This is a genomic window from Aeromonas popoffii (assembly GCF_037818705.1).
GTDB classification, from domain to species: Bacteria; Pseudomonadota; Gammaproteobacteria; order Enterobacterales; family Aeromonadaceae; genus Aeromonas; species Aeromonas popoffii.
In genome coordinates, this window is the sequence record NZ_CP149129.1 from 4,822,501 (window position 1) to 4,880,171 (window position 57,671).

The following is a 57,671-nucleotide window of genomic DNA, read 5'->3' on the forward strand; positions in this document are numbered from 1 at the left end:
ATCACCGCGCAGACGCAGCAGCTGAAGCTGTTGCTGCTCCGGCCAATCTTTATAAGCAAGGGCCTGTTCGACGTAGCGGCTCGCCTGGGCGGTCTGTTGCAGGTTGGCTGCCAGTGAGGCTTGCAGCTGGGCCAGCCAGGCGCGCTCGGCATCGCTATTTGGCTTGAGGCCGGAAGCCTTGCTCTGGGCCTGTTGCCACTGGCCGGACTGATAGAGCTTCATCACGGGTTCAAGCTGACGGGAGAAGTGAGGGCTGACCTCCATCGCCAGACAGGCTTGGCCGACCAGGGCCAGCAGACAGATCCAGATCCGCAACATAGTTATGACTCCAGTTTGAATTTGAGCGTGATGACTTGCACCAGCTTGTCGGTGGTGCCCGGTCTCGGCTGATAGCGCCACTTATTGATCGCCTGAATGGCCGCCCGCTCGAACTGACGCTTAGGTCTAGCCTCGACCACTTCCACATCCTGCACGCCACCTTCGGCATTCACGCTAAAACGCAGGGTGACGAATCCTTCGATACCTGATTGCTGGGCACGATAGGGGTAAACCGGCTCGATCCGTTGCAGCGGCATCAGCATGTCTCCGACACCGATACCCGCGCCCTGCTGCTGCCCGTGGTAGTTGCCACTCAGTTCTGGAGTGGTGCTGGTCGCCACACCTGGGGCATAGACCTGCACCGCGCTGAGGCTGGAGACCAGATCCAGGCTCGGCTCAACGGCCGACAAGGGGGCCGCAGCCGGCATCGGCAACGGTGTCGAGGCCAATGCAGCGGGAGGCTCGGGCAAGGGATCGAGTTCCTGCGGCACAGGACGCTCGCGCACCTGCACCTCGGTCACCTCGTTCTGCATATTGATGACGATGGATTTTTGCTCACTCGCCACCTTCTCGCCTCGAGGCGGTTCAACCAGGGTAGCCATGAACAGCAGGATGCCAAGACTGAGGGCGATCCCCAGTCCCAGGCTCATCAGCTTGTATTTCATTTCGGCGCCACCGCCACGGCGATATTGGCGATACCCGCCGCCTTGGCCTCATCCATCACTCGCACCACCTTGCCGTGGGGCACCCGCTCGTCGGCCTGGATCACCAGACTGGCATCGGGCTGCTCCGCCAGCAGGCGGGCGATAGTAGCCTGTACCCGTTCCACATCAATCTGCTTGCGGTCGAGGAAGATCTGACCCTGAGCCCCGATCGCCAGCATGATGCTGGAGGATTTCTGCGCCTTGGCCTGACTGGCCTGGGGCCTGTGTACCTCGAGCCCGGCTTCGCGTACGAAGGAGGTGGTGACAATAAAGAAGATCAGCATGATGAACACGATATCCAACATGGGGGTCATGTCGATCTGCACTTCGTCACGCTGGCGTTTGGATTGCCGTCTCATTGCATTACCTTCTCTTCTCGCAGGCCGTCCCGGGTCTTGGCCAGCGCACGCTTGGCCTGGCTCTCGAGCCGACTGAGTAACAACACGCCGGAGAGCGCCACCACCATGCCTGCCATGGTGGGGATGGTGGCGCGGGAGATCCCGCCCGCCATGCTCTCCGGGTTAAAGCGGTTGGCTGCGGCCAACGCATCGAATACGCCAATCATTCCGGTCACTGTGCCCAGCAACCCCAGCATGGGGCAGAGCACCACCAGGGTGCGGATGAAGATCAGATGACGGTTCAGCTCCAGCTCCGCCTGCGCCAGCCAGCGGCTGCGGATCGCGCGAGCGTGCCAGCTATGGCGCTCGCGGCGGGCCTGCCAGCGGCCGAGCAGCTGTTGCTGCAACGGGCCAAAACCCAGATTGAGGTAGAGCAGCCGCTCGATCATCAAAATCCACATCAGCACCAGCAGGGCCAGAATGACCCAGAGCACCGGGCCACCACGGCCCATGAAGCTCTGTAGCTGTTGCCAGATGTCGAGCATCATGCTGCTCGCTCCATCCCGCCGTTATTGCTCTCGGCACGCTCGGCCAGAATGCCGGCCACCTGCTGCTCCAGCACATTGGAGAGCTCGGTGAAACGCGATTGCAACAGGCTGTGAGCCAGGATCAGCGGAATGGCTGCTACCAGGCCTTGTACTGTGGTGACCAGCGCCATGGAGATGCCGCCCGCCATGATCTTGGGATCGCCGGTCCCAAACTGGGTGATGGCCTGGAAGGTGCCGATCATCCCGGTCACGGTACCAAGCAGACCCAGCATGGGGGCAATGGCCGCGATCACCTTGACCATGCCGATGCCACGCTCCATGCGGGGCGTCTCCTGCAGGATCGCCTCATCAAGACGCAGTTCGAGGGTCTCCATGCTCAGCTCGGGGTGTTTGTCCGCCACCGTCAGCACCCGACCGAGGGCATTGTCGGCATGATATTCACCGCTCTTGAGCTGGCGACGCACCAGCGTGAGTTCGCGGGAGAGGCTCCACAGCCGTACCGCAGCGATCCCCAAACCGATGGCAGCCAGCAGCACGATAATGGCGCCAACCTGACCACCTTGTTGTACCTGCTGCCAGAAGGTGGGCGCCTGTGCCAGCATCGCCAGCAGAGTGCCATGAGCAGGATCCAGCGGCAGCGCTTCCCCTTCCTGACCCTGATACGCCGCGACTGCAGAGAGCACGCTACCGGGCAGACCCAGCACCGGACTCAAGCCTTCAGCGGTCGGTTGCAGGAAGCCGTCGCTCCCCAGCAGGGCAAAGCTGCCAACCCGGGTCAGCGACTGCTCGCTGGCAGCCCCCTGGGCATCGAGCACCTTGCCATTGAACTGGGCAATCCGGCCAGATTCGCGGATCTCCTGCAGCAGAGTGGCGGGCAGCAGGGCAAGGGCAGCGCGATCCGGCACCTGTTTATCCTGTGCCATGGCTTTCAGCGGGGCGAGACGCTCAGGATGCTGGCCCTCGACCGCAGAGTCGGCCAGCAGCTTGACCGCATCGCTGGCACCCTGACGGGTGACCGCGAAGATCTCGTTCATGTCGCCGGAGGCTTGCTCCCACTGGGCGCTGAGCTCAGTCAGCTGCTTCTCGTTGCTGGCGAACTGGCTGGCCAGCTCCTTGCTCAGACGCTGGGCTTCGGCCAGTTTGGCGCGGGCCGTGCCAAGCTCCTTGGCAACGGTCGCCAGATCTTGCTGAGCCCGCTGCTCACGAGCCTGCTCCTGCTGTTGCCACTCATCATTGGCGACAGCCACGTTGGCACCGCAGGAGAGGGCAATAAGGAAGGGAAACCACTTCATGGTGACTCTCATGATTGCGCCTCCTGACTGCGGCTGACAGAGAGGGGGACATTGAGCAACTGGGGAACTTTCTTGTCGGCGGCCACATCCATCGCCTCGGCGATGGGGGAGAGCCACTGGCTATCGAGGGCTTGCCACTGCTTCGCCTCGGCTGACCAGCGCCATGCCTGACTGCGATCGGCAGTCATCGCCAGCAGGGAGACACGACCCAGCGCCAGCACATCAACCCGACGCGGGGCACCATCCAGCTCCAGCTCGGCGGAATAGCTATCCATCCGACTGCCATATTCGGCTTCAATCTGATAGGCCTGCAGCAGCTGACGGAGCTTCTCGGCCTCGCTCACGTCCGCTCGGGCCAGCGTCGCGTTCAACTGTTCAACCCGCGCCAGCCGCTCTTCCTTGCGCAGCGGGATGTCGTTTTGCACCAGCTGTTCCAAGTCCGCCTGCATCTGCAACATTAGCGGGATCAAGCCTTGACGGGTCTCTTGCACCGCTTCCAGCTGCTGGCTCAGTTTGCCCAGCTCATTTTGCTGATCGGCCACCAGAGATTGCATGTAGCGGTTGTAGGCTTCGAGGTCGCGCAGTTGCAGCTGGGTATTTTGCAGCTCCAGTCGTGCGGCAATGGCGGCATCGGCGGCTTTTTCCACCCGCTGCTGGGAGGCTTTCCCGGCAGCTATGCTGGTGTTGAGGGCAGGAGCAACCAGCTCATCCCCGATGGCAGCAAAGTGGACTGACAATGGCAACAAGGCCAAACTCCAAAACTTGTTCATGATACAAATCTTAACAATGATAACTATTCTCATTGTCTCAAAGAGTGAGGTCAGAGGCAATCAGATGATTTTCTTGGCCTTCGGCCGAAAAACAGGATAATTTTTAAGCAAGCACGGGAGTCACTGGCGTTGGTCGTCACAACACCAAATTAGTTAATAAAAAATATCTTTTCGATCAATGTGATAGAGATCGAAAAAGGAGATCTACATGTTTAACGATGCGATCTGGGAACACATCGAGCGGTTCACCAAGGCCAAGGGGACCAGCGATATCCAGCAGCAACTGGAGCGCTTCAGTCATCAGATGGGATTTGATTACTTCCGTCTGCTGATTATTTTCCCCATCAGCATGCAGAAATCCCACGTGGCCTTGTTCAACAACTGCCCCACCAGCTGGTTCGAAGCCTACAGCGAGCGGCACTACCTGACCCAGGACCCAGTGGTCTTCCTGGGCCTGAAGCAGACCCAGCCCATCTTCTGGAACAAGCTCGACTGCGACTCTCCCTGGCTGCCCAGCGCCAGCCGGGAGGTGATGAATCTGGCAGCCGACTTCGGAGTGAGAAATGGCGTCTCCTTCCCGCTGCACACCCCGCAGGGGGAACACGGCATCCTCTCTTTCATCAGCAAGGAAAAATCCAATTCCGATCTGATGTTTGAAAACGTCCCCTTGTTGTCGTTCTGCGCCAGCTACATCTTCAATTCGGCGTTGCAGCTGATAAAAAGCAGACCGGATCTGATGAAGCACCTCACAGAGCTGTCGGATCGGGAGAAGGAGTGCCTGTTCTGGGCCAGTGAGGGCAAGACCTCATGGGAGATCGCCACCATACTCGGCATCAGCGAACGGACCGTTAACTTCCACCTCAATCAGGTCACCAACAAGACAGATTCGAAGAACCGCAACCAGGCGATCGCCAAGAGCATCTCCAGCGGCATCATAGTACCCTCCCTGGAGGACGTGACCATCACCAACCTGCGGCTGTCATAGCGACCACCTCGCCAGCCAACCAGACAAAAAAAGAGCCGCAATGCGGCTCTTTTGTGGGATGAAAATACAGTTTCATCCCACATAGCAGAAAAACGGCCGTTTTTTCGGTCAAAATAGAAGCTAAAGTATCATCCTAAATCCGGCCATAAAACTACATAGGCCGAGATGCATGAAAATAAAGTTTCATCCTAGCTAGTGGGAGCATATGGCTTTTTCACTAAAACCAAACTCCGGGTTTGGCGATGCCCCCCGGGTGTCAGGATTAAGTTGTCGCTTAACCGGCCCTCTTGCGGGACGGTCATCATCGTCCGTCGAGGCGGCTTCAGGTGAATCAATATTTCTCAAAGCCCCGTGATGACACCTTGTCTTGGAAAATCACTCAGTTCAGCCTCTTCGAAACGATAGCCCATCGCAGCATAGCCCTTGGCTCGACGACCGAACATTCTCTCCAGCATGGGATGGCCAATATCGATGTAGTCATAAACTTGAACCTCTGCTTTAGCATCACTCACTCGATGGATCCGACCGACGTATTGCGCCAGAGTTCCTTTCCAAGAGATCGGCAGCACCAAAAACAGCGTGTCCAAGCGTGGTAAGTCAAATCCCTCACCGACATACTTGCCGGTGGCGATAACCACATCGGCCTGTCCTAAACGCGCTTTCTCTTCCCGCATCTGCGATGCCTTCATACCACCTTTTAATGTTGAAGTCTGGTAACCCAATACCTCAAGGCGTTTGCCCAGATCTTCTGCATGGCTACGGCGCTCTGTCAGCACGATAGGGCTCCGTCCCAGCTGAATGCTGCGTACGATGTCCGACACGATCCGTGATGTCCTCGCCTCATCCTCAATAAGCCATTTGAAGACTGCGGAAATATGTGGCTTGTGTTCCTTGTCCATCAATGCAGCTGGCGGAGTTGTGTTGATTACACTGCGATACAGCGTCTTCGCAAAATCCGCCTGTTCTTTCGCTTTAGCGTGGAAACGGATTGGGCCAGCTTGCATAAAGATGATCGGTTGGTGCCCATCCTGACGCTGAGGTGTTGCCGTCACCCCTATGACATAACGAGGGCTGAGTTCACTCAGGAGATGTTCGTACCGCGGAGCCGACAAGTGATGGCATTCATCTACAATGACTTGACCATATTCGAATGCAAACGGCTTGATTGTGTTGTCAGTACGAGTCAACAAGCTTTGATATGTTGCCACATCTATTTGGCCCGTTGGCTTTGCCCGTCCCCCGTAAACGACACCAATCTCCACATCAGCTAGAAATGACTGAAGACGCTCCTGCCACTGCAACACCAGCTCCTTGCTGTGCACCAAAACCAAGGTATTGACCCGACGCTTGGCGATCATCCCTATCGCCGTGATTGTTTTCCCAAATGCCGTCGGTGCATGGAGGATCCCAACGTCCTGCTCTGCCATCGTATTCACAGCCAACTGCTGCTCTTTACGCAAAAGACCCAGGAAGCGGATCCCTTTCAATGGCATTCCTTTAGTCCGCTCATCACGCAGCTCAGCGATAATGTCTTGTTCTGCCAGCAACTCGAGCAACGCCCCCTGCGTTCCTCGCGGCAAACTCAAGTAGTTTCCCTCCATCCTCGCACAACAGATGTGGCGAGGGATCCCTACGGTTGAAAACCGTAGGGCCTGTGTTTTGAAGAACTGAGGATTGGAAAATGTCGCCAGACGCTTTAACCGCGCAACAAGCTGCGAAGGTAATGAGGCCGTTGGAACATGGATCATGTTTGCCAAAACCAACTCGACTTGGCTAGGGCAACCAGCAATACGGCCTTTCGCCACTGGCAGCTTTGCTTCCCAAGGAGTTTCTGATGAGGCGGTATGCTCCGCATGCGCCAGTTCACCACCAAATTGCTCGATGATGACCTCAATCTCTGCACTGGTCATCGTGCCGGTTTGCATCAATGTCAGCCAAGGATCTACCACCTCATTAAAATCGGCATCAATGAAGGTGCTGTTGCCGTTTTGCCTAGGACCATATTGCAATGGCAAAGCAATCAAGTTCCCAAATCCTCCTGCAGGCATATGATCCTGATTAGGAAATAGACGGTCATAAGAATCGAATCCAAGTTTTGGATAGCGCTCCATCGCTTTATCGAGGAGACCCGCGCCCAATAAGCGCGCCCTTTGTGCCGACACTAACTCCGAAAAAAAAATCCATACATGAGCACCGCTACCGGAGCGGGAGCGCTCGACCAGACAGGGAACGCCCAGCTCCTCACAAACCTCTCTCAGGGCAGTAACGGCAGGTTGCCAATCTGACTTATCAAAGTCAGCGGCCAGCAGGCGACACATGTCACTAGGCAGCAATGGGTAGATCCCAACTGTGCACTTTCCTGTCAGGTGGGCACGCAGTGTTTGGTCGAGCACCGGTAAAAACTTGCGTTGCTGACACTCACCACATTTGATTTTTGGTTTTAAGCAGACACCGGGCTTCCATTCATTCGCGCAAGCCACCGAGTAACCGGACTTGCCAGCCTTACTCTCCCAGCGAGTAGCAAACACATCAGGTCGTCCGATGAAACGTTCGGCGAAGAGTGTAATCTTCTGTTCGGAAGAAAGAGATGCACACGATGGCGGGGACACCACAGCACGAGCCAACTGGCTACACTGTGTTTCAAGATGTTTTCGTTCCAACTCCAGTTCGGCGATCTGCTCCGCAATCTGCTGTAATCGATGATTTATCGGTTCAATATCCATCAAAATTCCGTGCGACAGCTTTGGGATAATGCGAATAAGTCACTATACCAAGCCAAGTGTCACTTGCTTAATAGTGATTCAGATTCAGCTCGCAAAATGTCTCTGGGCGAACAATATTGCGGCCGGGATATCCAGCGATATTGAAGCAAACGATCTCTTAAGCAACGGCTCTGGCAGCGCCCAATCCCATTTTTCGCGCAGCATGTTTTCTACATCTGCAAGAGTCGAATTGAGATCGCCTGGGTCTAGGCTACCTACTGCATTTAGTGCAGCGTTTGCTTGAGTTATGTTCGCATCAATCTCGATAACAAGACCCGTATTATGGCAAGGTAGACCCACATGATTGAGCAACAGGCGTAGTGCATCGTTGGCGTAGTCACCTAGCCAGCTGATCAATGAACACTTACTGCCAGACTCGATCAAGTAACCGTCACCAAGGCGCAATGAGGAAAAAGTCTTTCGAGCCTCGTCGAGTAACGCTTGAGCGCTACTGTCAATAAACGGGCAGGGGGCCGAATCGGCCAGAACTGCGCGCATCTCTTTACGTACGACGTCATGCACCATTGCCCCCAAACCATCGAACTGGGGAGGTGCGCCGCCGCGCGCGGCTGAAACAATGATGACCTTGGCCTGTAGATCAACATCACGCACCTGCCATCTACGGCCTCCAAAAATAATGCGTTGATCCTTGGTCAGCGGACGGCTTACGGGGACTGACCCCAGCGTTTTACCATCACACACCAGGCGGAATTCTTCATCACTGGTGAATGCACTGTAGAACTCATAATGGTTGATCAGTCGTTCTCCAACCTCCCCAGGAAGCAATAACCCTGAACTATCTTGAATAATGAGTTCATGCTCACCTAGGGATTTGAGCAGTCCCATAAAGTCTGACTTCTCAACCTTCGGAAATGCTCCTTCGGCAATCAAGCTTTTCCAGAGATCCGCAGCAGATGCGCCACCACACTGAGCAATGACGGAAAGGCATTGCTGAACAAGGGTGGACGCGTGTATGCCCTGAGCTCTGGGAGGTTCAAACCATCCACGAGCTAGCAGTCTAACCATAGAAATGGTCTGGACCAGTCCTTGTCGCAACTGATCAGAAAGACTCGAGCCATCAGTGAGTGGCGACTCTTTGCAATAAACGCGCAGTGTCGCTTTTTCTCCATGGCGTCTGCCAGAACGCCCTAGTCGTTGGCGCAAACTCGCCACCGATGGTGGGGCCCCAATCTGAACAACTGTCTTGATACTACCGATATCGATTCCGAGCTCAAGCGTCGTGGTACAAATTGCTGATGCTGGCTGATTACCTACTTTGAGCGCATGCTCAGCTTGCTCCCGCAGCTCTTTTGAGAGGCTACCGTGATGAGGCCAGAATTCGTTGGGCACACCATCATTTTCGCACCGTCGACGTAACTGGTCTGCGTACCATTCAACCTGTGCCCGACTATTCGGGAAAACTAGATTATTGCTGCCGCGCAATACTTTGTAGATATGATTAGCGATCGCAAAATCAGGGCTTGCTGCCTCGTTTTCTTGCTCAGCCTCATTTTCTCCATCATGAGAAAGCTCAACACGCGCCTTCATCAGCTCGCTCATCGGTGGTTGGATGTAACCACGGACTTGCACCTGGAGAGTCTGGTTTGAATTTTTGGACTCAATAACAGTCACTGTATCGGCGCACCCCGGTCGTAGAAACTCCGATGCCATCTTCATGTCGCCTAGGGTCGCTGACAACCCAACTCTAGGAAGGCGACAGCCAGCAACAAGTTCTACGCGGTGTATCAGGGATTGAAGCTGCTTACCTCGCTCGCTTCCGATGAAGGCGTGCAACTCATCAACGACGATATAACGCAGATTTTGGAATACCCCACCAAGACTTGAGCCACGATTGACGAACAGAGCTTCAAGAGATTCTGGGGTGATTAATAGCACCCCCTCAGACGATTTTAGAAAGCGGTGTTTTTTGCTCGATGAAATATCCCCGTGCCAAGCCACTACCGGAATTTCAAGCTGCTCACAGAGGCGGCTTAATCTATCCCATTGATCATTGATTAAAGCCTTGAGGGGACTGATATACAGCACAGCTCCCAGTGAATCATCCTGGTTAAGCAAGTTGGTGAGTATGGGAAGGAATGCAGCTTCTGTTTTACCTGCGGCAGTCGCTGCGGCGATGATGACATCTTGGTCGGCATTCACTAGCACTGGCACCGCCCACTCTTGAGCGTCGCGCAAAGACGTCCAGCCTTCAGCCCAAATCCATCGCTGGATCCGGTATTCTAGCTGATCGAAACCCGATGAATCAGAGTGTGAAGGTGGCAAGTTCATCATCTGCATCGACCTTTATGTCGTTCTCACCGCCTAAGTCTTTGGCGATCTCAACGCCTCCAATGAGTGCCCGCCAATCGGAACCTGGGTTTTGCTCCAGAATGGCCAGTAGGTTGATGAACCCAGTGATCGTGGTGCGCGGAGTACGGAAGTAGGCTTCCCCCAATCGTTGGTTGCAGTGTGCCATGAACTGTGGGAGTGCCTCGTCAGGCAGCAAATACTTTTCAGCATCACCGCTTGCATATACATGTCGAAGTTTCTGAAGAAGTACATAGAAGTCTTCAGGGGTAAGACTCATGAGACGGATAACAGGCCCTGAAAGATCCACTAACCCGGTTTTAGCAAAGGAGTTCTTGGCCAGTCGGGACTGCAAGGCCGGGTAGCTGAATAGGCCTCGGCGAGTGTCCATTAAAAATTCTGGAGTGCCACCCAATACAAAACCAAGTCCTTCGGATGATCCCTGAAGGGAATCATTGAGGATACGTAGGATCTGCTCATAGTTGGCATTACGAGCCTGCGTGTTAGCTAGCTTGTAGAGATTCACCAACTCATCGAGACAGACCATTAGACCACCAAAACCTGCAAGCTTGACGAATTTCGAAAGCAGCTTGAGCTGATCGTAGACGGAGGCATCATCAATGATAGTTCGCACCCCCAAGGCTGCTCGGGCATCCGTCTTGGTGGTAAACTCTCCACGTAACCAGCGGATTGCATCAGCTTTGAGTTGCTCATTGCCCTCCTCGAAGCCCCGGCAATACGCAGCAATCACTTCAGCAAAGTCATATCCGTTGACCATCTCGGTCAGTTCACTTAGGTGTTTGCGAATAACAGCTTCACTCTCTACACCTGCAACCTTGGCTTCAGATTTAGCTTGGGAGATAAATTTTTCAACGATGCCTTGCAGTGCCCCTCCATCGGGTTTTGTCCGCGTTGACATGTTCTTGGCTAACTCAGAGTAAAGTGAGCGAGCCTGCCCACCAGTGGCATGCAGCCGACGGTCAGGGTTCAAATCGGCATGCATGGTCACGAGTTTCCGTTCCATAGCAATTGCTCGCACCAAGTTCAAGAAGAACGTCTTGCCAGCCCCGTATTCGCCGATCACGACTCGAAAGGCTGAACCACTATCGGCCAGTCGATCTACATCTTTGATCAGTGCATCAAGTTCGCCAACCCGGCCAACTTGAATCAAATGTTGTCCGATACGAGGAACCACGCCGGCGCGCAGTGATTGAATGACCGCGTCGCGATCTTTGGATCTGATTTTGCTCATAGGGCTAATTCTTCCAGAATGTCTGAATTGATTTCGATAGGATCATCACCCTCTGTGACGGGCATGTCGAAACGTTCAAAAGCCATGTCGTTGATTTGCTCCAAAACACCATCGAGCATCAGTTCCATGTCGCTGGCTACAGCTTCAAGCTCGAGACGGCTCCACTCGGGGCGAGAGATCAACAAACGAAGGAATGCAGAGTGCTCTGAGTCTAGACCGACAACATCAGCACTCAACACCTGATCAGGCTCTATGGTTTCAATGTGTTGCTCAACCTCCGGAACCTGATCATCAATGAACACTTGGGCCAGTAGAACAGAAACCTCCGCAGTCTCTCGTTGTAACTGTGCAATCCGCTCATGATCTAGCACGAAGCCTTGTTTCGCAGTTGCGGAGACTTGTGCTTCGGATTTGGGATAGCCTGTTACAGGATTAACGGGCGCAATACTCGCTCCAGATGCTGCTCCGTGAAGGTCGCCATATAGCAGCTGACTATCCAGTTGCAATGTCTTATACACTCGCTCAAGAAGCTTCACCTCTGACGGACTGACGGTGCCATCGGCTTGAGCCAGGTGAGCCAAGAAGCTGGCGATTGTACGCTTTGCTTCGACGGTCAATGGATCAAGCTTTTTCTTAAGACTTGCGAGAGTGGGTGGTTGCTGGAGTTGAATTTGCAAATGAGCCTTGAGACGCTTGCGATGGGCAACGTTCAAGTGATCCCATGAGTCTATGTGTTGAGCAAGCAGCATGATTTCATCATTGGAGGTGTCACCATCGGCAGATGCTACTGCACTGGCCAGATCAAGGGTTACCGATGCGGCATTGTACGCCGCAGAAGCCCGGAGTGATCCGTCTTCTGGCTGGGTTACGAACAATGCGATTCGGTCTTCAGCTTTCGGTGTCTTACAACCGGCCAGTACGTCTGGCTCCAAACCGATATGAAGTGACTCCAGCGCTTGAGCAAGCGCAAGCACCTTATTGCGAGACAGTGTCCCAGCGCTCTTGAAGCGGCCTGCGAGTTCGCCAAAGCTCATGACAACCAAGTCATCGCCAATTCTAGACTTTAGCTCATCTAACTCCGCGCGTGCCGCTGCTGGCCATAGTGCAGCCGGAAGTTGAAGGAGGCCTTCTAGGGCTTCTGCATTTTCAAGGTTTCGGCCCAAATACCGGCTGTACGGTTCAAGCTCACTAGTACATAGCTCAACTAGTTCGTGTAGATGCTTACGTGTGCCCGAGGTTGCCATGACATCGGGAAGATCACCAAGATTAAGCGTCTGTACCTTCAATGCCGAAGATGCTGGACGGTAGCTAGCCTTAAGCCTGGTCTTGTTTTTCACCAAGATCAGACCATTAGGATACAAGTCTGTGTACTTAAGCTTGAACAGGGTTGCAAAGATGTCTTTGCAGCGTGTGGCAGGGGTCCGTTTATTGATGTTGGGGTCAGCTAAAGCCCAAGCTAAAGCCCAATCTGCATCAAGAGGTTTTTTGTTAGAGGCATGTTGCCCTAACCCTATGCGTAGTGTCAGCGGCATCTCGGAGGTGGACGCTGTCAATTTGGGAGGTGGGCTGAGATAGATGTTTGGATTAACAGTTGTAGTGCTTCTCAGATAATCCAGAAAACCCTCCGCATATCCCCTGAATGATCGGTTTTCGCCATAAATACTCAGTAGGCGCTGGATTTCTGTAACTATCAAAGGAATCTCAGCGTTCACCTCGGGCTCATTTACGGCATCAACGAAAACCCGGCGCTCCAGCCCATAGAAAAAGAGAAAGACGTAACCTAAATCTACCAATGGCTCATGGCGTCCTCCAGCAAGCCACTGAAGATAGCCACGACGAGCCTCTGGTGTGATTGAGTGAAAACTTGGCCAATAAGGCATTAGCCGCTCTTTGATATCGACATATGACTTGGCGATCCGAAGTTTTGAGTTGATTAGAGAGGGCTCTTGCTCGTCGTACCGACCACCTAATGTGGTTCCCAAATAGAACATGCCACCGGGGAGCGAAAAACCAGATACAGTGACAGACTCTCCTGCTGGTACCCAGCGGGCATCAGATTTCTGTCTGCCAGCATCTGGAATTCCAAACGTTGTGGAAGGGTGTGAACCGAGTTGAATGGTAAACAATCCGGAAGCGTCCTCCGTCTCTATGTCACCCATTGAACTCTCAGATCTAGAGACACTCATGCTGGTATTTTGGGGGTCTTGCTGGCGAGTGGCCACTAAAGCGGATGTTGGTATTTGATTCTTCTGTTGTTTTGCGCGTTTGCCTAATTGCCATAGAACAACCCAAATACAAGCTATGACCACAATGGCGAAAGCATGCTTCGGGATTGCTGCAGCAATCCCGAAGACCAGTACAAAAATAATCAGGATGCTATTACTACTTGAGTGTTTTGCTTTGTGTCTTGCCATGAGTTATTCCAACTATTGATAAATGGGCGCTGGTACAATGGGTGCTTCCTATAAGCTCAATGATCGGGCCCCCGGTGTTGACGGAAAGAACGATAGAAAAAAGGACCCATTCGAAGGCGAAGCGTTAGTATATATCACGTTTGCATCAGGGCCTGTATTGACCCCCATCTAAATACCAGTCGATTGGCATCACAATCTATTAACGTAAAGGCATGCTCAATATGCTGCATCACAATTATTAAACATAGAGAGTTAAGAAATAACGTGTTGTTTTTAAATAATTTTTATTGACTTGCACATTCACTTCACCAGTGTTCATTCAAGCCTCAAACATAATGACAGACGCTGTTTCCAGCTCTTTTGGCGAATGTCATCGCCATCCTTGGGATGATGTATCGCCTCATTCGTGTCACAGTACACTCCGATGCTCATCGGCCATCGCAGTGAGCCCTGCACAGTGTCTTTCAATATTTGCACGATTGCCTGGGATGGATTCACTCCCGGCTTCATCCTGACGATACGTGTAGACAAGTGCTTCTTGTTATCGCTGGTGTCCACCTCCAGAAGGTACTTTTCTAGCCCATTTTTCAACCTGAAGTTGGCCTTCAAATAGCCACGCGGTGAACCATCATCCATCTGGTGATAGCTACGACGGAGGACTTGAGGTAAAGGCTTCACCTCAAGTTCCAGCAAATCGATATCTGGCTCATTGGCTATCTGCTTGATGATTCCTTTGAGTAACTCAAACCGGTTGGGCAACTCTTCCGTCACCTGCTGCTCTTCCTGTTGCCCTTCAAGTTGCTGTAGTTCTGCCGGGGGGATCTCTCCTCCGGTTACGTCGCCGCACAATCCGAGAAAAATACCGTCGCCCGGAAGCTCTTCACCTTCCAGCTTCTGACCAAAACGGCTTGCTCTCTGTCCTTGGTAGATGGCCCGCGTATGCCGCTGACCACGGAAGGATAGCCCTTCCATCGGCAGGTCCAACAGTTGGCGATCCTTGTCCTCATCCGTATCCTCCTCACCATCCAATATGATGTCATCGTTAGATGAACTTGGATTTCTGGTTCCTCTCCCCTCTCCACTAACTGAGAGTTTGAGTGCTGGGTGATGGAACGCTATAGGTTGAAAACAGTTCAACTCAAGCCCTAGTAGAGTCTTAATCTCCCAGACCAGCATTTCTTTACTGTCCCAATCTAAGGGCCCAAGAACATCCATGCTGACACCTGAAATGGTGGCCGGTGGCTCAAAGTTGAACTGCCAGCGTGTATATCGTCCGCCAGATGAACGCTGCTCCTGATTGAGGCATCGCCATATAGATTCGAAAGACTGCTTAACACCATCACTTAGCAGCAGCCAGCTGAAGAGATCACGATACGATTCCATCTGGAGCAGACGGGCCGGAGCCCCTGTCTTAGCTGGGGTGTGGATATGGATGGCGTCCTGATCCCTCTGCACCGAGAAGATCATGTCTGGGTTCAAAGGCTGACCGGGCCAGGAAACCGGCATGGAAGAAGAGCTTGCGAGCCAGCTCAAACTTGGGGAGCCAGACGGTGAGGCCATCCGCCTCAAACACGAAGCATCGTTGGCTGGCCACCTCAGGATTGCGGGCAAGCCTTCTGGACAGGCGGGGACATTCGCCCAGCAGCTTTTCGCGCCATTCAGCTATCGGTGGTAGCTTGAGTCTTTTCTGGAAGCCATGCGAGCGATAAGGGACGTCATCTTCTGCGACAAACTCGCGGCCAATGCCCAAAATACAGCTCATCTCCAAGCCAAACTGACGTTGCTCCATCTCGTTTTTTTGACTGAAAATCGACGCTAAATGCCACGATGATCCTGATGAATTAGCTCTGAAAAAATTACCTACGGCCAGCAACTTGGCATCTTTAGGGATCTGGCGGAACAAAATACGACTCAATCCAATCCTCCTATGCTTGCGATGAATGAGGCTGCCAGGGGGGTGATCTTCCCTTTCTGCAATCCGCAGCGTCGTGCCAGTTGCCAGCCTCTTGAATGCTTGTTTGCCATAGCATCTTCGATCATGGCATTGGTCAAACGACGGATCTGGTACTCCCCAACAGACTCGGCATATCGATCCAGATAAGCGCGACAGAGGGATAGTTCATCCAGGTGGCGCTCGACGGATGCTCGATGAGGAAGCTGGCGTAGGAACCAGCTACGGCTCTTGCGTGGCAGGCTTAGATCCGCTTCAGCGCGTTCCCCTATTCTCACCAAGAGTCGCACCAACTTTCTATCTCTGGCTGCCCAATTGATGCAGCTGTTGTTACCCTGCCGAGCGTGCTTGGTCTTGTCGACATTCAGCAGCCACACCCTGTCATGCCTGTAGATCCAAGCATAAACAGCTTGGAAGCCTGCACTTCTGGCAGCCTTAGCTCCGCCATATGTATTCAGGGCAGCAAGCCACTGAGATCGATACTTTTTCCTCACGCCAGCATCGGCAGGTAGCTGTGGCATAGATGGATGGGGAGCAATTTCAGCCGAGCAGACCATTACGTCAGCCATAATTTCATCGACGCTTTGCCTAGACCTCAGACTTGTCCAAACAATGAGGTGTTGCAGGCAGCCAAATGCCTTGCGGTGCTTCCTGAACATGGATTGGAGCCAAGACGGCGGTTCAGTAGCCCATAGGCCATTGGCTGCAAGCCAGTCCCTCGGATAGAGCTCAAGGAGCCTTTCCCATATGATCCAGGTCTTGATTTGCTGGCCCTTCATGGCTCCACACTCAGCAGCCAGATGCCGGTAAAAGTTGGTCCACACCTCGTAACCAGAGGGGCTTGCTCCCCTGAAGGCCAGGAGCTGCGTTAATGCGTCCCCTAGCCTAACGGCATTTTTCCCACAGGGCTGGACAGTGGAGCTAGGGTGCAGAAACAGGGAGGAGGCAGCATGGAATTCGTGTCTCTGTGCCCGCCTGAATGGGATGGGCGAATCTACAAGCGCGCAACCATGGGCCGAGCAGACGTCCACACCCTGAACCTGCCAACTTCGCAGCCAATAAGGCTCCCCGAATTTTGCCACCATTTCCTCTATACAGGGCGGGCAATAACGCAACCACTCGGGCCATTTGACCAATGCTGTGGAGGCACCAGCTAGGCCTATAACTACGGGCATGTTTGGAGCCAGCATGGCCTGGAGAAGTCTTTGCCGGCGCTCCTGCGGGATGAAAGGCGAATAAAGCGGGAAGAGGGTGTGGTTGACCACCAGATCACCGGTGTCCAAGCCGGTGTTGCTCGCTAGGCTTTCCAAATGGCTGGGCAGGTCGGTAATCGCCGCTACTTTGGTATCGCCAAACAGCTCCCTCAATAGGCTCTTATGGCTATCCACACCCAAATGAACCCGACAGCGGGCTACGGCGCTGTAGAGGAGTTCGTCTGGATAAAGTCTGGGGAAATACATGTCAGCTTGCCTTGCCCAGCAACACCTGCAGCTCGAACACCAGGCCAGCCTCTTTGAACCTGCCGTAAACCTCGCCCTCTTGTCCGTTGGCATAGCGTCGCCGCAGGTCGTCTTGAGGTAACTGACTCCATTCCGTCCGCTTCACTCTGGAAAATCCAGAAGCTTTGGGTTTGTCCTGAACTAGGTAGGATGTCGCCTTGTGGATCAAGACGGCCAAGGGGATCTCGGGATACTCGGCCAGCAGCTTGTCCGCCATGGGAATGGCAATATCCTTGGGGATCTCCATTCCCTCGAGCAAGGCAGCCAGCTTTTTAGCCCTGTCATCAACCGGTGGGGCCAGTGGCTTGGATTCTGTAATTCTGTCCAACGACTGTGTAAGGGAGAGCAGCTTGCCTTCTATCTCTGGCATCAGAAGATCGTCGTATTTGGCGATGAGTTCCGGCCTGTTGCTCCGTAATGCTGCCAGCATGGGATGGACCGGCTTGAACTCATCCTCGTAGACTTTGCGCAGCAACATTGGTTTGATACATTCAGCACCCGTCACTATGGCCCGGATCTGCGCCAGTGCAAACAACTTGATGACGATATCCATGACCCCCTGGGTGAGCTCGTACATGGTCGCCTCAAGCTCATCGTCCAGGGGAGAGGCCTCCCGCACCCACTGATATTTCCAAAGCCGTTTCCAGTGCTCGTCTCTTGGCAACCTGTCCCAGCGGATGCTGCCCAAGCCGGAGATACGTCGAGCAGCCCTGAATGTGCGCTGGAAGAACTTGCTGGCCCTGTGTGTGCCCACCTGAATGATGGGCACTCCTATGGTGTTGACCAAGGATACGAAGAAATTGTGCATCTTCTCGGCCCCGCCAGACCGGGCCTCGTTGAGGTTCTGAACCTCATCGATGATCAGTACTCCAAGAGCATGAAGATTGGCGATCTGACACATACTGGCCAGCAGGCGCTTGGTACCCAGTTTCTTACGACCATGACTGCGGCTGTAATGAGTTCCCAGAACCCTGTCCACTTGGTTGAAAAAGCTCAGGCAAAGCTCGTCCAGATCGCCATCAATGGGGCAGTCAACTTTCAGGTAGGTCAGCTGGGTGATGTTGTAGTCGTGATGATGGAGGGCCTGGGGGTACATACTCAGGATCCGCTCTAGGGTGCGGGTCTTGCCGCAGCCAGAGCAGCCGAACAGCGACAGACTGCTGGCCGTCGAAGAAACGCTCCGGTAGACCGCAGCCTCTAAATCCTCTTCCTCCACGCGGCGGTAACCGTTTTGTAGATGGGAATACCAGGCACCATTGGCAGGGTTCCGACCGATGTAACCCTGGCGGATCATCAGGCTGATCTTGGCTTCCAACTCAAGGTGGTGGGTCAGAGGCTGAAAGAAACCATGCAACAGGCGGGCAATGGCGTGGGCCCTGAGCCGCCCGTCAAGGAATGCCTCCTGAGGATCGAAGCTGGGTACAGCCTGAAGTTGGGTAACCACCTCTTGCAGGTCGGGTATGGGGGGCAAGGCGCTGATAAGCGGATTGTCCTGATATTCTGGTAGTTGCTGCTCCAGATATTGGGCCAAGGGGATGGCGCCGCTGCGGATCTCGTCAGTCATTGTCCCCCTCCCCGAAGATAAGGTCGCCCAGATCCGGATAGGCATAGTCCTCTGGTTTCTCACCCCTCAGCGGGACCACATCGGCGGGCTTGCCTGACTGCTCTCTCGCTGGTCTGAAGGCCCCTTGGCGACGCTCATGGCGCTTTTCATCCTGCTTGTTCTCGCGAATCTGGGTTCCCAAATCCTTCTTGGACATGCCGGTTTTGATGGGACTGGCATTCTCCGCCAAAGCGGCGATGGCCTCGATCTTCTCGAGTAGCCTGCCCCTCTCCTTCATCCCCTCCATGGCAGCGTTGGCATCACTTCTGCGCTCCTCCTTGGACAGCAGCCAGACGTCCCAGAAGGTCATCCCCCGGAAGCGTCTGCTGCGATCGGCGAGATCACAAATCCAGTACTCTTTGAGGTTGTTGGAGGGACGAATGTAGATGTGCTCTGCACTGCGTGGGTCGTAGGCCACCATCACCTTTTCGGGTCTATGGCCTTGTCCCCGGTGGAACCAGCCGGACTTCAGAGCCTCCTGACAGGTATAGAAGCAACCAAATAGCCTTATACCCAGTTCCGAAACTGTGGCCTGATCATGGGGCAGCAGGTTGATGCGAACCAGGTCCTGGGGTGCAACCCGCAACCGGCCCGTCAGGTTACCCAGCCCCCAATGCCACAACCTGGCAGGTATAGCGGGCAGGTCACCGGGCATACCGGCAGTCCTGTCGTATTTACTCAGGACGTGGAAGTTGTTGTGCCAGAGGACACTTGCGATGATGCATTTGGTGAATTCCGGTAATGTCAGACTGGCGTCGAGTCTGTAGTCATGGCCACCGCGCTTGCGGCTGATGTGACCTTCGACCACGCCGCTAACGTAGGGCTTAAAACGTTCCTGTACCGTCCTGAATTGGCGCTCGACAATACCCTTGGCATCCCCACGCCTGGCTGGTGCATTTTCAATACGAACTCCGAAGGATTCGGCGAACACCTCGACCTTGGTGCCGTTCAGCTCACCTTTGTCCGCCAGCACCACATCGGGCAAGCCCTGCACAGGCCAATCTCCAACGTCAATCTCCACACCATACTGGCGGCAATATTCCACCTTGTCGGCAGTGGTATTAGCCAGGGCCACCATGGCGCTGATCCAGGATGGCCCCTCGAACCCGATGTACATGCCCGTCACCATCCGGCTAAACACATCGTTCACTATGTAAACAACGGGTCTGCCTACGATCAGGCTGCGATCATGATCCGATATCAGGTAGATATCAGCAATGGTGGCGTCGACCTGGTAGCGGTAACCAGGCCCCAGAGCCTCTGTCGTCGACGTTCCCCTGATCGGCCGGATATCCTTGGCGAAATCCACTGCGGATGCCTGGCGAGCCAAAATTTCAGTAAAGTGGTACTCGCGCTTGTAGAAGTAACGAAACTGCTCCACCGTCGGCAGATCATGTGTCGGCAAGTCGGGAAACATAGTACCGAGCAGGCTCAGGCTGGCAGCGTAGACGTCGGGAATCGACGGATGTTTTTCCTTGAGCAGGCGCTCTTCTATGACGCGCCTGAAAATACGCTCCATTTCGGGAGTAATGTTGCTTCCCCGCCCATCTCTGACCATCCTAGGCCGCCCCAGTTTGGCCTGGTCCGGTTTGCGTCGCTTACCACGGCCTCCCGAGTTGGCGTAATCCGGCAGCAGGGCATTCTTGCACATGCCCCGTTGCCAGTAGCGCCTGAGAAGCCGGTACACCGTCTGCTTGGTAACACCGTGGCGATCCATTATGCCTTTAACGATTTCCCCTCTGGCTCGGCGCTCAAACAGGCCGGTGTCACGAACTGTCTCTGCCAGCATCTCCCAGGCCGAATCGCGCTTTTGCTGGTCACTTGACCCCGCCTCAACCTCCCGAAGAGTCACATCCAGAAAAGGGTCATCTATGCGTTTCAGCTCCCCGGCTATAAGCAACCCCTCCAGCTCTGCGACTGAAGCCGATTCTGGAAATGCCAAGCTCGAGTCAATATCGATCCAGATGACCAGCTCTGTGTCGCACCAGAGCAAACGTCTGCGTAACTCACCCATCTGGAGCACCAAGTTAACCGGGAACATGGCGTATCTCCTGTTGTTCTTGATGGGGATTTACGGATAGATCACCCAGCTTGAGCTCTCTGTAGAGCTTGTTGATATCGAAGAGAAAATAGTGGCGAGCAAGCAACTGACGCAACCAATAGAGTGCCTGCCCTGGTTCAAGCTCGTAAGCCACATCTAGGCTCTGAACAATGCTCGTCAGCGTCTGCTCAGGATGGCGTTGGAACTCGTACAGGAACAAGCTGTAGTAGCGTTCGAGGTCGCTGAGGACAATATCTTCCTCGGCCTGGGCGGGGTAGAGCCACTGGATGTTGGCAAATGCCGTCCGGGAGATCTCCCTCTCGGTGACAATGGCCCAGGAGGTCTCTTTCTCTTCCCAGTAACGCCTTTCGAGCTCTAGGCGCTCGATGACTTCAGGTCTCTCGAGGTCTGCGCTGTATTTTGCTTGGAGCGCCATAGCCGGGTGTGTGGGATCCTCGAAGTCCACCAGAAAGTCGGAACTAAGGACCTGCGGGACTCCCTGAAACTTGCTGTGGGAAAGACCATACGTTTCAGCAAGGCGGACAGTGTCCTCGACCCGAAGGGGAAATTGCTCCCGGATATCGATGACCTTCGGAGACCAATCCAGAGTGAGGAAGACGGCGAGTTCTAAGTCGGAGAGGAGATGGTGCATACGTCGGCATTTATTGCCGAATAAGCGGTGAGAACGCCCCAAAGAAGAGACATCCCTAGTGTAAATGAACGGCTTGTAGTCAGATCCCCGGCCTTGACCGCGCCCCTCCTTCAGCCTTCTATCAATCTGAGCCTGAGTCAGGCCCTTGAATGTTCCAGCCATAACAAAGCCAACGTCCTAGTTGATACCATCAACATAGCGCACGTTGGCTTAGGGTGAAACTCTATTTTCAAGGATGATACTTTATTTGTAGGGATGAAACTTTATTTTCATCCCACATCTTTTTTCCTTTCTGACAACGGCTTATTCCACGGTCACCGATTTCGCCAGGTTGCGCGGCTGATCCACATCCGTGCCTTTGATAAGCGCGACGTGGTAGGAGAGCAGCTGCAACGGCACTGTGTAGACGATAGGGGCTATCATCTCTTCCACGTGGTTCAGGCTCATCACCCGCATGGTGGCATCGCTCTTGAAGCCGGCGTTCGCATCGGCGAACACGTAAAGGATACCGCCACGAGCACGGACCTCTTCCACGTTGGACTTGAGCTTCTCCAGCAGATCGTTGTTCGGCGCCACGACTATGATGGGCATCTCGGCATCGATCAGCGCCAGCGGGCCGTGTTTCAGTTCACCGGCGGCATAGGCTTCGGCATGGATGTAGGAGATCTCTTTGAGCTTGAGCGCCCCCTCCATGGCGATGGGGTACTGGCTGCCGCGGCCGAGGAACAGGCTGTGGTGCTTGTCGGCGAACTCTTCGGCCATAGCCTCGATATCCTTGGCCAGCGCCAGGCTCTCCTTGATGCGCAGTGGCAATGCTTGCAGCGCCTTGACCAACTCGGCCTCGGCGGCGGCACTCAGGTTGCCGCGGCAGTGACCAACGGAGGCCACCAGCATCAGCAGGCCAGCCAGCTGGGTGGTGAACGCCTTGGTGGAGGCCACACCGATCTCGGCACCGGCACGGGTCATAAAGGCCAGGTCCGACTCGCGTACCAGGGAGGAGCCCGGCACGTTGCAGATGGCCAGCGAGCTCATGTAGCCGGACTGCTTGGCCAGACGCAGGGCGGCCAGGGTATCGGCGGTCTCACCACTCTGGGAGAGTGTCACCAACAGGCTGTTGGGGCGTACGACCGACTTGCGATAGCGGAACTCGGAGGCGATCTCCACGTCGCAGGAGACACCGGCGATCTCTTCGAACCAGTAGCGGGCGACCATGCCTGAGTTATAGGAGGTGCCGCAGGCGACAATCTGGACGTGCTCGACCTTGTCGAAGATGGCACGTGCGCCGTTGCCGAACGACTCGACCACAACGTGATCTGTGCCCAGACGGCCTTCCAGGGTATTGGTAATGGCTTTGGGCTGCTCGTAGATCTCTTTGAGCATGTAGTGACGATACTCGCCCTTGTCACCGGCATCGTGAGAGAGTTCGGACTCCAGCTCTTCGCGCACCACGGCCTCGCCATGGGTATCGAAGATGTGCACGTCGCGACGAGTCACCTCGGCCACATCGCCCTCTTCCAGGAAGATGAAGCGACGGGTCACTGGCAGCAGTGCCATCTGGTCGGAGGCAATGAAGTTCTCGCCGATGCCGCGACCGATCACCAGCGGGGAACCGGAGCGGGCCACCACAACGCGGCTGTCATCACGGCTGTCCATCACGACTGTGCCGTAGGCACCGCGCAGCTGCTTCACCGCAACCTGCATGGCCACCAGCAGACTGGGGGCGGATTTCAGCTCGTGGTGCACCAGGTGAGCAATCACCTCGGTATCGGTGTCGGAGCTAAACACATAGCCCAGCCCTTGCAGCTCGGCCCGCAGCTCTTCATGGTTCTCTATGATGCCGTTGTGTACCACCACTATGTGCTCGGAGATGTGGGGGTGGGCATTGCGCTCGGACGGCTCGCCGTGGGTGGCCCAACGAGTGTGGGCGATACCAGTACCACCGTGGACGGACTGCTCCTCCAGCGCCTTGGCCAGTTCGGCCACCTTGCCCAGACGGCGAACCCGCTGCAGCGGCTGGTTGGCGCTGAACACGGCCACACCGGCCGAGTCATAGCCACGGTATTCCAGACGGCGCAGGCCTTCGACCAGAATTTCAGCCACATCACGTTGGGCGACGGCCCCGACGATGCCACACATAGACTTCTCCTCAAGAGGTAAAAATGGAAATTCGTTTGGATATTCAGGTTAAGCCGCCACGGGGGCGCAGATCAGCGTGATCCCCCGGGCTTGAATCTGTTCTCTGGCCGAGGTGGCCAAGCCTTCGTCGGTCACCAGGGTCTGGATGTTCGCCCAAGGCAGCTCGAGGTTGGGGATCTTGCGGCCTATCTTCTCCGACTCAACCATGACGATGACCTCCCGCGACACCTCAGCCATGACCCGTGACAGACCAACCAGCTCGTTGAAGGTGGTGGTGCCCCGCTCCGGGTCTATGCCATCGGCGCCAATGAACAGCTGGTCGAAGTCATAGGAGCGCAATACCTGCTCCGCTACCTGACCCTGGAAGGATTCAGAGTGAGGGTCCCAAGTGCCACCCGTCATCAACAGAATAGGCTCATTTTCCAATTCCCGCAGGGCGCCGGCCACGTTAAGGGAGTTGGTCATCACGATGAGGCCGCGCTTGTTTCCCAGCATGGGGATCATGGCGCTGGTGGTACTGCCGCTGTCGATGATGATGCGATTGTGATCGCGGATCCGTTCGGCGGCAGCACGGGCTATGGCCAGCTTTCGTTTCGAAACTTGCTCGGGATTGCAGTCCACCACCATCTCGCTGGGCAGGGGTATGGCACCACCGTAACGACGCAACAGCAGGCCACCGGTTTCCAGCACAGCCAGATCTTTGCGGATGGTCACTTCAGAGGTGGAGAAGTGCTTGGCAAGGGTATCGACGCTCACTTCACCCTGCTCCTGCACCAGGCTCACTATGGTGTGGCGACGCTGCTGAGTATTACGTTTGGTCATCTTTAAGTTTCGATTCGAAATAATATCGAAATTTTAGCGCCTTTTTTGGAAAAATAAAACAGCAAATAGGATCCGATTTGGTTCGATGCCAGAATGGGGACGCTGATTTGCGACGAGGACGCCATGCAAAAAAAAGTCATCTGGCTGGTGGAAGATGAGGCCAGCATCGCCGACACCCTGATCTATGCGCTGCAAACCGACGGCTTCGAGGTGGAGTGGTTCCCCCTTGGTCAGTCGCTGTTGACGCGACTGGAACAGACGCGGCCCGATTTTCTGATCCTGGATGTGGGGCTGCCAGACATCAGCGGCTTCGAACTCTGCAAGCAGGTGAGGGCGCTGACCGACATCCCCCTGATGTTCCTCACCGCCCGCAGCGAGGAGATAGACAGACTGATCGGGCTGGAGATAGGGGCCGACGACTATGTGGCCAAGCCCTTCTCGCCACGGGAAGTTTGCGCCAGGGTGCGGGTCATCCTGCGCCGTAGCCAGCCCACACTCCCCCAACCGAGCCAATTGCTGGCACTGGATGAGGAGCGGGCCCGCATCAGCTTTCACGGTCAGCCACTGGCGCTCACTCGCTACGAATACCTGCTGCTCAAGACGCTGATGCAGGCACCGGGCCGGGTCTACTCCCGTCAGCAGCTGATGGATCGGGTATGGAGCGGGGCGGAGGAGAGCCTGGATCGCACCGTCGACACCCATATCAAGACCATCCGCGCCAAGCTGCGGGAGCGCGACCCGGACGCCAACCTGATCCTGACCCATCGCGGGCTGGGCTACAGCCTGGAACTGGCATGAACATGCTGCGGCCGGGCACCGGCCGGGAGTCGACATGAGAATTGGATTGCAACTGCTGTGCGGGCTGGTGCTGATCTTCGCACTGGCCGCCTGGTTCGTACTGGAGATCTTCGTCGAGGAGATAAAACCCGGGGTACGCAGCGCTACCGAAGATACCCTGGTCGACATGGCCCAGATGCTGGCGCCGCTGGCGCTGGACGATCTGCAGGAAGGAAAGATGGCGGATGGCAGGCTGGCCAGCGCCTTCGCCCGCCTCAACCAGAGTCCCATCAATGCCCTGATCGACGGCCACCTCAAACAGCAGGCAGAGTACCGCATCTACGTAGTCGACCGCTGGGGCAAGGTGGTTTACGACTCGGACGGGATGGATCTGGGCAAGGACTACTCGCGCTGGAACGATGTCTATCGCACCCTGCGCGGTGAATACGGAGCCCGCAGCACCCGCAGCGATCCCGACGATCCCGCCAGTTCCGTGATGCACGTGGCCGCGCCGCTGCGGGAAGGGGACGATATCCTGGGATCCCTCACGGTCGCCAAGCCCAACCGCACTTTGTTGCCCATGATAGAGCGCAGCGAGCACCAGCTGTTGCAGGGGGCGGCCCTGCTGCTGTTCATCTCGCTGCTGATCGGCGCCCTGCTGGTGTGGTGGCTCAACCGCGCCATCGGCAAGCTGGTGCACTACGCCGATGCGGTCAGCCACAACCAGCCGGCCAGCCTGCCACCGCTCTACAGCCCAGAGCTGGACCGGCTTGGCCGATCTCTGGAGACCATGCGACGCCAGCTGGATGGCAAGGCCTATATCGAAGCCTATGTGCACAGCCTGACCCACGAGCTCAAAAGCCCGCTGGCCGCCATTCGCGGGGCAGGGGAGTTGCTGGTGGAAGCGCCGCCACCCGAGGTGGCGCGGCGCTTTATCGGCAACATCAATCTGGAGACGGCCCGCATGCAGCAGCTGATAGAACGTATGCTGCAACTGGCCAAACTGGAGTCGGGGCAGGGGTTGGATCGCCAGGCCACCGACCCCGCCAGGCTAGGGAGACGGGCGCTCGATGCCCGCCAGATCATCGCACAGCGCCGCCAGGTGACGCTGGTGGCCGAACTCGGCGAGGCCCAGAAGCAGAAGTGGGACTCGCTGCTGGTGGAGCAGGCCCTCGGCAACCTGCTGGACAACGCCCTCGACTTCTCACCCGCTGGCAGCACGATCAGATTGACCGGCGAGATGCACGCCGACGGTTACGGCTTTCGGGTACGGGATCAGGGGCCCGGCATTCCGGACTATGCCCTGCCACGTATCTTCGAGCGTTTCTACTCCCTGCCCAGGCCTGACAAGGGCAAGAGCAGCGGCCTGGGGCTCAGCTTTGCCTCCGAGGTGGCCCGCCAACACGGCGGCCACCTGAGCCTCGGCAACCAGCCCGATGGCGGTGTGCTGGCCGAGCTCTGGCTGCCCACCGGCTGACTCTTCACACTGGCCACATAAAGCGGCGTCATACTCGCTCCTCCCGGCCCTTAGCCCCATTTGCCCAAGGAGACCCCATGTCACGCACTCTGTTACCCGGCCTGCTCGCTGCAGGCCTGCTATTCTCGCTGCCGACCAGCGCCGCCTCCGGCTGCCTGCTGTTTGCCGATGGCAGCGGCAAGCCCATCAGCAGCCAGGGGGATTGCTCCAGCCAGCTGACTCCCGCCTCCACCTTCAAGATCCCGCTGGCACTGATGGGGTATGACAGCGGCTTCCTGGTGGATGAAACGCTGCCGGCCCTGCCGTTCAAACCCGGCGACGATGACTGGCTGCCCGCCTGGCGCGAGACCACAACCCCGAGCCGCTGGCTCACCCACTCTGTGATCTGGTACTCCCAGCGCCTCACCGAGTGGCTGGGGATGGAGCGCTTTCAGCAGTACGTCGATCGCTTCGACTACGGCAACCGGGATCTCTCGGGCAACCCCGGCAAGCACGACGGTCTGACCCAGGCCTGGCTCAGCTCCAGCCTCGCCATCAGCCCCCAGGAGCAGGCTCGCTTCCTCGGCAAGCTGGTGAGCGGCAAGCTGCCGGTCTCCGCCCAGACCCTGCAGCACACGGCCAATATCCTGCGTCAGCCCGATATCGACGGCTGGCAGATCCACGGCAAGACCGGCATGGGCTACCCCAAGCTGCTGGATGGCAGCCTCAACCGGGATCAGCAGATCGGCTGGTTTGTCGGCTGGGCCAGCAAGCCGGGCAAGCAACTCATCTTCGTCCACACGGTAGTGCAAAAACCCGGCAAGCAATTCGCCTCACTCAAGGCGAAGGAAGAGGTGTTTGCCGCCCTGCCCGAACAGCTGAAGAGGCTGTGATGCCAAGACCGGTGCAAGGCGCCGGTTTTTTATCCCCCTTCACCCCCACTTCACACAAGCCCATCTCCCCTTCACTTCGCGCTGACAGACTCGTTCCATCCAACAAGGAGACGTGTCATGGTCAAACAGATATTCACCCACAAGATCTTTCTGCTGCTGTTGCTCAGCCTGCTGCTAATGGTGCCGGTGCAATCCATCATGGAGCTGAACCGGGAGCGTCAGGCTTACCGCAGTCAGGCCATTCACAGCATCATGGCCAGCAGCAGTGGTCCGCAGCGGCTGATGGGGCCGGTTGTGGTGCAGCCTTACACCCGCATTGTCACAGTGGAGCAGGATGGCAAGCGCTTCGAACGCAAGCAGCAGATCTACTGCTACCTGCTGCCGGAGCAACTGGAGGTGCGGGCCAACATGGAGGTCACCCCCCGCAAGCTCGGCATCTATCAGGCTCAGGTCTATCACGCCCAGCTCTCCCTCTCCGGACGCCTGCCCACTGGGCTGAACAGCAAGGCCCCGATAAGCGGCGAGCCAGAACTGAGCGTCGATGGCACCGATCCGGCGCTGGTGGCGGGGACACCCTATCTGAGCCTGGTGCTGTCCGATGCCCGCGGCATCAACCGCGTGCCGGAGCTGCAATTGGGTGAACAGAGCATCCCGTTTGCCCCCGGCGCCCTGTTGGGTGACGGGCTGGCCGGCATCCATGCGCCGCTCGCCGCGCTACCGGGGGAGGGCGGTACTTTTCATATCGAGCTGGATCTGCAGGGGATGAATGAGCTGGAAGTGGTGCCCCTCGGCCAGGACAGCAAGCTCAACCTCGCCAGCAACTGGCCCCACCCCAACTTCATCGGCGACTTTCTGCCGGGCAGCCGCACCCTCACCGCCCAGGGGTTCGACGCCAGCTGGCAGAGCAGCTGGTTTGCCACCGACATGGAGAGCCGTTTCATCCGCATGATGCAGAGAGGGGATGAGCCGCTGCCCGCCTTCAGCGTCAGCCTGGTGCAGCCGGTGGATCACTATCAGCTCAACGAGCGGGCGGCCAAATATGCCCTGCTGTTTATCGGCCTCACCTTTAGCAGCTTCTTCATGTTCGAGCTACTCAAGGGGCTCCGGGTCCACCCAATCCAGTACGCGCTGGTGGGCATGGGGCTGGCCATCTTCTATTTGGTATTGCTGGCGCTGACCGAGCACCTCGGCTTTGGCTGGGCCTATCTGGTCGCCGCACTGGCCAGCGTGCTGCTCAACGGCTTTTACCTCAGCCATGTGCTGGGTGGCCCGAAACAGGGGATAGGCTTTGCGGCGCTGCTCGGGCTGGTCTACGCCATCCTGTTCGGTCTGCTGCAAGCACAGGAGATTGCTTTGCTGCTCGGCGCCCTGCTGCTGTTCGCCATACTGGCGCTGATCATGGTGCTGACCCGCAAGCTCGACTGGTATCAGGTGATGGACTACAACGCCCCCGTCACCACATGGGCTGCGCCCCAGCCATCGACCAGTGACACCAACCATCAGCTATAAGCCAAAAAAACCGGCGCCATCAGGCGCCGGTTGCATTTTATTGATCAGGCATCACTTCTTCTTGACCGGGCGAGCCCAGTTCTTGATGTGACGCTGGGGCACCCGGGTGATCACCAGCTCGTTCTCGGCTACATCCTTGGTGATGGTGGAGCCCGCCCCCAGAGTCGCGCCCTTGCCGATGCGCACCGGCGCCACCAGCTGGGTATCGGAACCCACGAACACATCATCCTCTATGATGGTCTGGAACTTGTTCACGCCGTCGTAGTTGCAGGTGATGGTACCGGCACCGATATTCACCTTGGCCCCCACCTCGGCATCTCCCAGATAGGTGAGATGACCACACTTGGAACCGACCCCGAGACGGGATTTCTTCATCTCGACGAAGTTGCCAACGTGCGCATCCTGCTCCAGTACGGACCCGGGGCGCAGACGGGCAAACGGGCCGACCGAGCACTGATCGGCAATCTGGGCACCTTCGATGACGGAGTAGGGCTTCACCTCGGTGTGGTCGCCGATGACGCAGTCCTTCAACACGGCACCGGCACCGATACGCACATGATTACCGAGCGTCACCTTGCCTTCGATGATGACGTTTACATCGATCACCACCTCTTCACCGATCTCGAGGGTTCCGCGCAGATCAAAGCGGGCCGGGTCGATCAGGGTGACACCGGCGATCATCAGCTGCTCGGCCTGCATCTTCTGGTAACTGCGCTCCAACTGTGCCAGCTGAACCCGGTTGTTGGCCCCTTCCACTTCCATGGCGCTGTCCGGATGGACGGCAGCGATGGGGCAACCATCGGCATGGGCCATGGCGATCACGTCGGTCAGGTAGAGTTCGCCCTGGGCATTATTGTTATCCAGGCGCGACAACCAGCCACGCAAGTCGGCGCCGTTGGCCACCAGCACACCCGTGTTCACTTCACGGATGGTCAACTGCTCTGCGTTGGCATCCTTCTGCTCGACGATGCCGACCACCTGACCGTTGGCGCGCACTATGCGGCCGTAACCGGTCGGGTTGTCCAGCACCACTGTCAGCAGCGCCATGCCGTTGTCAGCCTTGGCGGCCAGCAGCCGTTGCAGGGTCTCCGGCTGGATCAGCGGGGTGTCGCCGTACAGCACCAGCACGTCATCTTCATCTTTCCAGAACGGGATGGCCTGGGCAACGGCATGGCCGGTACCCAGTTGCTGCGCCTGCAGCACCCAGTTCAGGTCGGGCGCAAGGATCCGCTCCTTCAACAGCTCGGCACCGTGGCCATACACCAGATGCAGTTGCTCGGCACCCACCTTGCGGGCGGTGTCAATCACATGGGAAACCATGGGTTTATTGGCTACCGGGTGCAGCACCTTGGGCAGGACTGAACGCATGCGGGTACCTTTACCCGCCGCCAGGATCACGACATTGAGGGACATAACTCGACCTTTGGAACATGAATAAATACTCGGCGGAGTCTATCCAACGAGTAAAAAAAAAGCGACCCGAAGGTCGCTTTTTGCATCACCGTTATTAGCGGTAATTCTTTTTGACGATATCGATAACCCGCAATTGGGCCATCGCCTTGGCCAGCTCGGTGGCGGCCTGGGCGTAGTCGATATCACCATGGGAGCTGTGGATCCGCTCTTCGGCTGCGCGCTTGGCTTCCTGGGCTTTCGCCTCATCCAAGTCGTCAGCACGAATCGCAGTGTCCGCCAGCACGGTCACGGATTCGGGTTGCACTTCCAGCATGCCGCCGGAAATATACAACACCTCTTCGCTACCATTTTGCTTGATCAAGCGGACCAGGCCCGGCTTGATGGCAGTCAGCAACGGAGCATGACCGTGACGGAGACCCAGCTCACCTTCGGAGCCTGATACCTGAGCAGATTGCACCCGACCGGAAAAAAGTTTCCCTTCGGCGCTCACCACATCCAGGTGAAAGGAGATCATCTCAGCCATGGGCCCTCCTATCGAGGCTTACAGTTTCTTGGATTTCTCGACGACTTCGTCGATGCTGCCAACCATGTAAAACGCCTGCTCAGGCAGATCGTCGTACTCGCCTTTCAGGATGCCCTGGAAACCACGGATGGTCTCTTTCAGCGGCACGTATTTGCCCGGAGAACCGGTAAACACTTCTGCCACGAAGAACGGTTGAGACAGGAAACGCTCGATCTTACGGGCACGGGCTACGGTCAGTTTGTCTTCTTCTGACAGTTCATCCATACCCAGGATGGCGATGATGTCCTTCAGCTCTTTGTAGCGCTGCAGTACGGTCTGTACACCACGAGCGGTCTCGTAGTGCTCCTTGCCTACCACCAGCGGATCCAGCTGACGGGAGGTGGAGTCCAGCGGGTCAACGGCCGGGTAGATACCCAGTGCCGCGATCTGACGGGACAGAACGACGGTGGCGTCCAAGTGGGCGAAGGTGGTCGCCGGAGACGGGTCGGTCAAGTCATCCGCAGGCACGTAAACGGCCTGGACTGAGGTGATGGAACCGGTCCGGGTGGAGGTGATGCGCTCTTGCAGAACACCCATCTCCTCGGCCAGGGTCGGCTGGTAGCCTACTGCAGACGGCATACGGCCAAGCAGTGCGGATACTTCGGTACCGGCCAGGGTATAACGGTAGATGTTGTCCACGAAGAACAGCACGTCACGACCTTCGTCACGGAACTTCTCGGCCATGGTCAGGCCGGTCAGCGCCACGCGCAGACGGTTTCCGGGCGGCTCGTTCATCTGACCGTAAACCAGAGATACTTTGTCCAGTACGTTGGACTCCATCATCTCGTGGTAGAAGTCGTTACCCTCACGGGTACGCTCACCCACACCGGCGAATACAGAGTAACCACTGTGTTCGATCGCGATGTTACGGATCAGCTCCATCATGTTGACGGTCTTGCCGACACCGGCACCACCGAACAGACCGACTTTACCACCCTTGGCGAACGGGCATACCAGGTCGATAACCTTGATGCCGGTCTCCAGCAGGTCGTTGCTGTTGGACTGATCTTCGTAGCTGGGGGCCGCGCGGTGGATGGACCAACGCTCTTCTTCACCGATCGGACCTTTTTCGTCGATCGGATCGCCCAGTACGTTCATGATCCGACCCAGAGTCGATACACCGACCGGCACCTGGATGGATTTACCGCTATTCATTACTTCCAACCCACGACGCAGACCGTCGGAGGAGCCCATGGTGATGCAACGAACGACGCCGCCGCCGATCTGTTGCTGCACTTCCAGCACCAGACCCAAGCCTTGACCTTCGCTGACGACCTTCAGTGCATCGTACACCTGGGGCACGGCATTCTGCGGGAACTCGATGTCCACCACAGCGCCGATGATTTGGACGATGAAACCGTTACTCATGTCAAATCCTCTAAACCTTTGATAACCCTTGCCTTACACCGCAGCAGCACCGGATACGATCTCTGTCAGCTCCTGGGTAATACTGGCCTGACGGGCCTTGTTGTATACCAGTTGCAGATCGTTAATCAGGTTACCGGCGTTGTCAGTCGCGGCTTGCATGGCAACCATTCGGGCTGCCTGTTCACTTGCCAAGTTTTCTACCACCCCCTGGTACACCTGGGATTCGACGTAGCGAATCAACAGGGTATCCAGCAGTTGCTTGGGATCCGGCTCATAGAGGTAATCCCAGGGTTGCTGCTTGGCGAGCTTGCTGTCTTCAGTTACGGGCAAAGGCAGCAGTTGATCGACTCGTGGTTGCTGCACCATGGTGTTGACGAACTTGTTGTACACCAGGTACAGCTTGTCAATCTCACCGTTGTCGTAAGCCTTCAGCATGACTTTGACTGAACCAATCAGGTCATTGACGCTCGGGTTGTCACCCAGTCCTGCGACATGAGCTTTCACCTTGGCGCCGTGCCGTTCAAAGAAGTTGGAGGCCTTGTTGCCGATCAATGCCAGGTCAACCTTGGCACCTTTCGCGCTCCATTGCTTCATATCATTGAGGGCAGCCTTGAACAGGTTAATGTTCAAACCGCCACACAGGCCACGGTCGGTGGAGACGACGATGTAACCCACTCGCTTGACCTCACGTTCCATGAGGTAGGGGTGCTTGTATTCCAAGTTCCCCTGGGCGATATGGCCGATCACCTTGCGCATGGTTTGAGCGTACGGACGGCTGGCAGACATGCGTTCCTGCGCACGGCGCATCTTGCTTGCTGCCACCATCTCCATAGCGCCGGTGATCTTCTGAGTGTTTTTCACACTCCCGATCTTGTTACGTATCTCTTTTGCGCCGGCCATCTCTTACTCTCCATCAGGTGGCAGCTCGCGCTGCCACACACGCTTACCAGGTCTGGGTTGCCTTGAAGTCATCCAGCAACGCAGTCAGCTTGCCAACGATCGCGTCGTTGTAGTCTGCTTTGGCATTGATTTCAGCCATCAGCGAACCATGCTGGGTATTGGCGTAAGAGAGCAGAGCGGCTTCGAAGTCGACGATCTTGTTCAGCTCGACATCGGAGAGATAGCCTTTCTCGGCGGCGAACAGCACCAGCGACTGCTGGGCCACGCTCATCGGAGAGTACTGTTTCTGCTTCATCAGCTCGGTCACTTTCTGACCATGGTCCAGCTGCTTGCGAGTCGCCTCGTCCAGATCGGAAGAGAACTGGGCGAATGCCGCCAGCTCGCGATACTGGGCCAGTGCGGTACGGATACCACCGGACAGCTTCTTGACGATCTTGGTCTGAGCGGCACCGCCCACACGGGATACGGAGATACCCGGGTCAACCGCCGGACGAATACCGGAGTTAAACAGCTGTGACGTCAGGAAGATCTGACCATCGGTGATGGAAATCACGTTGGTCGGTACGAATGCAGACACGTCACCGGCCTGGGTTTCGATGATCGGCAATGCGGTCAAAGAACCGGTCTGGCCTTTCACTTCACCCTTGGTGAACTTCTCTACGTACTCGGCGTTGACGCGAGCAGCACGCTCAAGCAGACGGGAGTGCAGATAGAAAACGTCACCCGGGTAAGCTTCACGTCCTGGCGGACGGCGCAGCAGCAGGGAGATCTGGCGATAAGCTACGGCCTGCTTGGACAGGTCATCATAGATGATCAGCGCGTCTTCACCACGGTCACGGAAGTACTCACCCATGGAGCAACCGGCATACGGAGCCAGGTACTGCAGGGCCGCCGCTTCGGAGGCAGAGGCAACCACCACTATGGTGTTGGCCAGGGCACCGTGCTCTTCCAGCTTGCGCACCACGTTGGCGATGGTGGAGGCCTTCTGGCCAATCGCAACGTAGACACACTTAATGCCGGAGTCTTTCTGGTTGATGATGGTGTCGATCGCGATGGCGGTCTTGCCCACCTGACGGTCACCGATGATCAGCTCACGCTGGCCACGACCGATGGGGATCATGGCATCGATGGCTTTCAGACCGGTCTGAACCGGCTGGTCAACAGACTTGCGCTCGATAACGCCCGGGGCGATCACTTCGATCGGCGAGAAGCCGTCGTTGTCGACCGGACCTTTACCGTCGATCGGCTGGCCCAGGGTGTTCAGCACCCGGCCCAACAAACCACGACCGACCGGCACTTCCAGAATACGGCCAGTGCCTTTTACTTTCATTCCTTCTGACAGACCGTCATAGGAACCCATGATCACAGCACCGACGGAGTCACGCTCCAGGTTCAATGCCAGAGCGAAGCGGTTGCCCGGCAGCTCGATCATCTCACCTTGCATGGCATCGGCCAGGCCGTGAATACGAATGATACCGTCGCTCACAGAGACGATGGTACCTTCGTTACGCGCTTCGCTTTTGACATCAAACTGCGCGATGCGCTGCTTGATAAGCTCGGCGATTTCAGTGGAATTCAGTTGCATGCTCTAATACCCCAATCAAGATTGCAGCGCGTCAGCCATGCGATCCAGCTTACCGCGGACAGAGCCGTCGATTACCAGATCACCGGCCTTGATGAGCACCCCGGCCATCAAGGACGCATCCATGCTGCAATTCAGCTTCACTTTGCGCGCGAGACGTTGTTCCAGAGAAGCCTGAATAGCGGCTTTCTGCTGGTCGGTCAGTTCGGTCGCCGAAATCACGTCAGCCTGAACTTCTTTATCCAGTTCAGCCTTGAACGCTACAAATTCAGCAACGACCGCCGGCAGCACACCCAAGCGACCATTCTCGGCCATCACCCGGATCAGGTTCTGGCCATGCTCGTCGAGTTGCTCACCGCAGACGCCCACAAACAGGTTTGCGAGCTCTTCGGCAGCCACAGAGCCGTGTACCAGTGAGTGAATTGTCCCGTTCTCCGCTACTTGTGCAGCGAAGCCGAGCATCCCCAGCCACTGGTCAACCGCCTTGTGCTCAACGGCAAACTCGAAAGCAGCCTTGGCGTAGGGGCGAGCGATTGTAGTCAGTTCAGACATAGCCCCGTTCCCGTTACAGTTCTGCTACCAGTTTGTCGACGATGTCGCTGTTGGCAGCCTGGTCGATGTGACGCGCCAGGATCTTCTCTGCACCAGCAATGGCAAGAGCAGCAACCTGCTTACGCAGTTCTTCTTTGGCACGATGACGTTCAGCTTCGAGCTCGGCTCGGCCCTGAGCCAGGATTTTTTCCCGCTCAGTCTGGGCTCCGACAGCAGCATCATCAATGATCTGGGCTTTACGTTTGTTAGCCTGCTCAATGATTTCTGCAGCCTGAAGCTTGGCTTCTTTCAGCTGATCGGTGGCGTTGGCCTTGGCCAAATCCAGATCTTTCTTGGCACGCTCTGCGGAAGAGAGGCCATCAGCAATTTTTTTCTGACGAGCCTCGATGGCAGCCATCAGGGGCGGCCATACAAACTTCATGCAGCACCAGACAAAAATGATGAAAGCAATTGTCTGACCGAGGAGGGTGGCATTGATACTCACAACCAAGACCTCTCTATATGAAATTTAAAAAGAAAGTGATAACAACAGCATCACTTATCAGGCTGCAACCCCGAAAATCAGGTACAGAGCCATACCGACCACAATCATCGGGATTGCATCGACCAGACCCATTACGATGAAGAAGTTGGTACGCAGGATAGGCATCAGGTCAGGCTGACGCGCAGCGCCTTCCAGAAACTTGCCACCCAGCAGAGCGATACCGATAGCGGCACCGACAGCGGCCATACCCAGCATGATTGCAGCGGCAAAGTAAATCATTTCCATCTTTATATTCTCCAAACAGAGCGAGTAAACGTAACAGGATTAATGGTCTTCACTGGCCATCGACAAATAGACAATGGTCAACACCATGAAGATAAAGGCTTGCAGAGTAATTACCAGAATGTGGAACAGTGCCCAAGGCACGCTAAGCAGCCATTGGGACCACCACGGTAGCAGACCAGCGATCAGGATAAATACCAGTTCACCGGCATACATGTTACCAAACAGACGCAAACCCTGAGAAACGGGTTTGGACAGCAGGGTAACCAACTCCAACGCAATGTTAACAGGGATAAATGCCCAGTGATTGAAAGGGCTGAGGGTCAACTCTTTCACAAAGCCCGAGACACCTTTCATCTTGATACTGTAAATGATGATTAAGGCGAAGACTCCCAGAGCCATGGACATAGTGATGTTAACATCGGCGGAAGGAACTACTCGCAAGTTGGGGACGCCCAGCAATTGTGCTGTGTAGGGCAGGTAGTCAACCGGGATGAGGTCCATCAAGTTCATCAGGAAAACCCAGATGAACACGGTCAGTGCCAGCGGAGCGATCAGCTTGCTCTTACCGTGGAAGATACCCTTGACAGTGTCATCCACAAACTCGACAACCATTTCTACAAAACACTGAAGCTTGTCTGGCACACCGCTGGTCGCCGTCACGGCCACCTTGCGGAATATCCAGATAAACAGAGCGCCGAGGATAACGGAAAATATCATGGAGTCGATATTTACCGTCCAGAACCCCGAACCCACTTGCAGATGGTGCAGGTGGTGGGAGATGTATCCCTGAGTAGTCAGGGCTTCTCCGGTTGCAGCCATGAGTTTTCCTAGTAGCGGTTATTGAGAACGATCGTTATGACCCATTGGAAAAACAGGGATAGCGAATAGGTGACATAAAGGGGGAGATGTTCCACCTCGACGTACAGGAGTACAGTCACGAAGAGTGCGACTGTACTTACCAGCTTGATCCCTGCTCCAACACAAAAATCCCACAACACCCAGCCCGCACTCCCGGGGCCAAGCTTCCGGCTCAACGTAAAGAGACTGAACAGGAGTTGTGGAATCAGATATACACCTCCCCCATAGAGGGACGCGTATCCAGCAGGAATGCCTCTCAGGTGAACCCAAACGGCACTCACAACCAAGATCAGGGTAAGTTGGCAAGCAAGTATAGCCAAGGCCAGTGTCAAACCTTTCCAGGCTAATTTTTGCTCCACCAAATGCCCCCTGAACATTACAGAACTGTAAAAATCGACATGTTGACACACACGAAATGACAGCCCAAAAAGCCGGTCAAATTATACCCTTGAAGGCGGTGATTGCAATATGACAAAAACCCTTAATTTTTGCGGCTTTCCGTACAGAATCAAGGTTACGTTCATATCAAAAGGAATAGATGTTTTATTACTACAAAAAGCGTAAAAATCACGTTTCTGACAGGCCAAAATAGCCCAATACCCGGTCCAAACCGGCTAAGTTCTCGTAACTTATTACTAACTTGCCGCTATCCTGCTTCCCCGGCTGAAGCTGTACCTGATTACCAATTTTTTCTGAAATCTGGCGCTCCAGGTAACCAAACTGCGGATCACGGACAGGTTCAACCTTGGCTTTTGCCGGTTCGAGTGTTTTTTGAACCAGCTTCTCGGTATCTCGCACTGTCAGCCCCTTCTGGGCGACCAGCTTGGCCAGTTCGGACTGGGCCTGGCCACTCAACGCCAGCAGGGCGCGGGCATGACCCATATCGAGATCACCGTGCTCGACGAAACGCTTGACGTCGTCGTTGAGCTGATTGAGACGCAACAGGTTGGTGACCGTGGTGCGGGACTTGCCTACCGCCTCGGCCACCTGCTGGTGGGTCAGCTCGAATTCGGTCAGCAGCCGCTGCAGGGCGACCGCCTCTTCGATGGCATTGAGATCTTCACGCTGGATGTTCTCAATCAGCGCGATGGCGACGGCAGCCTCGTCGGGCACATCCTTGACAATACAGGGCACTACATCGAGCCGGGCCAGCTGGGAGGCACGCCAACGTCGCTCACCGGCGATGATTTCAAAGGATTGCTCGCCAAGGGGGCGCACCACGATCGGCTGGATCACCCCTTGGGCGCGGATGGAATTGGCCAGATCTTCCAGTGCATCCTGCGACATGTCCTTGCGTGGCTGGTACTTGCCGGACTGTAACCACTCCACCGGCAGCCTGCGCAGCTCACCCTGATTGGTGGGGGCCATAGCCTGCTCGGTACGCTGGTCGCTCATCACCTGTTTCTGGCGCGCGGCCGTGCTGGTGCTGAGCAGGGCGTCCAGCCCCTTGCCCAGTCCACGTTTTTTCGGCGTCATATGCTCTCTCGGTCTGCGATGGTCACCTGACGCTCCTGCTCCTGGCGGCGCAGCATCTCGCCCGCCAGCGCCAGATAGGCCTTGGCACCCACCGATGATTTGTCATAGTGCATGGCCGGAGCACCGAAGCTCGGTGCCTCCGCCAGTCTTACGTTGCGGGGGATGATGGTGCGATAGACCTTGTCCCCGAAATGCTGTTTCAGCTGATCGGACACATCATTGGCCAGCCGGTTGCGGTGATCGAACATGGTGCGCAGCACCCCTTCGATCTTCAGCTCCGGATTGACCACGGCTGCCAGCTTGCTGATGGTGTCGACCAGGGCGGTAAGCCCTTCCAGTGCATAGTATTCGCACTGCATGGGCACCAGCACGGAATCGGCGGCGGCCATGGCGTTCACGGTCAGCATGTTGAGAGAAGGCGGGCAGTCGATGAAGATGTAATCGTATTTGTCCCGTACCGAGGCCAGCGCATTGCGCAGGCGGATTTCGCGGGCAAAGAATTCCATCAGGCGGATTTCGGCCGCAGTCACGTCGGCGTTGGCGGCGATGAGGTGATAGCCCCCCGAGGTTTCGGGGATGATCACCTCGCCAATAGGGGCGTCTTCGATCAGCAGCTCATAGGCAGTCCGTTCGACTTCGTACTTGTCGACACCGCTGCCCATGGTGGCATTGCCCTGCGGATCCAGATCGATCACCAGCACCTTGCGCCGGGTGGCGGCCAGGGAGGCGGCCAGATTCACACAGGTGGTGGTTTTACCCACTCCACCCTTCTGGTTGGCTATGGCGATGACTTTTCCCACACTATCCCCTAAATGAAACTGCGACCCTATTCGGGCTGGACATGTTTAAATTCCAGCAGATGACGTTCGCCTTCCAGTTCCGGCACCACCAGTTGATGGGAGGCGACCAGACGTATGTTGGCAGGCAGTTGAGCCAGCTCGGGCCCGGGGTATTGCCCCTTGAGCGCCAGGAAGCTGCCCTGGGCCGACGGCAGATGATGACACCAGGTCAGCATGTCCTCCAGCGAGGCAAAGGCCCGACTCAGTACACCATCAAACCCGACGTCGGGTTGATACTCTTCAACACGGGATTTGACGGGTGTCACATTGGTCAAGCCCAGCTCCTGGATCACCTGGCGGATGAAGTTGATCCGCTTGCCCAGACTGTCCAACAGCACGAACTGCTTGTCCGGGTTGATGATGGCCAGCGGCAAGCCAGGCAGCCCTGGACCGGTCCCCACATCGATGAAACGTTCACCGTGCAGGTGAGGGCTCACCACCAGACTGTCGAGGATATGCTTGACCAGCATGGCGTCCGGATCACGCACCGAGGTGAGATTGTAAGCCTTGTTCCACTTGTGCAGCAACTCGACAAGCTGAACCAACTGGGTCTTTTGGGTGTCGGTGATAACAATACCGGCCTGCATGAGCAGGCCGTTCAATCTTTCCAGCATGTTTTCCAACGGTAAGAATCCTCAGGCGGTTTTGCGCAGCAGGCCGTGTTTTTTCAGGTGAACCAGCAGGATGGAGATGGCAGCCGGGGTGATGCCGGAGATACGGGAAGCCTGACCTATGGTCTGTGGCCTGGCATCGCTCAGCTTGGCGATCACCTCGTTGGAGAGACCGTTGACGTCGCGGTAGTTCATGTCCAGCGGCAAGAGGGTGTTCTCGTTGCGCAGCTGTTTCTCCACCTCGTCGTGCTGACGTTCGATGTAACCGGCGTACTTGATCTGGATCTCCACCTGATCGGCGGCGGCGCGATCGCTCAGTGCCGGCCCCACCCCCTCGATAGCCATCAGCGCATCGTAGGTCACTTCGGGACGACGCAGCAACTCTTCCAGACTTTGCTCGCGGGTCAGCGGGGCATTGACCAGGGCGTTGACCGCCTCCAGCGACGGATGCTGCGGGTGGATCCAGGTCGAACGCATGCGCTGTTGCTCCAGCTCCACCTGTTCCATCTTGGCGTTGAACTTGCCCCAGCGCTCGTCATCCACCAGACCCAGCTCGCGGCCGATGGCGGTCAGACGCAGGTCAGCGTTGTCTTCCCGCAGCAGCAAGCGATATTCGGCGCGGCTGGTGAACATGCGGTAGGGCTCGCGGGTCCCCAGGGTGGAGAGATCGTCCATCATCACGCCCATGTAGGCCTGATCCCTGCGCGGATGCCAGGGATCCTTGTCCTGGGCACGCAGACCGGCGTTCAAACCGGCCATCAGGCCCTGGGCCGCAGCCTCTTCGTAACCCGTGGTGCCGTTGATCTGGCCGGCGAAGAACAGGTTGCCGATGCACTTGCTCTCCATGTTGGCCTTGAGATCCCGTGGATCGAAGAAGTCATATTCGATGGCATAGCCGGGGCGGGTGATATGGGCATTTTCGAAACCACGAATGGAACGCACTATCTGCACCTGCACGTCGAATGGCAGGCTGGTGGAGATCCCGTTCGGATAGAGTTCGTGGGTGGTCAGGCCTTCCGGCTCGACAAAAATCTGGTGCGCCGTCTTGTCCGCGAAGCGGGTGATCTTGTCTTCGATCGACGGGCAGTAGCGCGGGCCTATCCCTTCGATCACCCCGGCGTACATGGGGCTGCGATCCAGATTGTTGCGGATCACATCGTGGGTACGCTCGTTGGTGTGAGTGACGTAGCAGGGCACCTGACGGGGGTGCTGGCTGGCGTCGCCGATAAACGAGAAGACGGGGCGCGGATCATCGCCGTACTGGGCCTGCATGACGGAGATATCAACGCTACGGGCATCGATCCGCGGCGGTGTACCCGTCTTGAGACGATCGATGCGCAGCGGCATCTCGCGCAGCCGTTGAGCCAGGGCGATCGAGGGAGGATCCCCGGCGCGGCCGCCCTTGTAGTTTTCCATCCCGATGTGGATCAAGCCATTCAGGAAGGTGCCTACGGTCAGCACCACCGTCTTGCCGCTGATGCGGATCCCGCTCTGGGTGACCACACCAGCAACACGATCCCCGTCCATGATCAGATCATCACAGGCTTGCTGGAAGATCTTCAGGTTCGGGTAGTTCTCCAGCATCTGACGTACGACGGCTTTGTAGAGCAGTCGATCCGCTTGAGCACGGGTGGCTCGTACCGCGGGCCCCTTGGAGGAGTTCAGGGTACGGAACTGGATCCCGCCAAGATCGACGGCTCGCGCCATGATCCCGCCGAGGGCGTCAACTTCCTTGACCAGGTGTCCCTTGCCGATCCCGCCGATCGCCGGATTACAGGACATGTGTCCCAACGTATCGATATTGTGGGTCAACAACAGGGTATTCAGACCCATACGGGCTGCCGCTGTTGCTGCTTCGGTTCCTGCATGACCGCCACCGACGACGATCACATCAAATTGTTCATGGTATTGCATTGGGGATCACCTTGATCTGCACGTCTGAAGATCGTTGTTTGCCTGGGCTCAGGGGCGGAATATTCTATCTGTTTCGCGCCCTGAGGGGAACGTCTACTTAACGGTCAGTATGGAGGGAGGATCCACTTAATAGATCTTAAGGATCTTTAGATCGATCTTTTATTGGATCTTTTATTAGGATCCACCATTTCTGTTGATAAGCGCTTTTTGATCATAAAGATCATCTGGTTAAAGGTGATCTCAGCTTGTGGAAAAGCTTGGATCCTGACCCCGTGAACAGGGGGATAACCAGTGCTTTTATACACAGGAGGCTAGCGGGCTGGATCTCATACATGGATAACTATAGGTTTTGCAGAGCTTTACACGGTAGTTATACACATTACCCCCGGTCGTTGTGGGTAAACATGTAGAACAATTTGTCAGGATCAATCTGTTAATAACCTGGTGGATAGCGATCGGGGGATAAACGGGGAGATCAAGGCTTTTCTGCAGGATCTCCCTGGCCCTGATCAGGCGATCAACGGCATCCAGCTCTGGATCCAGGCTTCGGCGGCATCTTCCGGGATCTCGTGTTGGGTGACATCGATGTCGAGACGATCCCCGATCCGGCTGGCGCCGCACTCTGCCAGTAGCCGATCCAGCGTCTTGCCACCCTGACAAAAGGTGTCATAACTGCTGTCGCCGAGGGCGATCACGCCATATTTCAAGGCATTAAGATCCGGATGCTGCTCGGCAAGATCCTTGGCGAAGGGTTGCAGGTTGTCGGGTATGTCACCGGCACCGTGGGTGGAAGTGATCACCAGCATGATGGCGTCCGGCTCGGCGAGCACCTCGCCCAGCTTGGCCGGATTGTGGATCTCGGCCTGATGGCCCGCTTGTTCCAGCAGGTGGGCGACGTGGTCTGCGACATATTCGGCGGCGCCCAGCATGGAGCCGACGACGAGATTGAGTTTGGCCATGGAATGGATCCTGAAAAATGCGGAACCCGGATTCTACCGCCAAAGGGTGTGGATAAATATGGATAAAGCTTGGGGATAATGGATCCAGCCAGATAATGCAGCCGGATCAATCCCGGCGATCTTTCTGCAGCCTCTCTGAATTTCTTCCTAAATAGTAGTTACCTTACGAGTCCTGTTATGTTGTGACGCGTGCACTATTGCTGAAATCAGGTTTATGGTTTGGCTTTTACATGGGTTGTTTTATGTACAAACAATGCCTCTGCTGTTCATTGTCTTCGATCATCCATGCGGCCGAGCTGGCATCAGACAACCCCGTTTGGCTGATTAAAGGCGTGCTGATTGCTCCATCGTAGGCCGTTTTTGCTCATGGTATCAGCCAGCAGATCCTCTTTCCGCTGGCGGTGCCGGTCGGGTTGGTTTCCGCCCTGTTAGGGGGCGCTTACTTCATGCGGTGTCTGCGCCGCTTCCCGGTTTTAGGATGAAAAACGCACAAAAAAAGCCCGGGAAGAACCCGGGCTTTTTACTGTTTGCCGTACCGACTTATTTGCCGATGCAGAATGTAAATAATCTATTATATTCAATATGTTAGTGACTTTTCGGGGGCCGCTTGGGGTAAAAGTAACTAAAACAGCATATTGAGAGACCGCTCACGGGTTTCTGCTATCGTGCAGCGTTCCCACATAGTCCATTCTCAATCGTGCCGCCTTCCCATATGAATCAATGCGAGGCCCCCACATGCAGTCAAAGCCGCCTTTTAGGTGCGTTTTGAGCGTATTTTGAACCGACTATAGCATCGCTTGGTGCTTGGAAAGCCGCTTTTACTCTTCGAACCGTGCAAGCTTCCCATAGGTAGTTTGGCTAACCGTGCAATCATCCCACATACAGCCAATTTAATCCCAGCCCTTTATCAGCCTGGCTGAGCGGGCTTTTAGGCCCTCTAGAATGGTGCTGCTGATGGTATCGGGGAAGTCTGCTGGCAATTGCTGGGTAACGCGCTTAATAACATCATCAACGGAGTTGGCCAGTTCTGTCAGGATCTCTTCCATAGCAGAACGCTCAAATCCCACAGTTTTCGCCATTTGGAAGAAATGACGCGGGAATATCTGCTCAATGGCGTACTTCTTTCCCTTGCTGCTTGCTAGGCCCATAGCGAGCCTGGCGTCCCTTCGGTTGAGGCCTCGGCCGCCAAACACTGGATAGACAGATAGGATGTCGTAAAAAGGGGTCAGGCGAAAACGCCCTTCCGGTTCAATAAAGACTGAGAAATTCTTTGCATGACCATCGGTAGCTGCCAGCAGCCAGAACAGGACCTGAGATTTCATGAACAGGTAGCGATCCTGTTCTGGTGTCGCAGAGCCCAGCAAGGTTTTCATGATGTCAGTGATCCCTGGTCCTCCATGGCTCTCGTATTTCCGTGCTGACGGAACATTCAATACCTGACAGAAATCCTCTTGGGGAAGGCGCATGATCCAGCTGCGATCGGCAGCGTAACGTCTGTCGAAGCGTTCCACAGCCAGTGCTTTGACCTGGCCAACTTGCATCATGAAGCAGTGAGGTACGGGTAGACCAAACTCCTTGGCAATCAGAGTGCAGAGATATTCGTTTTCTACGCTCTGGGAGAGGTCTATCGAGTAGGAGTGGCTTTCAATCTTGCCGATAGGGAGTTTGATAATGTGGGTTGTCGGCGTTGCTTTGAGTGGCAAGTACCAACGGCCATCGATATAGAGCAGCGCAGTCTTTTCTTGCGCCCCGGCGATAGAGATCCGGAACTCCTCTTGCTCCCTGACCATCCCCAAAGGGATTCCTGATTTGTAGCTGGTCAGGATCTGCTCGAGCTCGTCATCGGAAAGTGCCTTGTAGTCGATTCGCCTGACATCTGGAACATCGTGCCCTTCGGTAACCAGCTGTAATGCCCCTACGCTATCCTGGCCAATGCAACTGAGCAGATCGAAGGGCTGGGTTGATGCCGCTTGATAGCGTGCTACAACCCTGTTTCTCACCTCCGCATTATCTGGCAGCAGGTTGTCGAAGAAGTTATAGGCTTCATCGCCCCGGTAGGTCTGATGGCGCAATGGCATGGAGAGTGAGATCGGACGGCTGCCCGGTTGTGCTAGCCATGACTCATGGTACTGAAACTGATGGGCGCCGCTGGTAGTTTTGGTGAATGTGCCTACCCGATAGCCGTTCATATAGACAGCCAGATTGGCCATTACCACTCCTCCTTCCAGCCCGATGCCGGACTCTCGGATGACTCATTGCGGGGTTTGATATCCACTGACAATTCGAGTGCTGCGAGGATCTTGAACAGGGTTTCCAGCTTGGTGGACTCAGGATTGAGCTCGAAGCTGGAGACTGTGTCTTGCCTAATCCCCACTTTCTCGGCCACTTTGCCTTGAGAGAGCTTTTGAGAAAGCCTGGCATCCTTGATACAGGCGCTCAGCTGCTTGGCGCTGGTTACTTTCATGATTCGACAACCTGGTAGCGTGCCTTCTTCCAATTTACACGCTATGGCAGGTATATCAATATTTACCTGTTATAGGAGGTAAATGTAACTTACACGCTGTAGGCGGTATCTAACATTTATCCCCTATAGCGGGTAAGAAAACAGCAGACGGGGAGATTACCAAGCCATGGGGTAAAGAACTGCCGCGCTACGCTTGGCTGCTGGCTTGTTCGGTGAGTCGAAAAGATGACTCACCTCAAAGCCCAGCTTCTGTAGATTTCCTCCTTTGGCATCCCATTCAGCAGATCAGGAATGGTGAGCAACGTCGCTTAAATACTCAAATACAACTCAAAAGCGACTTTGTGATGACGGATCACACTTAAAGTTTGTGCTGTCAGATCAAAAGGCTATCGAAAGGTTGTGTTTCGATCGTCATGTGGTGGTTCTAAAAAGGTATACCCCATAAAAACCACCCAATACCCTCTCGAAAACCATATTGAAACCACTTATATTGAACCAATAATTAGGAACCACTTTAAACAGACTGATGGGGTTTTCAATGTTCATACGGGCGTATTTACGTGCATCGACTGTGGAACAGGATGCTGAGCGGGCACGAGAGCTGCTGATTGGTTTTGCTGCTGAGCATGGCCATCAGATTGCCAGTTTCTATGTAGAGAATGAGTCGGGGGCGACGCTGGACAGGCCTGAGCTTATGAGGCTGATCCGCGACGCTGCAGATCGTGACATTGTGCTGGTAGAGCAGATTGATCGTCTGGCCCGTCTCAATCAGACGGATTGGCAAACATTGAAGCAGTTGCTAGCTCAGAAACAGCTCTCCATCGTTTCTCCGGAGCTTCCGACTTCCTGGGTGGCGTTACAGGGGGACAGCCGCTCCGAGTTCACCAGCGCCATCTTGCAGGCTGTAAATGGCATGCTGCTGGATATGCTGGCAGCCGTCGCTCGCAAAGACTACGAAGATCGCCGACGCAGGCAACAGCAGGGTATTGCCAAGGCCAGGGATGAGGGGAAATATCGCGGTCGCCAGAAAGATGAAAAGAAGCGTCAGCACATCGCACAGTTGTTGAGCACCGGACACAGCTACTCGGTGATCCAGGAAATGTTGGGCTGCTCCCGCCATCTGATTTCGTGCGTGGCAAAAGAGGTCCGTTCAGCAAAATAGCGGGTCATTTATCCGAGGCATCCATGTGACGCTTCTCGATATACAGCCATGCAGCAAAGGCGCCAAACCCTATCAGGAATGAAAACAGGAGGATCAGGATGACGATGCTGTTCATGGTGATGGCCTCAGGTGTAGCGGATAAAGGATGCAATCAGGTGATCGTGTGACCAAACTCCATATCACCATGGACTCCGCTCAGGTAAAAATCAACAACTAACTGAAAGTATTGAACTTTGTACGTTAGTGACAAACATGGCGGTGTGGAATCTCGCAGGATGTGGGGCCATGAAATGAGCCTTGTCATTCTCAACCAATTCCTATCCAGTTTCTTTCCACATAACTATCTATCTGGAAAAGTGGCGCGAATTTTCCACATAGTGGAATGCCAGTTCAGAACGAGTTATGTGGAATTCTGCTCGAAGACTTCCTATCTATCTGGAAACTTCGGGCCGTTTTTCTCTCTGGAAAATTGGTCATCTTGTTTGAAGGGATGATGGACCTTGGTGTGCTGGAATTGATGGGGGCGGATTCCTATCTATCTGGAATTTTGCCCCTCATATTTCAGGATGTCAGCAGTCGGTGGGCCATCCCGTCGAGCCGCTGTTTGGTCTTCTCCCAGGTCGGCATCACCTGACTGAGCAAGCGCCAGAATCGCTCGCTGTGGTTGTGCTCGGCAAGGTGGCAAAGCTCGTGGAGGATGACGTAATCAATGCACTCTCTGGGGGCTTTTACCAAATGAGGATTGAGAGTGATCCGGCCATTGGGTGAGCAGCTTCCCCATTGGGTTTGCATATTCAGCAGGCGTAGAGGAGGGCGATCCACAACCCACAAGGCTTGTTCCAGCATGGCATCGAGACGTTTGGCGAAAAGCTCTCTGGCGCGGGTTCTATACCACTGGGTCAGTTGAGCCTTCACTGTCTCGGGTCCTGGCTGCCTGACGGATACCTCCAGCTTGCCTCGCAGCAGTTTGACCCCTTGCACACTGCTTGGTGCAACGATGACCTTGAGCAAGTATTGCTTGCCAAGATAAAGGTGACTCTCGCCACTGACATAACGGCGTGGCGTCACATGTTCCAACTGCTGACGAAAGTCACGCAACTGTTCGTAGATCCAGCGGGCACGTTTTTTTACCGCCGCAAGCACCTCTTCATCTGGCGTTTGCGGCGGGGCCATCACTTCAACCCGGCAGTCAGGATGTACCTTGATCAGCAGTTTGCCTGCCTGGGGTCTGGTGAGCCGTTCGAACCGGATGAGCTCGCCGCCATAGGAAAAGTGCTGGAGCCTATTGGCCATGTTGCTGGAGGTACTCATCTGCAGTTACATCCCACTGTGACCAACTCGGGTAATCTGCACGACCATTTTCACCATGCGCTTGGCTTGATCCATGCCACAGCCGATGGCCTTGCACTCGGTGAACAGCAATGGCAGCAGCTTCTTGCGAATATCGGCTTCAATATTTTGCGGGTTGATAGAGTGTTCAGCGACCGAGGCATCAACCAACCGGTCGATCTCGAAAGCGAGTTTGACCCACTTTTCTTCAACCTGAGCATCCTGGCTGTCAAACAGTTGTGGCAGGTTCTTTTTGAAGACCCCGAAGTAGGCCTGAGCATGGCGGTTAGTGCCAAACGCATCAGGCATATCGTTTAGGCGGCGTTCCTGAACCTGCTCTTCAAACTCGCGGAACAGCATGTACTGCTTGAGAGGGTGATCAAACAGTTTTTCCGCCTCTTCAATGGCGAGGCGCAACAAGGTTGAGAAAGACTCCTGAGCATAAGGGTCATCCCTGAGATCCTGCTCAATCATGCGCGTGACGCGAGTCTTGATGATGTCAGTCTCGTTGCGGGTCTTCTCTTTGCTCCACTCTTCCGGCGGTTTTTGCAGTCCCATCTTGCCGACTTCATACACACCACCGGGCTCTTTGACCTCGACGCCAACCACATGCTTGTCGAGCAGCTTTTTCACCTGCTGGGCGTACTCGTCGTAGTCGACTCGTTCACCTGCATCCTGTTGCACGGTTTGCCGCAGGCTGGAGAACTGCTGCAGCGTTTCTTTGTAGTGGCGGCGATCCGCTTCGGTAAAGGCGGTGTCCTCGAAGAACGAGGCCGACTGCAGAGCCACTTTCAGGCAACTGGCAAAGCGGGAGAGCGCCTCATAGAAGTCTTCACGCACCTTAAGGTGCACATCCACCAGCGCTCCCTCTACCTCTTCCATTCTGGGGACCAACACCTGGCGCAGTTGCTCTATGTCCTGCTTGTTCTTCACCCCGGCAAAGATGCTCCACAGATTCTTGTAGAGCTGTGGCAGGCGCTTGTATTCGGAGCTCATCTGGTTGTAGAGGCCGGCGATGTCGTCAAGGTCGTAGCCGCCCTGAGTGCGTGAGGCGAGATCCTGATACTTGGCGATAGTGGTATCTAGCTCCGAGAGAATGCCGCGGTAGTCGATGAGCAAGCCAAACTCTTTGTCCGGGTGCAACCGGTTAACCCGGGCGATGGCCTGGATCAGGTTGTGTTCCTTCAAGGGTTTGTCGATGTAAAGCACCGTATTCTTGGGCTCATCGAAACCGGTCAGTAACTTGTCTACCACGATCAAGAGCTTGAGCGGATCATCCTTGTCGGCGAAGCGTTCGATAATCTGCTTGGTGTAGAGCTGCTCATCCTGGCTACCCACGTTATCTTTCCACCATTGCACGACCAGAGAGAGGGTAGATTCATCAACATCGGTATTGCCCTCCCGGCTATCGGGGGAGCTGATAACAATGGCGGATTCGAACAATCCAACCTCATCGAGATATTGCTTGTACTTGATGGCGGAAGATTTGCTGTCGCAGGCGAGCTGACCTTTCAGCCCTTCCGGAATGTTTTTGTCGAAGTGTTCGGCTATGTCGCGAGCGATAAGCTGGAGCCGGTCATCGGCTTTGTAGAGCTCACCCTTGCGTGTGTATTTGCGCTTCAGGTCAGCCTTTTGCTCCTCGGTCAGGTTGGTGGCGATGCGGTTAAAACCGGCATCAATCGCCCTGTCGTTCACATCGAGATCCGGGATGCGTTCTTCATAGAGCAGGGGGGTGACCGCCTTGTCCTCAACGGCTCGCTGCATGGTGTAAGCGTGCAGGATGGGGCCAAACTTGTTGGTCGTCTTGTCGTTTTTCAGTAGAGGGGTGCCGGTAAAGGCCACAAAGGCGGCATTGGGCAGGGCCAGTTGCATGCGAATGTTGTTTTCGCCCCCTTGGCTACGGTGCCCCTCATCAATCAGCACGATGAGGTCCGGGCTCTTATTGACGCACTCAGGCAATTTGGTAGCAGTGTTGAACTTCTGGATCAGCGAGAAAATGATGCGCTCGGTACCCTTGCCAATTTGCTCGGCCAGTCGCTTGCCCGAGGTGGCCATCGCCGCGTCCTTGTCCTTCTTGCCAGCCAGTTCACCACTGGATGAGAAGGTCTTGCTGAGCTGGCTTTCGAGATCCACCCGGTCGGTCACGACAATGATGCGACAGGCTTTCAGAGCATCATGCAAGATCATCGCCTTGCTCAGGAAGACCATGGTGAACGACTTGCCTGATCCTGTGGTGTGCCAGATCACCCCGCCTTGGCGGCCGCTATCAGGGCGCTTGTGGCTGATCCGCTCGATCAGTCGCTTGATGCCGAACACCTGCTGATAGCGGGCCACTATCTTGCCGGCTTTCTTGTCAAACAGGGTAAACAGACGGGTTATCTCCAGCAGCCGATCAGGTGACAGCAGGCTGATTAGCAGCCGATCCTGGTCCGTCACCGCCAACTCGCCGGCGGCCAATAGGGTCTGGTACCAATCCAGTGTGGCCGTTGGGCGATGATCAAACAGTGTCGAGAGGGCATCTTGGGGAATCGGCCGATTCTTGATCTCGGCCATCTGCGCGTCGCTTATGTCCTCTTCACGCCAGGCAGCCCAGAATTTTTCCGGTGTGCCGCAGGTGCCATAGCGTCCTTCGATTCCGCTGATAGAGAGCAGCAACTGGCTATAGGCGAACAAGTGCGGGATCTCACCGTGTAGCTGGTTGCGAATAGTCTGGGAGATCCCTTCTTTGACTGTTGGCCCCTTCTTGGCGTTGCTATCCGGGCGTTTCGCCTCGATCACCGCCAATGGCAGGCCATTGACGAAGCAGACGATATCGGGACGACGCGACTCTATTCCCCCGGCTCGGGTGACATGAAACTCTTCGGTAAAGGTGAAGCGGTTATTGTGCGGCTGATGCCAGTCGATCAGGGCAATGGTCGGGCTCACCTTCTTGCCGTCAATGAATTCGGTGACCGACATGCCGTAGATCAAATGGTTATAGATCCGTTCATTGGCGGTCATCAGCCCTTCGTTAAGCGCTGGATTACACAGCTCACTCACCAGATTGTCGACCGACTTGGCTGAAAGCGGATACCTCTTGCCAGCATACACAAAGCCGCGTTTGCTCAGCTCCTCGCGCAGAATCTGGCTCAGCACGACCTGGTCATATTTATTGTTACGGGCCACCAGTGCCTGCTTGGGGGGCAGAAAAGTCCAGCCCTGCTGGGTCAGCAGGGTCAGGGCCGGGATCTTGGCACTGTACTCTTCCTGGAATTTTGGCGCGGGGTGAGTCATGGCCTGTCCTTGTGTTGCTTGCTCATACGCTCGGCGAGCTGTTCCAACTCACGCAGTTCTTTTTGATCTTCGGCTATGGCTTCTTGCTGCTTGCGCTGACGGTCAAATGCTTCGTATCGCTCATAGGCGATTTGTTCCATCTGCTTGCGGCTGACCTGACCGGCATTAGCCAGCAGCGGTTGCTCATTGAAGGTCATAAACTTGTCGAGGTAGTCACGCCACTCTTTGATTCGCAGGTGCTGTCTGCTTTTGGCCCGGAACTCGGCAAAGTCGAAGAACATGCTGACCAGCCTATTCAACTGCTCTAGCTCCTCTCCCTGCAGGTAGTTTTTAGCTATGACGACATCGGCCTTACGTACCCGTTTCCCGGCAAAACTGCGGAGATTCATATTGGGTTGCCCCGGGTCGGCGCGCAGAACGATCAGCTCGGCGGCGGTGTGGCCCGTGACGGCATAAAACAGCTTGTTTTGTACCTCGGCAAACAGCAACTGGGTCTCTTGCTCGCTGGCTCGATAATCTTCTGCCAAGGTGAACAGGTCACGAACCTTCTGATAGAAGCGCTTCTCCGATGAACGTATGTCGCGGATGCGCTCGAGCAGCTCATCGAAGTAATCCCACTTGGGATCCTTAAGGCGCTCATCATCCATGGCGAACCCCTTGGTGAGGTATTCACCAAGTGTCCGTGTAGCCCATTGGCGGAATTGGGTGCCTCTAGTCGAGCGTACCCGATAGCCGATAGCGACGATCATCGGCAGGGCATAGAGTTGCAGCCGCCGCCTGACTTGACGCGCCCCCTCAGTTTTAACTGTCAAGTCTTCCTTGACGGTTAGATTTTGAACAAGCTCACCCTCATCCAGAATGTTCTGAACATGCAAACTGATATTTTGTTTGGTGGTCTGATAGAGCTCGGCGATCTCCTGCTGGGTTAGCCATACCTGACCCCCTAGCTCACGTAGTACAAGTTGGGACTCGCCATCGTCGGTGGTATAGAGGATCAGATCATTGCTGCTATTCATCCCGGGCTCCTGGTTAATGCAAACAGCACTGCTTGAACTTCTTGCCGCTGCCACAGGGGCAGGGGTCATTGCGCCCGATCTTGGGGGCCGCTCTAACCGGCAGGGTTACTGGAGTGAGTGCTGGTGCGGCTATCGGCGCTGTGCTTGGCCCCCGTTGGGCCAGAAAATGGGCGTGCAGCCGCAAGGCGGCGGTGCCCACCTCGGCCACGCTCTGTTGATGCTCCGGTAGCGAAAGGCTGGCAAGCTGTGGCAGCAGGTCATCGCTGCCATGCAGGCGGATCACCTCAAGAGAGCTTTCCTGCTCCTCTGGCAAGGCTGGCCAGTTCCCCAGCGCCATGCCACGCAGATAGCCAAAGCACCAATCTTCGGCGTTGCAGATCTCCTGCCCTTCGACATAGTTGGCCATCAGCACCGGGATAAAGTGCTCGGGCTGATAACAGAGGGTGTGGGCCAGAATATTCATATGGCCAAGGATCAAATCCAGCGCCCGTTTCATATCCCGCTCGGACGACCACTCAGGGGGCGTGCCACCCCAGACTACCGGCCACCACTGGCTCGGCGGTACCAACTCGGGGCCGGAGAGTACCGCAGTCAGAAAGCCGTCGAGCGCCGACAAACTAAGCATCGAATCGTCGTTGCCATAGTCCATCAGCCGCTGCTCCAGCCACTCCACCTCGGATTCGGTCATGGGGTGAATGGTCACTTTTTTCATGCTGCCTCTTCCACCTTGACTCGCCGTTTGCCGGTCAACAGTTGTTGCATCAGGGCTTTTTTCTCTTGCTGTAAGGCAGCCAGTTTCTGTTGCAGGGCTGTGATTTCTTGATCGGCGGTGGATAGAACGTTGGCTATTTTATGTTGTTCTTCACGAGAAGGCAGCGGTATCACAACATCACGAACCTGTACCAGACTAATTTGTGGATATGCTTGTCCTGTTGTAATGCGTTCAAAGTAGTTTCTATACTTGATATCTCGCAAACAGTGGTAAATGAAATCAGTATTTACCTGTTGAGGGTTCAACGTAACTTTTGCTATATGTTGGTTAATGTTGGCCTCACAGATATGGTCTGGTAGCTTACAAATTCGGCCTACATTTCCTGTAATTGTGATTAAGAGATCGCCAGTAAATACTTTTGATCGTTTCATAGCCTCGTGAGCCTCATCACAGATAAAAGCGAGGCCAGACTCTTTAAAACCATCTTCTCCTACACATTCACTACGAAGAAAAGGTATGCCTGTATCTTGCCAATCAAAACCATAGGTAGTTGGGGTTGCCCCTTTGGTGATGAATGAGGAAACCTCTTCCATGGCGATCTCCCCCCAATCACTTGGAAGGGTTGCATATGGAGTTTTTGATGCTCTAGACTTTATCTCGTTGTTATCCAGCAGGCGTTTTTTGCCGGTGAGCAGTTGTTGCATTAGCGCCTTTTTCTGCTGCTGGCTATTGACCAGCAGTTGTTCGGTAGTGCTGATCGCCTTATCCCAAGTGGAGAGAATTTTGGCGATTTTCTTTTGCTCTGAAAGCGGGGGAACCAGTGCAGGAAATTCTTTTATTTGTTTTGAGTTGATACTAGCCAAATTTGTACTGCGTTTTGCACAACTTAAAAAATATGTTTTTCCGTAATAGCTGGCGGCCAACGCTGCGAGGAAAAATGAATCTATCATCTCGGAATTTGGGCGAACAGCAAAAACATGATTTTGGTGTAAACATGGCTCAATCTGCCCCTGCCACACATCTCCGCGGCCTAATTTATCGAAATCACCGCCCTCATTCATTAATACATCACCTTTCTTTAAGGAAAAGCGGTCCATCTTGTCCCGTTCAATTTCGATCTCTTTTACTTCATCCAGATTAATATGCCCATCTTGAACATTAGCTACTCGCAGATATGGGACAGTTACAGGATCTTTTAATCCCGTTTTACCTTTTGCAACTCCAGACCTAACCTCTGCAACTTGTTCTAGCGGTATTCTTTTCCACCCCTTAGGCACCATAGCCGAGTTCCTCCAGATACTTAGCCATCTCGATTTCCAGCTCGGCCAGTTGGGTTTTAAGCTGTTCGCGCTCGGCACGCACCGCCAGCAGGTCGATCTCTTCCTCTTCTTCAAAGGTATCGACATAGCGAGGAATATTGAGGTTGTAGTCGTTCTCCTTGATCTCTTTGAGCGAGGCGAGATGGGCATATTTATCGACATTGCCGCCATTGCGGTAGGTGGCGACGATCTTGGCTATATTTTCCGGGCTTAGCTGGTTCTGGTTCTTACCTGGCTTGAAGTCGCGGCTGGCGTCGATAAACAGCACGTTGTCGTCCACCTTCTCTTTTTTGAAGATCAAGATGGCGGCGGGGATGCCGGTGCCAAAGAACAGTTTCTCCGGCAGGCCGATCACCGCATCGAGCAGGTTCTCGTCGATCAGCTGCTGGCGGATTTTTCCTTCGCTCGAACCCCGGAAAAGCACGCCGTGGGGTACCACGACGCCCATGCGGCCGCTCTTGGGTTTCAGGGTCTCGATCATATGGAGGATAAAGGCGTAATCCCCCTTGGTCTTGGGTGGAATGCCGCGCTTGAAGCGGCCGAACTTATCGTGCTCGGCGTCGTCATGGCCCCATTTGTCGAGGGAAAACGGCGGGTTGGCGGTCACGATATCGAAGCGCATCAGATCGCCATTTTTATCCAGCAGTTTGGGGTTGCGGATGGTATCGCCCCACTCGATCTTGTGGTTGTCTTCCCCGTGCAGGAACATATTCATCTTGGCCAGCGACCAGGTGGAACCGATGGCCTCTTGCCCGTAGAGGGCATAACGTTTCTGGCCGTGTTTTTGTACCACCTTGCGGCCGCATTTCATCAAGAGCGACCCGGAACCACAGGCGGGATCGCATATGGTATCGCCGAGCTGCGGATCCAGCAGTTCGGCCATCAGATCGGAGACCTCGGGCGGGGTGTAGTACTCGCCAGCCTTCTGGCCGCTGTTGGCGGCAAACTTGCCTATCAGGTATTCGTATGCGTTGCCAATCACATCGAGGTTGCCTACTCGACTGGGTTTTAGATTGATCTCATCTTGGGCAAATGCTTCTAATAGTTGGCGTAGTATTGTGTTCTTTTGTTTCTCTTCCCCAAGACGATCGCTATTGAAGCTGATGTCCTGGAATACGCTCTTGTTGCCATCTTTGAGCTTGGTGCCATTGGCTTCTTCTAACGCATGCAGCGCACGGTCTATTCGTTCGCCGTTGCCAGGTTCATAACGACGTTCATAGAGGTGATAGAAGCTGGATTCTTCTGGCAGCACAAAACGTTCGCTTTTCATTAGCTCAATGAATAGCTCCGGTTCGCCAGGGTGCCGTCTTTTGTAATCTTCATAGTGGTCCTGCCAAACATCTGAGATGTATTTTAGGAACAGCATGGTCAGGATGAAGTCTTTGTAGGTGTCGGCACTGATGGTGCCTCGGAATGTATCGCAAACACTCCAAAGAATATTATTTATGGTATCTTGGTTTACTTTACTGTTCATTTCTAAATTTATCCTGTTGGATTTCATTACATATTTGGTTGAATAGCGTATCGCCATTCTCTATGAGTTTTTTGTATGTGTGTTTTTGTTGTAACCATGTTTGATTGATATTAGATATTCTCTCTTGGTCCATTCTGCTAGGTAGTTCTATTGGCATGTCCCCAACTATTTTTGCTGATATTTTATTTATATTGGTTCCTTCACTAACCTCAGCGAAGTAGCGTTGCCCTATGTTGGAATTAATATACCAGAGAAGAAAGTGAGGCGATACTTCGAGTTTGTCGCATATAATTACTGCGGTTTGATTTGTTGTAACAACAGGTAGGTCTGACCAAGATTCAAATATAGCAGCAGAAAACACCGGTCCCCTGAGCCTGAGCAAAATGTTACCACAAGATAAGGCGTGATGTGATATATGTGTCTCAGGCTGCACTTTTATCAAGTTATTTAGGTCAATTTTATCATCTGGAGTTATATCTTTTGTTTGTATGAGATAACAGGACCCGGTGAGAAAGTCTTCTTTGATAGCAGCTTTAAAAGCCATGCCGAGTTTTATTTCGGCAATATCACTCAGTTTTATAATTTTTCTCATGTTTTTATTAAAAAGGGGATTACTCCCCTTTTCCCTCACTAGAGGTTATGGTGACAATTTGTCGTATCTTTGTATCACCCATATTAATAGATAGATCGTATTCTATGGAGTGATAAGGCATCGGTTTCAATACGACCATCAGGAGTAGGTTGATGATGATCGTGCGTGGAATGCGGTTAGTAGCATTCCGTTTGGAATTTTGATAACATTTATCTGACATTAGGCTTACCTTATTCATTGGGGTCTGGGTCTAGTATCGAGAGGCGGTGGAAGCGCCAACTTAGCACCGCCTCTTCAACTCAAGTTGTACTGCTCTACTACGATCAGAAGTATCCTATCTTTATCCCACCAATGCAAGTAGTACAATCGTACTAGTTTGTTCTGTTTGTACAAAGAAACATTAAACTGTTGATTTTTATTGTTTTTATAAATTTCTCTTATGCAGGAATTTCCATTGTGTGCGGACAAAACCATGTTGGATTTCTTTGGCACTCACCTTGGGTGTCAAGTTAGCAGCCGTTGTCAGTTGCTATTCTGGTAAACCTTCTGTCAGGACCTCCGCCAAAATTTCACATGTGAAATTTTTCCCGAAAACGCTGTAAGTGCCCAAAACGGGTACTTACAGCGCTCTGGATTTCGTTAGGTCCTCGGTACGCTTTGCATGTTGATGTTTGTTACAGGGAGATCATCTGCATGCGTGAGCAAAATCCGTCAGTTTACAGCGATCCTAACGGGTCAATTCTGAAAGAGCTTTATGAGCTGAAACGGCTGGTGATCCAGCAAGGGCAGGGGCAGAAGGAGGTGATTTCTGCCGAGGAATGCGCTGAGTTGCTGGGGGTTTCTGTCAGCTATGTGTACCGGCTGACCAGTGAAAAGCGTCTGCCGCATTACAAGCCACAAGGGAAAAAGATCTACTTTAAGCGGGCCGAGTTGCTCGATTGGCTGCTCTCCCACCGCATTTCACCGGACGCCGAACTCACTGAGCATGTGACCAAGCGTGTACGACAAGCTAGTCATAGGCGGTTGTGAGGCTGTTATGGAGCGAGATCTCATTGCATCTCACTGGCCTCAGGATCTCCGGTCGGCTTTTGTTGAACCTCCAAAACCCCTCGATTTTGTCCTCCCGGGGCTGCCTGTTGGCTGCGTTGGTGCTTTGGTGTCACCGGGAGGAGTGGGCAAATCGATGTTGGCATTGCAACTGGCAATGCAGATATCCGGTGGGCCGGATTGGATTGGACTTGGCAATCTGGGCAGGGGGGCTGTGCTCTACCTACCTGCTGAGGACCCTTGGCCTGTACTGCACCAGCGCTTGTTTTCCTTGGGCGTATATCTTGACGCTGAACTTCGTGCCAACGTTGAACGAGACCTTCGTTTGATATCGCTTCAGGGTGCCAGTCCGAATGTGTTGGATAGCCACTGGTGGGAAGCGATTGCTATTTGGGCTAAAGGGGTGAGGTTGATTGTCATCGATACTCTGAGGCGCTTCCACGATGCTGAC

The 57,671-nt window shown here is 55.0% G+C and carries 50 protein-coding genes (2 of these 50 only partly in view); 8 read left to right on the top strand and 42 right to left on the bottom strand.

Translation table 11 applies throughout. The features are described from left to right. The 6 genes in view from WJM78_RS22455 to WJM78_RS22480 are tightly spaced (at most 2 nt apart) and all read right to left on the bottom strand, a layout consistent with a single transcriptional unit that may run on beyond the window. Positions 1-318 carry the 5' end (the start) of a hypothetical protein gene (locus tag WJM78_RS22455; protein ID WP_339012280.1) on the bottom strand. It extends 861 nt beyond the left edge of the window, so 318 of the gene's 1,179 nt are visible here — the first part of the coding sequence; it begins with the start codon at positions 316-318; the stop codon falls past the left edge of the window. A 2-nt stretch (positions 319-320) separates the two neighbouring features. Then, complete coding sequence (locus tag WJM78_RS22460) at positions 321-983, bottom strand: TonB family protein (RefSeq protein ID WP_339012283.1); 663 nt, start codon at positions 981-983, stop codon at positions 321-323. Next, positions 980-1,381 (bottom strand): ExbD/TolR family protein, encoded by a 402-nt coding sequence (locus tag WJM78_RS22465; protein ID WP_005339369.1) that lies wholly within the window; start codon positions 1,379-1,381, stop codon positions 980-982. The genes WJM78_RS22460 and WJM78_RS22465 overlap by 4 nt, the downstream gene beginning before the upstream one ends. Further along, a complete protein-coding gene (locus WJM78_RS22470; RefSeq protein WP_042037184.1) occupies positions 1,378-1,908 on the bottom strand; it encodes a MotA/TolQ/ExbB proton channel family protein in 531 nt (176 codons plus the stop codon). Before WJM78_RS22470 ends, WJM78_RS22465 begins: the two co-directional genes overlap by 4 nt. Then, on the bottom strand, positions 1,905-3,212 hold the full coding sequence (locus WJM78_RS22475) for a MotA/TolQ/ExbB proton channel family protein (protein WP_287147636.1): 1,308 nt from the start codon (positions 3,210-3,212) through the stop codon (positions 1,905-1,907). Before WJM78_RS22475 ends, WJM78_RS22470 begins: the two co-directional genes overlap by 4 nt. Continuing rightward, positions 3,209-3,970: a DUF3450 domain-containing protein gene (locus tag WJM78_RS22480; RefSeq protein ID WP_339012291.1), complete on the bottom strand. Its 762-nt coding sequence runs from the start codon at positions 3,968-3,970 to the stop codon at positions 3,209-3,211. The genes WJM78_RS22475 and WJM78_RS22480 overlap by 4 nt, the downstream gene beginning before the upstream one ends. Before the next feature lie 208 nt (positions 3,971-4,178). On the opposite strand from WJM78_RS22480, the gene WJM78_RS22485 reads away from it, so the two are divergent. Continuing rightward, positions 4,179-4,955, top strand: coding sequence for a helix-turn-helix transcriptional regulator (locus WJM78_RS22485; protein WP_042037178.1), 777 nt, complete (start codon positions 4,179-4,181; stop codon positions 4,953-4,955). A 341-nt stretch (positions 4,956-5,296) separates the two neighbouring features. On the opposite strand, the gene WJM78_RS22490 is transcribed toward WJM78_RS22485, so the two are convergent. The 12 genes from WJM78_RS22490 to WJM78_RS22545 all read right to left on the bottom strand — a co-directional run bounded on the left by WJM78_RS22490 (position 5,297) and on the right by WJM78_RS22545 (position 24,394). Further along, the gene (locus WJM78_RS22490; protein ID WP_339012299.1) at positions 5,297-7,678 is read right to left on the bottom strand and encodes a TOTE conflict system archaeo-eukaryotic primase domain-containing protein; all 2,382 of its coding nucleotides are present in this window, start codon (positions 7,676-7,678) and stop codon (positions 5,297-5,299) included. Between the two features lie 84 nt (positions 7,679-7,762). Next, on the bottom strand, positions 7,763-10,009 hold the full coding sequence (locus WJM78_RS22495; RefSeq protein ID WP_232093591.1) for a DEAD/DEAH box helicase: 2,247 nt from the start codon (positions 10,007-10,009) through the stop codon (positions 7,763-7,765). Beyond that, on the bottom strand, positions 9,981-11,276 hold the full coding sequence (locus WJM78_RS22500; RefSeq protein WP_339012308.1) for an ATP-binding protein: 1,296 nt from the start codon (positions 11,274-11,276) through the stop codon (positions 9,981-9,983). The genes WJM78_RS22495 and WJM78_RS22500 overlap by 29 nt, the downstream gene beginning before the upstream one ends. Beyond that, positions 11,273-13,690: a TerB N-terminal domain-containing protein gene (locus tag WJM78_RS22505; protein WP_182938561.1), complete on the bottom strand. Its 2,418-nt coding sequence runs from the start codon at positions 13,688-13,690 to the stop codon at positions 11,273-11,275. The genes WJM78_RS22500 and WJM78_RS22505 overlap by 4 nt, the downstream gene beginning before the upstream one ends. A 315-nt stretch (positions 13,691-14,005) precedes the next feature. Continuing rightward, on the bottom strand, positions 14,006-15,157 hold the full coding sequence (locus WJM78_RS22510; RefSeq protein WP_339012315.1) for a Tn7-like element transposition protein TnsE: 1,152 nt from the start codon (positions 15,155-15,157) through the stop codon (positions 14,006-14,008). Beyond that, positions 15,102-15,605, bottom strand: coding sequence for a hypothetical protein (locus WJM78_RS22515; RefSeq protein ID WP_339012318.1), 504 nt, complete (start codon positions 15,603-15,605; stop codon positions 15,102-15,104). Before WJM78_RS22515 ends, WJM78_RS22510 begins: the two co-directional genes overlap by 56 nt. Then, positions 15,602-17,101 (bottom strand): TnsD family Tn7-like transposition protein, encoded by a 1,500-nt coding sequence (locus WJM78_RS22520; protein ID WP_182938563.1) that lies wholly within the window; start codon positions 17,099-17,101, stop codon positions 15,602-15,604. Before WJM78_RS22520 ends, WJM78_RS22515 begins: the two co-directional genes overlap by 4 nt. Position 17,102: 1 nt before the next feature. After that, positions 17,103-18,704 (bottom strand): ATP-binding protein, encoded by a 1,602-nt coding sequence (locus WJM78_RS22525; RefSeq protein ID WP_339012323.1) that lies wholly within the window; start codon positions 18,702-18,704, stop codon positions 17,103-17,105. Further along, the gene (locus WJM78_RS22530; protein WP_339012326.1) at positions 18,697-20,784 is read right to left on the bottom strand and encodes a Mu transposase C-terminal domain-containing protein; all 2,088 of its coding nucleotides are present in this window, start codon (positions 20,782-20,784) and stop codon (positions 18,697-18,699) included. Before WJM78_RS22530 ends, WJM78_RS22525 begins: the two co-directional genes overlap by 8 nt. Further along, complete coding sequence (locus WJM78_RS22535; RefSeq protein ID WP_232093593.1) at positions 20,771-21,436, bottom strand: TnsA endonuclease C-terminal domain-containing protein; 666 nt, start codon at positions 21,434-21,436, stop codon at positions 20,771-20,773. The genes WJM78_RS22530 and WJM78_RS22535 overlap by 14 nt, the downstream gene beginning before the upstream one ends. Positions 21,437-21,739: 303 nt before the next feature. Next, positions 21,740-23,572, bottom strand: coding sequence for a glutamine--fructose-6-phosphate transaminase (isomerizing) (gene glmS / locus WJM78_RS22540; RefSeq protein ID WP_108537359.1), 1,833 nt, complete (start codon positions 23,570-23,572; stop codon positions 21,740-21,742). A 48-nt stretch (positions 23,573-23,620) separates the two neighbouring features. Continuing rightward, positions 23,621-24,394 carry a DeoR/GlpR family DNA-binding transcription regulator gene (locus tag WJM78_RS22545; RefSeq protein WP_042037175.1) on the bottom strand — a complete coding sequence of 258 codons (774 nt, stop codon included), beginning with the start codon at positions 24,392-24,394 and terminating at the stop codon, positions 23,621-23,623. 123 nt (positions 24,395-24,517) lie between these two features. Here WJM78_RS22545 and blrA point away from each other — a divergent pair, with 123 nt between their 5' ends. From blrA to creD, 4 genes are all read left to right on the top strand, one after another. Further along, the gene (gene blrA, locus WJM78_RS22550) at positions 24,518-25,192 is read left to right on the top strand and encodes a beta-lactam response regulator transcription factor BlrA (protein ID WP_339012332.1); all 675 of its coding nucleotides are present in this window, start codon (positions 24,518-24,520) and stop codon (positions 25,190-25,192) included. Between the two features lie 34 nt (positions 25,193-25,226). After that, positions 25,227-26,648, top strand: coding sequence for a beta-lactam sensor histidine kinase BlrB (blrB, locus tag WJM78_RS22555; RefSeq protein WP_339012335.1), 1,422 nt, complete (start codon positions 25,227-25,229; stop codon positions 26,646-26,648). A gap of 77 nt (positions 26,649-26,725) precedes the next feature. Next, positions 26,726-27,520 (top strand): class D beta-lactamase, encoded by a 795-nt coding sequence (blaOXA, locus tag WJM78_RS22560; protein ID WP_339012338.1) that lies wholly within the window; start codon positions 26,726-26,728, stop codon positions 27,518-27,520. Between the two features lie 117 nt (positions 27,521-27,637). Further along, positions 27,638-29,029 (top strand): cell envelope integrity protein CreD, encoded by a 1,392-nt coding sequence (gene creD, locus WJM78_RS22565; RefSeq protein WP_339012341.1) that lies wholly within the window; start codon positions 27,638-27,640, stop codon positions 29,027-29,029. 51 nt (positions 29,030-29,080) lie between these two features. On the opposite strand, the gene glmU is transcribed toward creD, so the two are convergent. From glmU to WJM78_RS22650, 17 genes are all read right to left on the bottom strand, one after another. Then, complete coding sequence (gene glmU / locus WJM78_RS22570; RefSeq protein ID WP_339012344.1) at positions 29,081-30,442, bottom strand: bifunctional UDP-N-acetylglucosamine diphosphorylase/glucosamine-1-phosphate N-acetyltransferase GlmU; 1,362 nt, start codon at positions 30,440-30,442, stop codon at positions 29,081-29,083. 94 nt (positions 30,443-30,536) lie between these two features. Continuing rightward, complete coding sequence (locus WJM78_RS22575) at positions 30,537-30,965, bottom strand: F0F1 ATP synthase subunit epsilon (RefSeq protein ID WP_042037169.1); 429 nt, start codon at positions 30,963-30,965, stop codon at positions 30,537-30,539. Positions 30,966-30,983: 18 nt separating this feature from the next. Further along, entirely contained in the window at positions 30,984-32,372 is a 1,389-nt protein-coding gene (gene atpD, locus WJM78_RS22580; RefSeq protein WP_042037168.1) for a F0F1 ATP synthase subunit beta, read from the bottom strand. 33 nt (positions 32,373-32,405) lie between these two features. Next, on the bottom strand, positions 32,406-33,272 hold the full coding sequence (gene atpG / locus WJM78_RS22585) for a F0F1 ATP synthase subunit gamma (protein ID WP_042037167.1): 867 nt from the start codon (positions 33,270-33,272) through the stop codon (positions 32,406-32,408). A gap of 43 nt (positions 33,273-33,315) precedes the next feature. Beyond that, positions 33,316-34,857: a F0F1 ATP synthase subunit alpha gene (atpA, locus tag WJM78_RS22590; protein ID WP_042037166.1), complete on the bottom strand. Its 1,542-nt coding sequence runs from the start codon at positions 34,855-34,857 to the stop codon at positions 33,316-33,318. Positions 34,858-34,872: 15 nt separating this feature from the next. Next, a complete protein-coding gene (atpH, locus tag WJM78_RS22595; protein WP_212514636.1) occupies positions 34,873-35,406 on the bottom strand; it encodes a F0F1 ATP synthase subunit delta in 534 nt (177 codons plus the stop codon). A 13-nt stretch (positions 35,407-35,419) separates the two neighbouring features. Beyond that, a complete protein-coding gene (gene atpF / locus WJM78_RS22600; protein WP_042037194.1) occupies positions 35,420-35,890 on the bottom strand; it encodes a F0F1 ATP synthase subunit B in 471 nt (156 codons plus the stop codon). A gap of 57 nt (positions 35,891-35,947) precedes the next feature. Then, complete coding sequence (gene atpE / locus WJM78_RS22605; RefSeq protein ID WP_375134736.1) at positions 35,948-36,175, bottom strand: F0F1 ATP synthase subunit C; 228 nt, start codon at positions 36,173-36,175, stop codon at positions 35,948-35,950. Between the two features lie 39 nt (positions 36,176-36,214). After that, entirely contained in the window at positions 36,215-36,994 is a 780-nt protein-coding gene (atpB, locus tag WJM78_RS22610) for a F0F1 ATP synthase subunit A (protein WP_042037163.1), read from the bottom strand. 8 nt (positions 36,995-37,002) lie between these two features. Next, a complete protein-coding gene (locus WJM78_RS22615; RefSeq protein ID WP_042037162.1) occupies positions 37,003-37,410 on the bottom strand; it encodes an ATP synthase subunit I in 408 nt (135 codons plus the stop codon). A 190-nt stretch (positions 37,411-37,600) separates the two neighbouring features. Next, entirely contained in the window at positions 37,601-38,509 is a 909-nt protein-coding gene (locus WJM78_RS22620; protein ID WP_042037161.1) for a ParB/RepB/Spo0J family partition protein, read from the bottom strand. Then, positions 38,506-39,309 carry a ParA family protein gene (locus WJM78_RS22625; RefSeq protein ID WP_042037160.1) on the bottom strand — a complete coding sequence of 268 codons (804 nt, stop codon included), beginning with the start codon at positions 39,307-39,309 and terminating at the stop codon, positions 38,506-38,508. Before WJM78_RS22625 ends, WJM78_RS22620 begins: the two co-directional genes overlap by 4 nt. A 26-nt stretch (positions 39,310-39,335) precedes the next feature. Then, complete coding sequence (gene rsmG, locus WJM78_RS22630; RefSeq protein ID WP_108535733.1) at positions 39,336-39,962, bottom strand: 16S rRNA (guanine(527)-N(7))-methyltransferase RsmG; 627 nt, start codon at positions 39,960-39,962, stop codon at positions 39,336-39,338. Between the two features lie 21 nt (positions 39,963-39,983). Next, positions 39,984-41,873: a tRNA uridine-5-carboxymethylaminomethyl(34) synthesis enzyme MnmG gene (mnmG, locus tag WJM78_RS22635; protein ID WP_339012359.1), complete on the bottom strand. Its 1,890-nt coding sequence runs from the start codon at positions 41,871-41,873 to the stop codon at positions 39,984-39,986. A 509-nt stretch (positions 41,874-42,382) separates the two neighbouring features. Then, entirely contained in the window at positions 42,383-42,832 is a 450-nt protein-coding gene (gene mioC / locus WJM78_RS22640; RefSeq protein WP_339012362.1) for an FMN-binding protein MioC, read from the bottom strand. Between the two features lie 890 nt (positions 42,833-43,722). Then, on the bottom strand, positions 43,723-45,042 hold the full coding sequence (locus WJM78_RS22645; RefSeq protein ID WP_339012365.1) for a type II toxin-antitoxin system HipA family toxin: 1,320 nt from the start codon (positions 45,040-45,042) through the stop codon (positions 43,723-43,725). Continuing rightward, the gene (locus tag WJM78_RS22650) at positions 45,042-45,296 is read right to left on the bottom strand and encodes a helix-turn-helix domain-containing protein (protein WP_017410478.1); all 255 of its coding nucleotides are present in this window, start codon (positions 45,294-45,296) and stop codon (positions 45,042-45,044) included. The genes WJM78_RS22645 and WJM78_RS22650 overlap by 1 nt, the downstream gene beginning before the upstream one ends. Before the next feature lie 538 nt (positions 45,297-45,834). On the opposite strand from WJM78_RS22650, the gene WJM78_RS22655 reads away from it, so the two are divergent. Continuing rightward, entirely contained in the window at positions 45,835-46,458 is a 624-nt protein-coding gene (locus WJM78_RS22655) for a recombinase family protein (protein ID WP_042878565.1), read from the top strand. Between the two features lie 561 nt (positions 46,459-47,019). Here WJM78_RS22655 and WJM78_RS22660 read toward each other — a convergent pair. The 7 genes from WJM78_RS22660 to WJM78_RS22690 are packed head-to-tail and all read right to left on the bottom strand — an operon-like array spanning position 47,020 to position 56,173. Further along, positions 47,020-47,769 carry a SprT family zinc-dependent metalloprotease gene (locus WJM78_RS22660; protein ID WP_339012369.1) on the bottom strand — a complete coding sequence of 250 codons (750 nt, stop codon included), beginning with the start codon at positions 47,767-47,769 and terminating at the stop codon, positions 47,020-47,022. 6 nt (positions 47,770-47,775) lie between these two features. Next, complete coding sequence (locus WJM78_RS22665) at positions 47,776-51,060, bottom strand: type I restriction endonuclease subunit R (RefSeq protein ID WP_339012371.1); 3,285 nt, start codon at positions 51,058-51,060, stop codon at positions 47,776-47,778. After that, positions 51,057-52,076 carry a virulence RhuM family protein gene (rhuM, locus tag WJM78_RS22670; RefSeq protein WP_042047690.1) on the bottom strand — a complete coding sequence of 340 codons (1,020 nt, stop codon included), beginning with the start codon at positions 52,074-52,076 and terminating at the stop codon, positions 51,057-51,059. Before rhuM ends, WJM78_RS22665 begins: the two co-directional genes overlap by 4 nt. Before the next feature lie 13 nt (positions 52,077-52,089). Further along, on the bottom strand, positions 52,090-52,788 hold the full coding sequence (locus WJM78_RS22675; RefSeq protein WP_339012376.1) for a UPF0149 family protein: 699 nt from the start codon (positions 52,786-52,788) through the stop codon (positions 52,090-52,092). Next, positions 52,785-54,068, bottom strand: a complete 1,284-nt coding sequence (locus WJM78_RS22680; RefSeq protein ID WP_339012378.1) for a restriction endonuclease subunit S — start codon at positions 54,066-54,068, stop codon at positions 52,785-52,787. The genes WJM78_RS22675 and WJM78_RS22680 overlap by 4 nt, the downstream gene beginning before the upstream one ends. Beyond that, on the bottom strand, positions 54,058-55,638 hold the full coding sequence (locus WJM78_RS22685; protein WP_339012381.1) for a type I restriction-modification system subunit M: 1,581 nt from the start codon (positions 55,636-55,638) through the stop codon (positions 54,058-54,060). Before WJM78_RS22685 ends, WJM78_RS22680 begins: the two co-directional genes overlap by 11 nt. Further along, the gene (locus WJM78_RS22690) at positions 55,571-56,173 is read right to left on the bottom strand and encodes a hypothetical protein (RefSeq protein WP_339012383.1); all 603 of its coding nucleotides are present in this window, start codon (positions 56,171-56,173) and stop codon (positions 55,571-55,573) included. Before WJM78_RS22690 ends, WJM78_RS22685 begins: the two co-directional genes overlap by 68 nt. A 693-nt stretch (positions 56,174-56,866) precedes the next feature. On the opposite strand from WJM78_RS22690, the gene WJM78_RS22695 reads away from it, so the two are divergent. Together WJM78_RS22695 and WJM78_RS22700 are read left to right on the top strand one after the other, a co-directional pair. Beyond that, positions 56,867-57,202 (top strand): helix-turn-helix domain-containing protein, encoded by a 336-nt coding sequence (locus WJM78_RS22695; RefSeq protein WP_339012386.1) that lies wholly within the window; start codon positions 56,867-56,869, stop codon positions 57,200-57,202. A 7-nt stretch (positions 57,203-57,209) separates the two neighbouring features. Beyond that, positions 57,210-57,671: the 5' portion of a helicase RepA family protein gene (locus WJM78_RS22700; RefSeq protein ID WP_339015978.1), read on the top strand. It continues 390 nt past the right edge of the window; the window shows 462 of its 852 coding nt (coding positions 1-462); the start codon lies at positions 57,210-57,212; its stop codon lies beyond the right edge, outside the window.

Bases quoted from the DNA above. Each gene is read 5' to 3' on its own strand.
- WJM78_RS22460 (WP_339012283.1), bottom strand. From the start codon at position 983: ATGAAATACAAGCTGATGAGCCTGGGACTGGGGATCGCCCTCAGTCTT.
- WJM78_RS22465 (WP_005339369.1), bottom strand. From the start codon at position 1,381: ATGAGACGGCAATCCAAACGCCAGCGTGACGAAGTGCAGATCGACATG.
- WJM78_RS22470 (WP_042037184.1), bottom strand. From the start codon at position 1,908: ATGATGCTCGACATCTGGCAACAGCTACAGAGCTTCATGGGCCGTGGT.
- WJM78_RS22475 (WP_287147636.1), bottom strand. From the start codon at position 3,212: ATGAGAGTCACCATGAAGTGGTTTCCCTTCCTTATTGCCCTCTCCTGC.
- WJM78_RS22480 (WP_339012291.1), bottom strand. From the start codon at position 3,970: ATGAACAAGTTTTGGAGTTTGGCCTTGTTGCCATTGTCAGTCCACTTT.
- WJM78_RS22485 (WP_042037178.1), top strand. From the start codon at position 4,179: ATGTTTAACGATGCGATCTGGGAACACATCGAGCGGTTCACCAAGGCC.
- WJM78_RS22490 (WP_339012299.1), bottom strand. From the start codon at position 7,678: ATGGATATTGAACCGATAAATCATCGATTACAGCAGATTGCGGAGCAG.
- WJM78_RS22495 (WP_232093591.1), bottom strand. From the start codon at position 10,009: ATGATGAACTTGCCACCTTCACACTCTGATTCATCGGGTTTCGATCAG.
- WJM78_RS22500 (WP_339012308.1), bottom strand. From the start codon at position 11,276: ATGAGCAAAATCAGATCCAAAGATCGCGACGCGGTCATTCAATCACTG.
- WJM78_RS22505 (WP_182938561.1), bottom strand. From the start codon at position 13,690: ATGGCAAGACACAAAGCAAAACACTCAAGTAGTAATAGCATCCTGATT.
- WJM78_RS22510 (WP_339012315.1), bottom strand. From the start codon at position 15,157: ATGATCTTCTCGGTGCAGAGGGATCAGGACGCCATCCATATCCACACC.
- WJM78_RS22520 (WP_182938563.1), bottom strand. From the start codon at position 17,101: ATGTATTTCCCCAGACTTTATCCAGACGAACTCCTCTACAGCGCCGTA.
- WJM78_RS22525 (WP_339012323.1), bottom strand. From the start codon at position 18,704: ATGACTGACGAGATCCGCAGCGGCGCCATCCCCTTGGCCCAATATCTG.
- WJM78_RS22530 (WP_339012326.1), bottom strand. From the start codon at position 20,784: ATGTTCCCGGTTAACTTGGTGCTCCAGATGGGTGAGTTACGCAGACGT.
- WJM78_RS22535 (WP_232093593.1), bottom strand. From the start codon at position 21,436: ATGCACCATCTCCTCTCCGACTTAGAACTCGCCGTCTTCCTCACTCTG.
- glmS (WP_108537359.1), bottom strand. From the start codon at position 23,572: ATGTGTGGCATCGTCGGGGCCGTCGCCCAACGTGATGTGGCTGAAATT.
- WJM78_RS22545 (WP_042037175.1), bottom strand. From the start codon at position 24,394: ATGACCAAACGTAATACTCAGCAGCGTCGCCACACCATAGTGAGCCTG.
- blrA (WP_339012332.1), top strand. From the start codon at position 24,518: ATGCAAAAAAAAGTCATCTGGCTGGTGGAAGATGAGGCCAGCATCGCC.
- blrB (WP_339012335.1), top strand. From the start codon at position 25,227: ATGAGAATTGGATTGCAACTGCTGTGCGGGCTGGTGCTGATCTTCGCA.
- blaOXA (WP_339012338.1), top strand. From the start codon at position 26,726: ATGTCACGCACTCTGTTACCCGGCCTGCTCGCTGCAGGCCTGCTATTC.
- creD (WP_339012341.1), top strand. From the start codon at position 27,638: ATGGTCAAACAGATATTCACCCACAAGATCTTTCTGCTGCTGTTGCTC.
- glmU (WP_339012344.1), bottom strand. From the start codon at position 30,442: ATGTCCCTCAATGTCGTGATCCTGGCGGCGGGTAAAGGTACCCGCATG.
- WJM78_RS22575 (WP_042037169.1), bottom strand. From the start codon at position 30,965: ATGGCTGAGATGATCTCCTTTCACCTGGATGTGGTGAGCGCCGAAGGG.
- atpD (WP_042037168.1), bottom strand. From the start codon at position 32,372: ATGAGTAACGGTTTCATCGTCCAAATCATCGGCGCTGTGGTGGACATC.
- atpG (WP_042037167.1), bottom strand. From the start codon at position 33,272: ATGGCCGGCGCAAAAGAGATACGTAACAAGATCGGGAGTGTGAAAAAC.
- atpA (WP_042037166.1), bottom strand. From the start codon at position 34,857: ATGCAACTGAATTCCACTGAAATCGCCGAGCTTATCAAGCAGCGCATC.
- atpH (WP_212514636.1), bottom strand. From the start codon at position 35,406: ATGTCTGAACTGACTACAATCGCTCGCCCCTACGCCAAGGCTGCTTTC.
- atpE (WP_375134736.1), bottom strand. From the start codon at position 36,175: ATGGAAATGATTTACTTTGCCGCTGCAATCATGCTGGGTATGGCCGCT.
- atpB (WP_042037163.1), bottom strand. From the start codon at position 36,994: ATGGCTGCAACCGGAGAAGCCCTGACTACTCAGGGATACATCTCCCAC.
- WJM78_RS22615 (WP_042037162.1), bottom strand. From the start codon at position 37,410: ATGTTCAGGGGGCATTTGGTGGAGCAAAAATTAGCCTGGAAAGGTTTG.
- WJM78_RS22620 (WP_042037161.1), bottom strand. From the start codon at position 38,509: ATGACGCCGAAAAAACGTGGACTGGGCAAGGGGCTGGACGCCCTGCTC.
- rsmG (WP_108535733.1), bottom strand. From the start codon at position 39,962: ATGCTGGAAAGATTGAACGGCCTGCTCATGCAGGCCGGTATTGTTATC.
- mnmG (WP_339012359.1), bottom strand. From the start codon at position 41,873: ATGCAATACCATGAACAATTTGATGTGATCGTCGTCGGTGGCGGTCAT.
- mioC (WP_339012362.1), bottom strand. From the start codon at position 42,832: ATGGCCAAACTCAATCTCGTCGTCGGCTCCATGCTGGGCGCCGCCGAA.
- WJM78_RS22645 (WP_339012365.1), bottom strand. From the start codon at position 45,042: ATGGCCAATCTGGCTGTCTATATGAACGGCTATCGGGTAGGCACATTC.
- WJM78_RS22650 (WP_017410478.1), bottom strand. From the start codon at position 45,296: ATGAAAGTAACCAGCGCCAAGCAGCTGAGCGCCTGTATCAAGGATGCC.
- WJM78_RS22655 (WP_042878565.1), top strand. From the start codon at position 45,835: ATGTTCATACGGGCGTATTTACGTGCATCGACTGTGGAACAGGATGCT.
- WJM78_RS22660 (WP_339012369.1), bottom strand. From the start codon at position 47,769: ATGAGTACCTCCAGCAACATGGCCAATAGGCTCCAGCACTTTTCCTAT.
- WJM78_RS22665 (WP_339012371.1), bottom strand. From the start codon at position 51,060: ATGACTCACCCCGCGCCAAAATTCCAGGAAGAGTACAGTGCCAAGATC.
- rhuM (WP_042047690.1), bottom strand. From the start codon at position 52,076: ATGAATAGCAGCAATGATCTGATCCTCTATACCACCGACGATGGCGAG.
- WJM78_RS22675 (WP_339012376.1), bottom strand. From the start codon at position 52,788: ATGAAAAAAGTGACCATTCACCCCATGACCGAATCCGAGGTGGAGTGG.
- WJM78_RS22680 (WP_339012378.1), bottom strand. From the start codon at position 54,068: ATGGTGCCTAAGGGGTGGAAAAGAATACCGCTAGAACAAGTTGCAGAG.
- WJM78_RS22685 (WP_339012381.1), bottom strand. From the start codon at position 55,638: ATGGCGATACGCTATTCAACCAAATATGTAATGAAATCCAACAGGATA.
- WJM78_RS22690 (WP_339012383.1), bottom strand. From the start codon at position 56,173: ATGAGAAAAATTATAAAACTGAGTGATATTGCCGAAATAAAACTCGGC.
- WJM78_RS22695 (WP_339012386.1), top strand. From the start codon at position 56,867: ATGCGTGAGCAAAATCCGTCAGTTTACAGCGATCCTAACGGGTCAATT.